Raw genomic sequence first — 57671 nt, 5'->3', positions numbered from 1 at the left:
AAAATGACGCTCCACCACACACGCCCCCAGAGCGGCCGCAGCAACACTGGGACCGATGCCTTTCTCGTGTCCCGAATACCCCACGGGGAGACCGTAACGGTCGCGCAGGGCGTCCATGACCGGCAGGCCGATCTGTTCTTCCGGGCAGGGATAGGTGGAATTGCAATGCAGGAGTACTACGTCAGCGTGATAGGACTGAATTTCGGCCAGAGCCACATCAATGTCATCAAGACCGCTCATGCCCGTGGAAAGAATGATGGGAATCCCGGCGGCCGCATATTTACGGACCAAAGGCACATTGACCAGTTCAGCGGAACTGATTTTCAGCAGCTCCACGTCCAGGTCCAGGATTTGGGCCAGGCTCGGATCGTCCCAGGCCGAGGCAAAAAAGACCAGCCCGAGGGATTCACTGTACTCCTTGAGCTGCGCCATCTGCCCGATGGACAGTTCAAGGGCGTTGCGATGCTCCCCGTAAGTGGGCCCGAAGCTGTTGGGTCCGGTATAGGCAGCGGCCCTCCCCTCCCGGGTCAGCAGCGCGTCATTGTCCCGTTTCTGGAACTTGACGCCCTGCACGCCGGCGGCGGCGGCCTCATCGATCATCTGCTTGGCGATATCAAATTCGCCCTGATGATTGTTGCCGATTTCGGCGACCACGAAGCAGGGGTGTCCCTTGCCGATGGTAATGCCTGAACGAAGTGTGACGGACTGAATCTGTTTCATGTCAGAATCTCACAATTTGGAATCCGCGCTTTTCGGAATACGGCTTGAGCTGCTCAAATATCTCGCCCTGCTTGCCAAAGGAGGTGATGACCACGGCGTCGCAGTCCACCTGATCCAGAACATGTGGTGCGGAAACCACATGGCCATTGAAAATCTGCCCCTGTTTCTTGGTATCGTTGTCAAGAAGGATCATGACCTGGAACGGCGTGCCCCTGAGGGCGGAAAGCACCACTTCGCATGTCTCGGATGCCCCGAAAAGGGCCAGCCGGCGCTTGCCTTCCTTGTTCAGGTGCTTCAGCTTGTCGAGGACGAACTCCTTGATGGTGGAATAGAGGCGAACCGTTTCCGAGGAATAATCCGAAAACATCTTCCGCCTGGCCTGTTCGCCGCGTTCCGTGAGCGTATAGTGGTAGCTTTTGCCGTTAATGGGGAAAAACTCCACCAAGCCATCGCCCTGAAGCTGCTTGAGGTATTGGTTGACCATGGCTCCCGATAAATTCAACTGCCTCCCAAGTTCGAACTGGGAAGAACTGGAATCCCTGGAAAGGGCATCCAGAATGGCCAACACCCGGGTACTCTTGCTCGGTTTGAGGTAAAGCCCGTTGGTTATCAGCATCCCGGTCGCCACATTTTGAAATTGATCTGCCATGAGTTCTCTCAGTCATTCGTTCGGTCAATGATTCATCCATCTCAGTGGCGCTCAGCAGGGCCGAGTTTGTCACTCTAGACATGGGTCGCCACCCTGTCAACTTACCAGCCCCGCAGAGGTTTCCGGGCTTTGATCGGTTTCCGATCCCTTAACCGGCATCAAAACCAATCGTTGACATATTGAATAATCGGCTCTTCCGGCTTCCGACTTTAGCCGGAGGGCAATCATTTCCCCCATCGGGAAGTGAGATATGCAATGCAAAGAATCTGCCAAGGGGCTTTTACTTCTGTCGTCCATTTATTCAAATGGATATAACGCATTGATTAACATCATTTTATTTTTCCATCTTTTCATTCGCAACATGAACGAAATCCCCTTCTCAGGACCGCCAGGGCCATGCAGGCGTCAAAAGTCCGACCTCACCTGTTTCAAACACACCATATTGACCCCGTGACCGGCCTATTATACGGTCGCCGGGCATTTCGAATCGAAACCCACAGAGGACACCCTTTAAATGGATCAACTCGACCGCCCCTGGCTCAAGGCCTACGACCCTGACGTCCCGCCCACCCTGGATTACGACAAGATACCGCTGTTCAAATTCCTGGACCGAGCTGCGCACAAGTGGCCCAAGCGAAAGGCCATCGTCTTTAAAAACTGGTCGATCAACTATGCCAAGCTTAAGGTCCAGAGCGAAATTTTCGCGGCCAACCTCAAGGCTTCGGGCGTACGCAAAGGTGACAGGGTGGCATTGATGCTGCCCAACCTGCCCCAGACCATCATCGCCTTCTGGGGCGTACTACGGGCCGGCGCCATCGGGGTCATGACCAACCCCCTGTACATGGAGACCGAGATCATCCACCAGTTCAACGATGCCGGGGTGCGCTGCTGCATCACCCTGGACCTGCTCTGGCCCAAACTCTCCAAACTGCGCGAGTCCATTCCGGTGGAACGGTTCTACATCACCACCATCGGCGAAGGGCTGAAATTCCCCATGAACGCGCTCTACGCCCTTCAGGCCAAAAAGAACGGATCGTCCCCCAAGGTTCCCTATGACGGCAAGAACGTGCTGCCGTTCAAGCAACTGACAAAAGGCCGTGAAAAATACACGGACCAGAGGGTCGACGCTGAAGACACGGCCCTGCTGCAATACACCGGCGGCACCACGGGTGTGGCCAAGGGGTGTATCCTGACCCATTTCAACATCGGCGCGAACATGCAGCAATGCCACGCCATGATGCACACCCTGGGCAAGAAAAAGGAAACCTTTCTCGGCATCCTGCCCTATTTCCATATTTATGGTCTGACCACCTGCCTGGCCTGGCCCACCAGCCTGGGCGCGACCCTGGCTCCCTTCCCCCGCTACGTACCCCAGGACGTGCTCAAGGGTATCCAGAAACTCAAACCCACGGTTTTTCCGGGAGCGCCCTCCCTCTATATTTCCCTGCTCCAGCAAAAGGACATCGACAAATACGACCTCAAATCCATTGACGTATGCGTTTCCGGGTCCGCCCCCATGCCGGTGGAATACATGGAGCAATTCAAGGAACGGGCGGGCGGCACCCCCATCACCGAGGGATACGGTCTGACCGAAGCCTCGCCGGTCACGCATTTCAATCCGCTGGAAGGCGTCAGCAAATACGGCTCCATAGGCCTGCCGTTCCCGGATACGGACGCCAAGATCGTGGACATGGAAGTGGGCGGCGACCCCTTGCCTCCGGGCAAACGCGGCGAACTGGTGGTCCGCGGCCCCCAAATCATGAAGGGATATTTCAACCGCCCCGATGCCACGGCCGACGTACTCAGGAACGGCTGGCTCTACACGGGCGACATCGCCACCATGGATGAAGAGGGCTACTTCTACATCGTGGACCGCAAGAAAGACCTGATCATCTCCGGGGGCTACAACATCTACCCACGCGAAATCGACGAAGTCCTGCACTCCCACCCCAAGATCAAGGAGGCCGTGTCCGTGGGCATTCCCCACGCAGCGCGCGGCGAGATCGTCAAGGCCTTTGTGGTCGCCCAGGACGGGGAGGAGCTTTCCCCCAGCAACGTCATTTCCTTCTGCCGCGAAAAATTGGCAAGCTACAAGGTGCCCCGCCAGGTGGAGTTCCGGACGGAACTGCCCAAGACCATGGTGGGCAAGGTGCTCCGTCGCGCCCTGCGTGAAGAGGAAATAGCCAAGGGCAAAAGCAGGAACAGGAAACGCGCCGAAGCAAAGGCCACTGCCGACCAGACCGGCCAGGCGTGACACCTGCAGCAAAAAACAGAAAGGCGGCCAATTCCCATCCCGGAATTGGCCGCCTTTGCTTAATGACTGTGAGTAGCCATGCGGCACCGAGTACGTCCTGCTCGCGCCCATGGCTCAACCCTTTTTCTCCCATGAAAAACAGTACTGCGACTGGCCGTTCCGGCCGGACTCATCCGATTTCCCCTCAATTACAACGAGTATTATTTACATTTATGGCAAATGAAATTTTCTTTTAGAAAGATCAACATGACTATTTATGGCAATATGACCAATAAATACGCAATTTATTCAACCATACCACTGTTTTTGCAAAAATGTCGCACGGAAAAACTCTTTTACTCAGGTTCCATTTAATGTATGAAACAATCTTGTTTTATACCTTTGGTAATTCAAATTCCTATGAGAGGAGGAAATGATGAAAGGTTTTCTTAAATGTGTTGGCCTGCTGACCCTGATGTTGGTCTGCTGCGCCTTTCTGCTGGCCGGTTGCGGCGAAGACAAAGCCAATACCATTAAAATCGGTTTCAACCTGCCCCTGACCGGTGATATCCCGGAAGTTGGCGAAGGCTCCAAGAACGCTGCCGAGATGTACCTCAAGGACATCAACGACGCTGGCGGCCTGGAAGTCGGCGGCCAGAAGTACATGCTCGAATTCGTCTACATGGATAACGAATCCAAGGCCGAATCCGCCACCAACGTGGCCCTGAAGCTCATCGACCAGGAAAATGTCGTCGCCATTATCGGCCCCAACTCCTCCAAACAGGCCGTGCCCGCCGGCGGTACCTGCAACGACAACCACGTACCCATGATTTCTCCGTGGTCCACCAACCCGAACACCACCCTGGACCGCCCCTGGGTCTTCCGCGCAGCCTTCCTCGATCCTTTCCAGGGTCCGGTTGTCGCCGACTTCGCGGCCAAAAAATTTGACGCCAAGACCTCTGCCGTCCTCTTCGACGTGTCCAACGACTACTCCAAGGGATTGGCCGAAATCTTCAAGTCCTCCTGGGAAGCCAAAAACCTCGGCCCGGTCGTGGCTTTTGAGTCCCACGGCACCAAGGACCAGGATTTCTCCGCTCAGTTGACCACCATCATTGCAGCCAACCCGGACTTCATCTTTGTCCCGGACAACTACAATCAGGTTGCCCTGATCATCCAGCAGGCACGTGACCTCGGCTACACCGGTCCCTTCATGGGTTCCGACGCCTGGGGCACCCCTGACCTGATCAAGCTGTGCGGCGACGTGTGCTTCGGCAACTACTTCTCCACCCACTACGCCGCTGCCGGCGCCAAGGGTGCCACCAAGGTCTTCATTGATCGTTATGAAGCAGCCTACGGCGCCACCCCGGCCGACTACGCCGCCCTGACCTGGGATTCCATCGGCATCATGCTCGAAGCCATCAAGAACGCCGGCAAGGTCGTGTCCGACCCGGTCGAGATGCGCTCCCTGATCCGCGACGGCCTGTCTGCCATCAAGTCCTTTGACGGTATCACCGGTTCCTCCAAGTTCGACGCACAGGGCGATCCCATCAAGTGCGCCGTTGTCGTCAAGATCTCCGACAAGGGCGAATTCGTCTTTGAAGAGTCTGTTTGCCCGTAAGCAGTTGACGTACCGTGATTAATCGGGCGGGGGCCACAAGGCCCCCGCTCTTTTACTGAGAATACGGGCAGCTCATCCCGTACACTATGCTCAGGCCAAACATCTTTCTCGGGAAGTGGAAAAGTGGACTTCATAATTCAGAATATATTGAACGCCCTCCAGTGGGGAAGCTTCTATGCGCTCATCGCGCTTGGCTACACCCTGGTATACGGCGTGTTGCGGCTGATCAACTTCGCCCATGGAGACATCTTCATGGTCGGCGCATACATCGCGTTTTTCGTGGCCGGGTTCCTGCTCGGCCCAATGGTCGGGCTGTCGCCCCTGGTGACCTTCCTGCTCGCCGTGCCGCTGACCATGTTCCTGACCGCCTGCGTGGGCGTCACCCTGGAACGCGTTGCCTACCGGCCCCTGCGCCGCAAAGGCGCGCACCGGCTCTACGTAGTCATCACCGCGCTCATGTGCGGCCTGATCCTCGAATACTCCAACCTGGCCGTGCTCGGCGCCAGCCGGTTGAAGTTTCCCGAATTGGTGGAAAAAACCATCTGGAATCTCGGAGGCGTGACCATCACCAACCTCAAGGTGATCGTCATCGTTGCAGCCGTCGCGGTCTTCATCTTCCTGAATTTCATCGTTACCAAGACCAAGATCGGCATGGCCATGCGCGGCATCTCCTACGACAAGTTCGCCATCCCGCTCATGGGCATCCCCATTGACGCCATCATCGTATTCACGTTCGTCCTCGGTTCCGCCTTCGCCGGACTGGCCGGACTGCTCTTTGCCATGTCCTACCCGGTGCTTGAGCCGTTCATGGGCATGATCATCGGCTGGAAGGCTTTCATCGCGGCGGTCGTCGGGGGTATCGGCGACATCCGGGGCGCGTTCTACGGCGGATTCCTGCTCGGCTTCATCGAGGTCGGCGTGGTCACCGTGTTCCCGTCCACCTACCGCGACCTGTTCGCCTTCACGATCCTGCTCGTCATCCTCTGGATGAAACCTACCGGACTGTTCGGCATGCCGCAGTCCACCAAGATATAGTCGGGAGAATAGACAATGCAAAAATATTCTCTCAACTTCGTCATGGTGCTCAGCGCGGTGGTTCTGCTGCTCATGGCCCAGCAGGGCTACATCGGCAACTACATCCAGGCCGTGATCATGTACGTGGGCATCAACATCATCATGTCCACCTCGCTCAACCTGGTAAACGGCAACATGGGGGAATTCACCTGCGGCCACGCGGCCTTCATGTGCATGGGCGCCTATGTCTCGTCCATCCTGTCCGTGCTCTTCTTCGGCAAGACACTGGGCGACCCCATGCTTCCGGCCTCCATGGCCATCATGGTCTTCCCGGTCATTGTTCTGCTCGGTGGCGTGGTTGCTGCCCTGACCAGCGTCCTGGTAGCCGTTCCGGCATTCAAGACCCGCGACGACTACCTGGCCATCATCACCATCGCCGTGAACTACATGGTCATCTCGGCCATCGAGAACATGGATTTCGTCGGCGGCTCACGCGGCTTCCAGGGGATGAAGGACACGGTCTGGGCCATGCAGGGCACCCTGAAAGCCCCGTGGATGCTCTTCTGGGTGATCACTTTCACCGTGTTCACCATCTGGGTGATCCGGCGGTTCATCACCTCCACCTACGGCAAGGGCGTCAACGCCGTATGCCAGGATGAGACCGCAGCCGAGATCATGTCGGTCAACACCAACAAGATCAAGCTGGTCAACTTCATGATTTCCGCAGGCCTGGCCGGTTGCGCGGGCGGCCTGTTCGCCCACATCGTCGGCTACGTCAACCCGCAATCCTTCAACATCCTCAAATCCACCGAGGCCATGGTCATGGTCTATCTGGGCGGCATGGGCTCGCTTTCGGGCGCGGTCCTCTCCGCCATCGTGTTCACCGGCCTGCTTGAAGTCTTGCGCTCCCAAGCCCTCATGGACTTCCTGCTGGCCCCGGCCACCTTCATATTCCCGGACTGGGAACCGTCGGCCGGTGTCATCAAGTGGGTCATGATTCCCCTGCTCCTCGTCCTGATCATGCAGTTCAGGCCCGAAGGCATCATGGGCAACAAGGAGTTGTCGGACGTGTTCCCGAAACTCAAAAAATACTACACATTCAAATAGGAGGCCGTCATGTCACTGCTTAAAATAGACAGCCTCACCCAGCGCTTCGGAGGCCTCCAGGCCGTATCCGAATTCTCCGTGGACATGAAGGGCGGCGAGTTGATGGGACTGATCGGCCCCAACGGAGCGGGCAAGACCACCATCTTCAACCTCATCTCCGGCTTCTATCAGCCCACCGAAGGGACCATCCTCATGGACGGCAAACCGACCGCAGGGCTCAAGCCGCATCAGGTCACCTCCATGGGTATTGCGCGGACATTCCAGAACATCCGACTCTGGCACGACATGACCGTGCTGGACAACATACGCATTGCCCAGCACTACCGTCTGGGGTACTCGGTTCTGGATTCCATCCTCCGCGGCAAGAAATACCGCCAGCGCGAGGCGCGCATTCTGGAAATCGCCGAAGAGTTGCTCGAAGCCATGTCCCTGACCGAAGTGGCCAACGAGTTCCCCAAGAACCTGTCCTACGGACTGCAACGCCGTGTCGAGATCGCCAGGGCCATGTCCATCCGGCCCAAGCTCCTCCTGCTGGACGAACCTGCCGCCGGTTTGAACTCGTCGGACGTGGAAGGATTGATCAAGCTCATACGCTGGATACACGACAATTTCGACATCACCATCTTCATGATCGAGCACCAGATGAAGGTCGTCACCTCGCTGTGCCAGTGGATCAAGGTCATCGATTTCGGTGCCACCATCGCGGAGGGCACCTCCGAGGACATCCAGAACAACCCGGCCGTCATCAAGGCCTATCTTGGAGACGACAACATATGAATACTCCCCTTCTCGAAGTCGAAAACCTGTTTGTCAAATACGGCAACATCGAGGCCCTGCACGGCATCTCGTTCACGGTCAACGAAGGCGAAATCGTCACTCTTATCGGCGCCAACGGCGCAGGCAAGTCCACGACCCTCATGGCCGTGGCCCAACTGCCGCCGCCCGAGGCGCCCAAGATCGTCAAGGGTGACATCAAGTTTCGCGGCAAGTCCATCATGGGCATGGCCCCGGACAAGATCGTGGGCGATCTTCACCTGGCCCTGGTCCCCGAAGGCCGTCACATCTTCGGCAACCTGACCGTGGAAGAAAACCTCAAACTGGCCACCTATTCCCGAAAGGACGGCCAGGCTGACATCGACCGCGACTACAAGCGCGTATACACGCTCTTTCCCCGACTGGACGAACGCAAGAAACAGCGTTCCGAATCCCTGTCCGGCGGCGAGCAGCAGATGCTGGCCGTGGGCCGCGCGCTCATGTCCGGCTGCCGCTTCATCATGCTCGACGAGCCGTCCATGGGTCTGGCCCCGCTGCTCATGTACGACATGTTCCGCACCCTGAGGGAACTCAACGAGGAAGGCATGACCATCCTGCTCATCGAACAGAACGCCAATCTGGCACTCAAATTCGCCCACCGCGGCTATGTCATCGACACCGGTGAAATCGTGGCCCAGGGCCCCTGCGCACACTTGCGGGAAGATCCGGAAGTTAAAAAGGCGTATCTCGGCGGCTAGCCCGAAAAAAAGCCCCTCCCCCAAGGCCGGTCTTGACAGATCGGCCTTTTTTATCGCCAAAACCCCATCCCTGCATAACGAATGTCAAGACGCTCCTGGCACGGCTTATGCTATCTTTATAAACGGGTAAACATTTCCCTATAAGCCATATCAAAGCGGGAGTACGGCAATGACAACGCAATCCATCGGATCAAACCTCCTCTCAGGTACCTATACCCTGCTCAGGGCCGCAGTGGAGGAAAAACAACTCTACCAGAACGCGGCTGACCTCGATAAGAAGAACAGCAGCAGTTCTACCTTGAGCTCGGAAATACAGACATATCTGGCCAAAATCCCCAAGGGTGACGACAACAAGCTTTCCTTCCAGGATGTCGAGGACTACCGGGAGGAACTGGGGGACAAATGGGACGCGGCGGTCATGGCGGACCTCAAGGCACTGGGAGTGGACATCTCCCAGGAATTTGTCATGACCTATGATCCGGACACGGGCAAGGTCTCTGTGCCCGACAATACCAAGGGCAAGGAAATCATCGACAAATATTTCGAAGACAACCCGGACAAGGTTGAAGAATTTCAAACCATCATACAACTGGGCAAGCTGACCTCCACGGCATCCACCCAATTGTCCCAGGACAATCTGATGACCAGCATGCAGCAGCAATCCCTGGCCTGGTGGTACGCAGACAACACCGATCCGAGCAGTTGGTTCGACGGCGGCGGCCTGCTGTCCTTCGGCACGGGCAGCACCTCCTTCGCCGGCCTGAATCTCAAGGTGTAAGTCGACTTGCGAGAGTGGCGTATCTGCGCCGCTTCCGGCTCCGATTAGATTTCCATATGAAAAAACATTGAAAAAAGGCCCTGCTCCAAGTGCAGGGCCTTTCTTGTTCTTTCAGCCTAAAGGCTTTCAAGAGTGGTGCAGATGCACTGCTATTGGAAACAGGCTTACTCGACCACTGTCGCCTTGTTGATGAAGACGGGCTCGACAGGAACGTCGTCGTGGAACCCGTGACGGCCGGTGTCAACGCCTTTGATCTGGTCTACCACGTCTTTCCCTTCGACCACCTTGCCGAACACGGCGTAGCCCCAACCCTGGGGAGTTTCGGAAGAGAAGTTGAGAAAACCGTTGTCCTTTACGTTGATGAAGAACTGGGAAGAAGCGGAATGCGGGTCCATGGTGCGGGCCATGGCCAGGGTGTAGCAGTCATTCTTCAGGCCGTTGTTGGCTTCGTTCTTGATGGGCTCACGGGTCGCCTTTTCCTTCATGTCCTTGTCCATGCCGCCGCCCTGGACCATGAAATTGGAAATGACGCGATGAAAGATGAGGCCGTCGTAGAAGCCTTCCTCAACATATTGCTGAAAATTTTCTGCGGTCTTGGGGGCGTTCTCAAAATCGAGTTCGATGACGATATCGCCCATGCTGGTTTCCATTTTGATCATTTTTATGCTCCTTTGTGTCGACAAGCAGCCGACGTAATTTCATTCGGGACTCCCCCTTTACCAGAGGGAAGGACGACTGGCAAATCCGGCATTGCCCAGAACCAAGCTGTGGAGTAACGTGACTTGCCATGGATGCCCGCACCCTTTTATCACATGCTGTCCGCCACCATCAGGCAGGCTGCCCGGACAAGGCCATTCCCCTGTACAAAGAGGCGCTCGCCGCTGATCCGGGACTCGGGGATGCAGCCCTGTATCTCGGCCTGGCCCTGCAACAGACTGGTGCTTTCAGAGAGGCGCTCGCGGCATATCAAACGGCCGTGGACGCTGCGCCCGGCGACCCCGATGCCCTGAACGCAATGGGAGGCATACACTTCGAGCTGGGCGACATGGCCGAGGCAGAAAAAGCGCACCGCACGGCACTGGCCCTGAATCCCGAATCTCCCGACGGCCTGGCCGGACTGGGCAATGTTCACCTGGCCCTTGGAAAGACCACGGAGGCCGTCGCATGGTTCGAACAAGCCCTAATCCTGTCTCCCGACGCCCCGGACATCCTGTGCAACCTGGGGGTGGCCTTCAAGACCGCAGGCAAGCCCATCCGGGCCGTTGAAACACTGGAAAGGGCCGTGGCCACCAGCCCAGATTCTCCCGACATCCTCTACAATCTCGGCAATGCATGGCAGGCGCGGGGCGATATGGCATTGGCCAGGAAGCATTTCATGCTCGCCAGAAAACAGGCTCCCATGGCCGTGGCTCCCAGATGGGGCGAATGCTTCGGGCTGCTCGAAATGGACTATGCGTCGGAAAGTGATCTCGAAACGGCCCGAAAGAACTACGAACTCGGTTTGGCCGCACTGGACGCCTTCATCACCCTGGACACCCCGGAACAAATCCGCGAGGCCGCGACAGTGGTCGGGGCGAACCAACCTTTCTACCTGACATACCAGGGCAAAAACGACCGCGATTTGCAGGCGAAATACGGTGCGCTGGTCCACCGCATCATGGCCGCGGCCTACCCGCAGTTTGCCACGAATGATTTCCCCGAACGCAAACCCGGAAGGATACGGGTAGGCATGGCCACCGGGTTCATGTTCGAACATTCGGTCTGGAAGATTCCCACCCGAGGCTGGGCCAAACACCTGGACCGGGAACGGTTCGAGGTCTTCGGTTACTACACGGGTGTCAAGGAAGACCCCTGCACTGCGGAAGCAAGGGATATCTTCGACACCTTCCGCCAGGAACCGCACGATTTCCACGCCCTGTGCCGGTCCGTCAAGGAGGATCGCCTGGACGTGCTCATCTATCCCGACATCGGCATGGACCCCACCTGCGCCAAACTGGCCGGACTGAGGCTGGCCCCGGTGCAATGCGTTTCCCTGGGACACCCCATGACCACCGGCCTGCCCACCATGGACTACTTCCTGAGCAGCGAACTCATGGAACCGGAGGACGGGGATGCGGCCTACACCGAAACCCTGATCCGACTGCCCAACCTCTCGGTGCATTACCAACCGCTCAGACGGGAACTGCCCGATCTTGACCGCGCCCATTTCGGGTTGCCCGAAGACGCAATCCTCTACTTCTGTCCGCAGTCCCTGTTCAAATACCTGCCCCAGTTCGACCGCCTATTCCCGCTCATTGCCCAACAGGTGCCAAAAACGCGCTTCGTCTTCATCGAAAACGGACATGCGGACCGACTCAACCAACGGTTCCTGGCCCGGCTCGCACGCATCTTTTCCGAACACGGGATCAGGGCCGGAGACCATGTGATCATGCTCCCCTACCAGACCCCGGAGGCTTACCGCGCCCTGAACACGTTGTGCGACGTGTTCCTTGACTCCATCAAGTGGTCGGGATTCAACTCCACGGTGGAGGCTTGCCATGCCGGGCTGCCCGGAATCACCTGGCCACAGGGAATGATGCGCGGGCGGCACTCCCGCGCGGTCTACACCATGATGGGCATGGACGAATCCATTGCCGCATCCTTTGCCGATTATCTCGGTCTGGCCGTGCGCATGGGGACTGACGCAACCTTCAGACAGGCCATGCGCAGCAAGTTAGAGAAAAACCGCTCCCACATCTTTGGAGATGTGGAAGCGGTCCGGGGACTCGAAGCATTCATCGAAAAGGTCGTTGCCTAGAACAAGTTAGCTCTGAAAGAGTTGAGATGCTCTGATGCATATTGCCGGGATAACAGAATGATATCCCGGCATCGAATCTTGTTTCAACACGAGACTGCGCTAGGAATCCGGCAACTCCATCACCTCGCCCTTGACGGACGGCAGTGATCCAGGCCCTGATTCAGGGATGAAGAACATCCCCTCCGACTCATTGGCGACAACCCCGCCCGCCTTTCTGTATGCGGCCTCATCAACCTTGACGGAAAGCAACGAACCGAGCTTCATGATATTCTTCTCGATGACCAGTTCGGCATGCGGCTCCACGATCTCCGCCTGCTTGGCGGAGTTGGGATTTTCAGGCCGAAAGTTCACGGGCGGCGGGCCGTCCACCAGGGCGGTGACCAAATAGGCCAAAGCCACCCCGGCGGCCACGGGCTTAAGCGCCCGCACCATGCTCGACCAGCTTGTCAGGCCCATACGCCAGCCTAGCCCTTGATCACATTGACTATGGTTTCTTGATCCTCAGCCGTGAGATAGGGGTGCATGGGCAGGGCAAATATGCGGCTGGACACGTCCTCGGCAACCGGGAAATCCCCGACCGCATACCCCAGGTCCGCAAAAGCCTTCTGGAGATGCAGGGGCTTGGGATAGTAGATAACCGAGGGAATGGAAGCCTCGGACAACTTGCCCATGATTTCGGTGCGTTGTTCGGTATCCCGCGCCAGCACGCAGTATTGCGCCCAGACCGAGGTGCTCCCTTCGGGAACCGAAGGCGGTGTCAGGCCATCCACTTCGGACAAAAGCGCACTATACCGGTCGGCCACTTCCTGGCGCTTGAGTATTTCTTCGGGGAATATTTCGAACTTGGCCAACAGAATCGCTGCCTGGATGGAATCCATGCGAGCGGTAAGACCCAACCGGTCGTTGTCGTACTTGTGTTCCCCCATGCCGTGGACCCTGATGGACACCAGCAACTTTTTCAGGGCCTCGTTGTGCACGAAGACCATGCCGCCGTCACCGTAGCAGCCCAAAGGCTTTGCCGGGAAAAAGGACGTGCAGGCCACATCGCCCAGCGAGCAGACCGGTTTGCCCTTGTAGGTGGCCCCGAAAGACTGGGCTGCATCAACGATGAGGAACAGGCCGGAGTTATGGACCATCGGTTCGATGGAATCATAGTCCGCAGGCTGGCCGAAGATGTCGACGGCGATCACGCCCTTGGGGGTGAGTTCCTTACGGTTTTCCTTGATATCCCGAATCTTGCGTCTGAGATCATCGGCATCCAGGTTAAAGGACACCGGGTCGACATCCACGAACACGGGCGTGGCTCCGAGCAAAGCCACCACCTCGGCCGTGGCTATGAAGGTAAACGGCGTGGTGAAGATAGCGTCACCCGGCCCGACCTCCAAGGCCATGAGTGCCATGAGCAGGGCGTCCGTGCCGGAGGAGCAGCTCACGCCGAAACTCACGCCGCTGTAATTCGACAGTTTGGCTTCGATCTCATTGATTTCCGGGCCCATGACATAGGCACCGCGCTCAAGGACGCCGTCAATGCCTTTCCTGATACTGGATTCAACTTGCTTATACTGTGATTTCAAATCGATAAAAGGTATGCTCATTGTATTATCTCTCTTGATGTATTTGATTAAGTGAGCCAGGTCTCAGTCTTGCATGAAAGACCCCGCCCAGACAAGGGAATTACTGCTGCCCGGCCGTACGCCAGATTTGGGCAGCATGCACGAAATTTTCGGCCCAACCCGGTATGGCCAGTGCATGGATATGATTGTAGCCGGCCCAGGTATTCTTGTAAATGAAGCCGTCATGACCATGGGCGCTGCCCTGTCCGCGGACCATTTTCAACCCCCGATGCAACCGGGCAGCATTTTCGGAAACACACATGGAATAATGAAACTCGTGCCCCAAAAGACGTGCGCCCTTGGGGAAAAACACGGTATCTTCGACGACCACACCCTCGGTATAGCCCAATCCCTGGGGCCGGGGGCAGAATGACGTACCCAGTGGAAATATACCGGCCATGCGATGGGCGCTTCCGTCCATCTCCAGGGAATCACACAGCACCATGAAGCCGCCGCACTCGGCATAGATGGGCAAACCCGCTTCCGACAGGGAACGCAATTTGTCCAAGATACTCCTGTTGTCCGCAATGCGCTCGGCAAAGACCTCGGGGAACCCACCGCCCAGATAGAGGCCGTCGATCTCAGGCCACGGTTCATCCGACAAAATGCTCAACCGGACCAACTCGGCTCCGGCATGTTCCAGCGCTTCCAGGTTTTCCGGGTAGTAGAACCAGAGGGCTGCATCGTGCACATACCCTATGCGCACGGACTTTTCGGCAGCAAGGCCGGGAAAAATCGTTGGGGGGTTGGGACCAAAATCCGGGGCAGACCGAGCTACCTGCTCGACGGCATCGAGATCCAGCCACTCCTCGGCCATGTCCGCCAATGCATCGAGATGGGTAGATCCGTCGTACTCCTGATCGGACATCAGTCCCATGTGCCGCTCGGGTATGGGATTGTTACCGATCTTGGGAAGCATACCCAACACAGGGATATCAGTGTGGGCCTCCAGGGACTTTTGCAGCACCGAGCGATGCCGCTCTCCGGCCGTGCGGTTGAGAATGACGCCCGCCAGATTCAGGCCGGGTTCGAATGCGGCACACCCTTTGACTATGGCGGCCGTGGTCCGGGTCATCTTGGTGCAGTCGATGACCAGGATGACCGGTGCTTCGAGCATACGCGCCAACTCGGCGCTGGAACAGGTTCCATGCTCATCCATGCCGTCGAACAACCCCCGGTTGCCCTCAATGATGCTGATACCGGCACCAAGAGATTTATGGAAAAAGACAGAACGGATACCATCCCGGGTATGGAAAAACGGATCCAGGTTGGAACAGGGGCGGTCGGCAGCCAGGCCGAGCCACTGAGCGTCGATGTAATCAGGCCCCTTCTTGAACGGGGCAACGGTTTTACCTGCCCGACTGAAGGCACGCACAAGGGCCAGGGAAACTATGGTCTTTCCCGTGCCGCCGGACAAACCGGCAAGGAGTATGCGAGGAATGTAATTTTGCAAAATATCGATGCTGTTAAAAACTAAGAAAAGCCTTGCCCATCACCTGTACGATGAGGACAAGGCCTTAAATACCGAATACGGCTTGAGACTAGCTTTCGCCCTCGGAAGCGGCCTGTTTGCCAGCTCCGGCGAGACCATACATGGTGGTGGACCCGGAGGACCAGAACACCAGTTTTTCTTCCTGAATCAGTTTGGTCAGGACCTTCTTGACGTCACGCGTTTTCTCATCCGGGAAAAGCTTGGTGAAATCGTTGAAGTAGAACTTGGTCTTATTAGCAGATTTCTCTTCGCAAAACTTGAGAATTTCAGCTTTTGCAGCTTCAGGATCGAGTACCATAACGGACTCCTTCTTTTTGGAAAGACGGGGTACGGCAAAAAGCCGTACCCCGGAGCTTCATTATATTACCACTTGAACTGCGTGGTCTGACGCCAAGTGTAGTATGCCGGATCACGGAAGTCATCAATCAGATGCTCGGTGAAAGGCAGGTCGCATTTCTCGAAGAAACGCTCCCAACCGATACGATTGGCCCAGTCGCCCAGTCGTTCGTACTTATTGGCATCAGCTGCGTAGGTGTCGAGGATCTTCTTGATCACCTTGGTCAGCGTGGGCCAGCGAGGCGGCTCGTTGGGCACGAAGGGAACCACAACCTTGGAGAAGGAGGGTTTGGTGATACGGTTGGAGATCTTACCACCGACCATGATGGCGATACCGTCGCCGTCGCCGTCAGACAGCGGAAGCGAGGGGCACATGGTGTAGCAGTTACCGCAGAACATGCAGCGTTCTTCTTTAATGGCAACGGTCTTGTATGTCTCGCCGTTGAGCTCGACCTTGGACGGGCGGACTGCACCGGTGGGGCAGGCAGCGACGGCCAGGGGAATCTCGCACAGGTTGTCCAGGTACTGGTGGTCGATGATCGGCGGCTTGCGGTGAATACCGAGAATCGCGATATCGGAGCAGTGGACAGCGCCGCACATGTTCAGGCAGCAAGCCATGGAGATGCGGACCGGAGCGGGAAGCTTCATGCTGGTGAAGTCGTCGAAGACAACGTCCATGGTAGCTTTAACGGTACCGGAAGCATCGGTTGCCGGGGTGTGGCAGTGGACCCAGCCCTGGGTGTGAACGATATTGGTCACACCAGCGCCGGTGCCGCCGACCGGGAACTTGATGGAGCCGCCGGCGAACGTCTGGCCATTCAGATACGCCTTCAGTTCCTTGGCAGCAGCTTCAGTCTCCACCTGGAATTCAATGTTGTTACGCGTGGTGAAACGGACATAGCCCTTGGCGAACTTGTCAGCGATTTCACAGATTTCACGGATATGGGTGACGGACATCAGACGAGCGGTACCGGCGCGGACAGTGTAGGTCTTGTCGCCGGATTGGGCTACGTGCAGCAGGATGCCGGACTCGATGATTTCGTGGTAATCCCATTTACCAAAGTTGTCTTTGATAACCGGGGGCAGGTACTCGCCAAAGTGACGAGGGCCAATGTCGGAAATCCGACCTTCCATCGGTTTGTCGGGATTGTACCCGGAAGAAATAAAAGCCATATTATTTCACTCCTCTTTTTAGCGCTGGTGGCGCTTGCGGAAATCGTTGATGTCGCGTTCCCAACCACCTTCAACATCTTCAGCTTTCCAGAAGATGTAGGGGTTGTGGCGAGGTTCCTGGACCTGGCGGGCGTCAACGGGAACGCCGGCGGCGTTGACCAGAGCAGCCATACCGAGACGCTTCATGGTCTCACCGATACGCTCACGGTTCTTGCCTTCTTCCATCCACCAATCCCACACGCCTTCGATGAGGTCCTTGATGGACTGGTAATCGTCGTCTTTGTTGACTTCCATGAAAGGTACGAGCAGGGAACCCATCTGGGGACCGTCGAGGATCGGGGCCTTGGCGCCGCACAGGATGGAGCAGCCGCGTTCGTCACCGACTTTCAGGGCACGAGGCATGGTGTTGATGCAGTGCATGCAACGGACACATTCCTTGTGATCCATGATCAGCTTGCCGCCTTCGTAGGAGATGCACTTGGACGGGCACAGGTCAACGACTTCCTTCTGGATGTCGAATGCGCCCCAGTCACGGTCGGCGTGGGCGCCGGCGTTGGGAGCGATCTCGCCACCGACGTAGGCAGCAACAGCTTCCTGGTCGACTTTGATCGGGTCTTTCCAGGTACCGATGAAGGACAGGTCGGAACGGGCGATGGCGGCAACGCAACCGTTGGGGCAACCGTCGAACTTGAACTTGAACTTGTAGGGGAATGCGGGACGGTGGAGCTCATCCTGGTATTCCATGGTCAGATTGTAGCACAGTTCCTGAGTGTCGTAGCAGGCGTATTCGCAACGGGACATGCCGAGGCAGGTTGCCGGGGTACGCAGGTTGGAACCGGAACCACCGAGGTCGATGTCCAGGTTGTGGGTCAGCTCGAAGAAGATTTCTTCCAACTGCGGGGTGGTGGTGCCCAGGAACACGATGTCGCCGGTGGCGCCATGCATGTTGGTCAGACCGGAACCGCGAAGGTCCCAGATATCCATCAGGTCGCCCAGCAGTTTGGTGTTGTACCACTTGCCGTTGGGCTGAGCCACGCGGACGGTGTGAAAGTGAGCAACGCCGGGGAACATCTGGGGCTGGTCACAGTAACGACCGATAACGCCGCCGCCGTAACCGAAAACGCCGACGATGCCGCCGTGCTTCCAGTGAGTTTCGCCGTCAGTGTAGGACATTTCGAGGACGCCCAGCAAATCATCGGGACAATCGACAGGAATCTGATAATCCAGTCCCTTCTCGTTCTTGGCTCGAGCTTCAGCCTCCTGTTTGATGTCGGATACAAAGCTGGGCCACGGGCCGCTTTCCAGCTGATCCAACAGAGGAGTTTTGTGTTTCGCCATTCCCTTAACCTCCATAGTTTGATTAAGATGTTGCCATCAACCATTATTGCGCCCAGGCCGGCAAACGGTGGTGAAACCACCCGGAGCCAGAACGCCTTTCCTACGTAACGCAACTACCTGGAATAGTGGCACTTGCGCCAAGATTCACAAGGTATGCAGGGGTGACAATGTACTGGACCTATCGGTTTTCTGTCAACCGAAATATCCAAGAAACCATTGCCAATCCTAATCTTGCGGACACAACGGACAGCCTGTTTCGGGAGCAAGTCTCTACCCCCGCACTTGCCATAATTGCCAAGCCGGAGTATCGGTCCCATGGCACAGGATAGACCGGAACAATTGGTACCCCAAAAGAATATGAGGAGCAACACAAACTTGCAGATTTCAAACAATAAGACACCACACTGCCGCAGGTGCGGGGACTGTTGCCGGAGCGGCGGCCCGGCTCTCCATACAGAGGACTTGCCCCTGATCGAGGACGGCTCCATTTCCTTATCGGAAATAGTCACGTTGCGCACCGGCGAGCGGGCCTTTGACCAGCCCGGACAGATGGTAGCTCCGCTTGAGACCGAAATCCTCAAGATCAAGGGCCGCGACGGCTCATGGGCCTGCATCTACTTCAGTCCCGAAAGCAGTACTTGCAGCATGTACGAGACCCGTCCCGCGGAATGCGAGGCGCTCTTCTGCGAAGACACCGGCCCGCTGCTGGCCATGTATGATAAAGACAGACTTACCCGCGCAGACCTCCTGCCCGAGGGGCACCCCCTGCTTTCGCTCATGGCAGATCACGACGCCAAGTGCGACCCAGTGCTCATGGAAAGCCTGGCCAAGGCAGCCCGCGAAGGTGACCGGGAAGCGGGAGAGGCGCTCAAGGGAATGGTCGTCTTTGATATGGAAATGCGCCGACTGGTCCCCGAAAAGACCGGCATGGACCCGAACATGAACGAATTTCTCTTCGGAAGGCCGCTGCGTACCCTGCTCGGCACCATGAACATCAAAGTATATGAAATGGACGAAACCATCCGATTCAATTTTCACGCCTAGGAGACACACCATGAAAGACGAACGAGGCCATTATTATACCCCGTCCCTCCAGCACCCCGAAGTACGCATGTATGTGCGCGACAACGAGGGCCAGATCGAATTCAGGCTCTACAATCCCTCGGAGCCGATAATATGGGAAAAGCACCAATGGGTGCCCTATACCGCCATTGAACAGGCCGCCGCCCTGTACCGGGAGAAGGATACGGCCCGCAACCCCTTGGCGCTGTATGACCTGGACATCGCCACACGCCTCCTGCACGGACAATAAACACCGACGACAAGACGAGGTTTCCCCTTTCGGACACCGGCTCCGAAAGAACGATTCGGCCTGTCGTGAGCAGGAAGTTTTCCCGATATGCACGACAAACAATAGGGGCTTCCCCTATTGTCAACAGAGGAAATGTATGCCCTTATCATATGCCATTGACAGTAATAATTGTTTTCCCGACAATCCCCGTCGGGAACTCCCCGGAAAGGCTCCAATCACCGCCATGGAGCCTTTCTTTTTTTTAACGGGCCGAACACCCGCGGCTATTCAACCGCCCGGCTGCCTTCACATTCGGCACACAGGCCTTCCAAGTGGAGGTCGATACTGCTCACGGTCATCCCCAAAGCTCTGGCTACGGCCTTCTCGTCGAATTGCAAAAGGGTGTTGGCAACACACTGCACCTTCCCACACCTGGTGCAATGGAAGTGGCTGTGGTCGGCGCCGACGCAAAAATGCAGGGCCCGTTCCCCGGAGCTGATGCGGTTCACAACCCCATTCTCCGCCAACAGGTCGAGTATCCTGTAGACCGTCACCCGATTGAGCCGGTGCTCCCGCAGGACGGTCGTGTAGACCTCACGCGCGGTCAACGGATAACGGCTGTCCGCAACGGCGGACAGAACCAGGATGCGGTTGAGGGTCGGCTCCAGCCCGGTCCGTTCAAGAAATTTCCGGGCTGCCCCGGCAGGGCTTTGAACTGTCATATCCACGCTCCTATTACCCCGTTCGACACCTATTTGAGCGCCTTGCCAAAAGCCTCTGCCGCATGACGAAGGTTGCCACTCCAGTCTTCCGCAAGGGGATCAAGGGGGATCACCCTCGCACCCAGTTCCGAGGCAATGACCGAAGCGCTCTTTTGGGAAAATTGCGGCTGCACAAAGACCACGGATATGCCCAACTCCCGCCCATGTTCGATGATTTCGGCAAGATGTCTCGGCCCCGGCTCGTTGCCCTGGGCCTCGATGGGTACCTGGATCAGGCCATAGCGATCGGCGAAATACCCCCAGGACGGATGAAAGACCATGAACGTCCGCTTGCCTTCGGGCACCGAGGCCAACCGCCCGGCAATGAATTCGTTGGTCTCGTCAATCTCCCGGAGGAGGGCCGCAAGGTTGGCTTCATAGACGGCACGATTCACAGGGTCGACGCTGACCATCCCGGCGCAGACGTTTCGGGCAATGGTGCGCGCCCGCACGGGGTCGAGCCAGATGTGAGGATCAAGGATGCCGTGGTCGTCATGACCATGCGCTTCGGCCTGTCCGACCTCTTCGTGGTGGCCCTCTGCCTCACCGGCATCGTGATGGTGTTCGGCCATGGGAATCTTCGTGACGCCCTGCTCGGTGTGAATGATGCGCAGGGACACGTTGGAGAAGGAAAAGCGGGAAAGCCATACGTCCTCAAGACTGATGCCGATGGCAAAGTACGCCTTGGCCATGGACAGGGACGTCATCTGCCGCGGCGACGGTTCATACATATGCGGATTCGCCCCCGGCATGACAAGGACCGAGACATTGACCAAATCACCGCCGATCTTTTCCACGAAATATTTCTGGGGCATTATCGTGACGAACACCTGGACTCTGTCACGGGCCGATGCCGGGACCGCCGCCCCCAAGAACACCAACGCGCACAGGATCAGAATTCCTTTTTTCAACAATGTCTCAAAAGCCATGACACCACCTCCCGACGACAGTCTGTTTGAGTAACCTGATTGCATCATGCAACAGTGTTGCTTTCGCTGTCAACTTTTTTGCCACCCTGCGCTTCACGGCGGCACATGTGCCTGAACCAGAACAAGCTCCAACCCCTCGGACGACGACGCCATGAAAAGCAAATAACCGACTAATATAATTGCAATATTGACACAATGTGCGAAATCAAGGGGAAGCGGATCCCGTATTGACTTGCCTGTCCGAGTGCAATAATTCCCAGTGACGGTTCAGGAGCGTACCAAACGCGCGTGCCGGGCACGCTGCCACTCTCCTCCGTTGCATCCCGCCCCTGCCCGAAACAACAGGCCGTGCGGACAAATAAAACGGCAGCCTCACTGGGCAGGCCCAGAATCCTCAAGAGGATTCGCAAACAGGTGCCGGTCGCTCCCGATGCCCGACAACAACAAGGACTCTATGCGCCACTATCTCAGTATCGACGACACGGACAACCTGGAAACCAAAGGCACCGGCTGGCTGACTGAACAAGCCTGCACCGAAATGGCCGCCCTGGGACTGGCAACATTCTCTCCGATCAGCCGCCACCAGCTTTTCGTGCATGAGGATGTGCCCTATACTTCACACAACAGTTCCATGTGCGTGGAAGTTGAGGATTGCCTCGATCCCGAAGCCGTCATCCGCCACATGCAGGCGTATCTGGAGAGACACGGTGCGCCCGGCTCTGATCCGGGCCTGTGCATGGTCCGGGAAGACCTGCCCGAAGAAGCCCGGCAACGGCTGATGCGTTTCGGCAGGGATGCCAAGTGTCTGGTCCTGAACAAGGGGCTGGCCTATGCCCTGGCAAGGGAACTGGGCGTCCACCTGTCCGAACACGGAGGCACCGGAGACGGAGTGGTAGGCGCTCTGGCGGGCGTGGGGCTGCGCATGAAAGGCGACGACGGCCGCTACCGCGGCTGGCATCACCTGGGCCCGGAAGGGACAACCGTGAGCGCAGGCGAGATCGCCCGTCAATGCGGCGCGTCCCATGTGCAGGACGAGGCGGGCGCCCCGCTGGAAAAGGAAACGCCGGTTCTGCTCCAGGAGCGCATCAAGCTGATCCGCCGCAACGGCCTGCCCGTGTTGCTGGCACGCCCGGCGCAACCGAACGGCCCCATGCAACTGCTGCACAAGAGCGACCTGAAGGCATACTGACCTCCCGGCAGACCGAAAGCCGTGACCCAAAGACCACCTGTCCTGATTCTCATGCAACACCAATGACGCCTCATTCTTCTCGCGACAAGAAACACTCCCTCACATTCCGGCATTGTGTACCCGCATTTGACATTGACCCTTGCGGCGCCTTGCCGCCATTCGTATAGAGCACATCGATTTGACAGCGACATATATTTGCTGAAACCCTATATGTGCAAAATAGCAGGGTTATGTCATGCATGTTGAAACAGTATTCGAACAGGGTGTTGGAACAATGAACGAGGATTTCCATTTTGTGCATGGAAATCAATTCGGCGTTTTTGACGGTGCCACCAGCCTGACCCAGGCAACGTACCGAGGCGGACGCACCGGAGGTTTCCTGGCATCCAACATTGCAGGCAAAACCTTCATGGATGAAAAGACGTCCCTGCTTGAGCTGGCGGGCAAGGCGAATTCCTCCATTCGCGACGCCATGCGGGAATCCGGGGTCGACCTGAGCGACAAAGGATACCTGTGGAGCACCAGCGCGGCGGTCGTGCGCCTCTATGACGACCGTTTCGAATGGGTCCAGATAGGGGATTGCCTGGTCATGATCATCCATGCCGACGGCCGCCGTGAAATCATCCCGTCGGCCTTCGACCACGACCTGGATACCCTGAACATGTGGAAGGAAGCCTCCGGCGGGACCGACGCCCCGATCATTTCCGCCCTTCACGATCAGATATTGGGCGTCCGCAGGCTCTCGAATGTCACCTACGGGGTCCTCAACGGGGAAAAGGAAGCCATGAACTTCATGAATCAGGGTTCCATGTCCCTGGATACCGTCAGCCACATCCTCCTTTTCACCGACGGATTGTTCCTCCCCAAGTCCGACCCGAACGAGCGCGAGGATTTCGACCTCTTCTCATCATTATATTTAAGCGGCGGGCTTGCCCGTGTGCGCAACCACATCAGGGCAATCGAGGCGCAGGACGCGGGATGCCGCACATACCCCCGGTTCAAGGCCCACGACGACATTGCAGCAATCTCCATTGCCTTTGATTGACCCGCTGCCTTCACCACAGCCAATTGCAATTTCATACAATAATATCACTGGAGGAACTATGCGAGATTTGAATGGGAAAGTGATGAGGCTGGCCATGGCGGCCCTGATGCTGGTCTTCTGTGCATCCCCCGCCCCGGCCGACACGCTGGAAGAAAAGGTGGTGGTCTACTCCACCCACGGCGAATCCATGCTGGAGCTGGTGGCGGACGGTTTCGAAAAGGAGACCGGGGTCAAGGTCGAATTCATCAACCTCAAGGGAGAACTGGCGGACAGGGTCCGCGCTGAAAAGGCCAACCCCCAATCCGACGTCATGTACGGCGCCCCCTCCTCGGTCTTTCAGGAACTGAAGGGCCAGGATCTTTTCCAGCCGTTCACCCCTTCATGGGCGGACAAGGTCAATCCCCTGTTCAAGGACAAGGAAGGATACTGGATCGGCACCATCCAGACGCCCGTGCTCATGTTCTACAACAGCGAGATGCTGACCGCCGAAGACGCTCCCAAGGACTGGAAGGATCTGGCCGATCCCCGCTACCAAGGCCAGATGGTGTTCAGAAACGCCCTCTCCTCTTCGGCCCGTGCCACCTACTCCGCATTGCTCCAGCAGTATGAAAAACAGGGCAACCTCGACGCGGGCTGGGCCTTGCTCAAGGGTGTGGACGCCAACACCAAGCGCTATTACGGCAGCGGTTCGATGCAGTTCCAGGCCGTGGGCAGGAAGGAAGCCGCCATCAGCTTCGCGGTGCTGAACTCCGTCATCGACAACAAGATCAAGAACAAGATGCCGCTCAAGGTCATCAACGCCGAAAGCGGCTCTCCGGTCATCACGGACGGCATCGCCGTCATCAAGGGCGCCAAGCATCCCAACGCAGCCAGGGCTTTTGTCGAATACGCGGGCAGCGCCAAGGTGCAGGCTCAACTGGCCAACAAGTTCAACCGCATGCCCACCCATCCCGAGGCCATGGCGGATTCCCCTGCATGGATGAGCGAGATCACCTTCAAGGTCATGGATGTGGACTGGGGCGACCTGGCCTCCAAACAGTCCGCGTGGATGCAGCATTGGGACATGGAGATCAAGGATTCCGGCAAGGACACAAAGTAGCAGGGAGCGACAGCATGGGAGAAGTGGTCATCAAGGGGGTTGAAAGATCCTTTGGCGACACCGTCGCCTGTTCAGGCATTGATCTGGACATAGCCAAAGGGGAATTCTTCACCTTTCTGGGCCCCTCCGGCTGCGGCAAGACAACCATATTGCGTCTGATTGCGGGGTTCATTACCCCGCAATCGGGCAGCATTTTCCTGGGGGGCCGGGACATCACCCGCCTGGCCCCGGAAAAGCGCAAGGTGGGCATGGTGTTCCAGAACTATGCCCTTTTCCCATATATGACCGTCCACGAAAACATCGAATACGGACTGAAGATACAGAAAAAGTCCCCGGAGGAAATCCGTGGGTCCGTCGCAAGGCACATGGACATGGTCGGCCTGACCGGCTTCGGCCAGCGCAGGATTTCCGAACTCTCGGGCGGCGAACAGCAGCGGGTGGCCTTGGCCCGGTCCCTGGCCGTGGAGCCGCGGGTGCTGCTGCTGGACGAACCCATGTCCAACCTGGACGCCCGGCTGCGCGACCGCATGCGCGTGGAGCTGAAGAACCTGCAGCGAAAGCTCGGCATCACCACCGTGTTCGTGACCCACGACCAGACCGAGGCGCTGACCCTGTCCGACCGCATAGCGGTGTTCGACAAGGGACGCATTGTCCAGGTGGGCACCCCGGAAGAGATCTACGGCAAACCGAAAAACGCCTTTGTCGCCAAGTTCATCGGCGATACCAACCTGCTGGAAACCCGGTGGAAGGACGGCAGGGCAACCGTGGCCGACGGACTGGATATTCAGGTGAACGGCCAATACGGCAAAGGGAAATACCTCTCCATCCGGCCCCAGGACATCTCGCTCACAAAAGAACCGGCTGCCAGTGCCAACTGCCTTGAAGGCCGTCTGGCGGACAGGCAGCTCAACGGCGTCTGGATCAATTACGTGGTGCAGGTGAAGGACATCACCCTGCGCGTGGCAGCGCTGAACACCATGGGCCGGAACATCGATTGCCGGGAAGGGAACACCGTCTTTGCCTCGTTCCCCGAACAGTGCGTCACGGTACTGGACGAGTGACATGATAAGACGGAGCATTCGCAGTTTGCCGGGCTGCATGGTGATCGCGGCCCTGATCTGGTTCCTGACGGGGTACATCCTGTATCCCGCACTCTCCACACTCAAGATCAGCCTCACGCACCTCGACGGATTCACGACCGCCCGCTACCTGGATTATTTCGCCACCGCCACCAACCTGCTGGTGCTGAAGAACTCCATCGTGCTCGGCCTGCTGACCGTCTTGACGTGCGGTTTTGTCGGCACAGCCCTGGCTTTTGCCGTGCACTATTTCGAGTTTCCCTTCAAACAGACCGTGGACAAGATACTGCTGCTCCCGGTGATGATGCCCGGAATCATCATCGTATACGCCTTTGAGCAACTCTACGGGGAAAGCGGGCTGGTCACCAAGACCCTTGAAACGATCCTCGGCCTTGGAAGCGCCCCCTACCATTTCATCGGGTTGCCGGGAATCCTGCTCGTCCACACCTACACGCAATACGTCTATTTCTACATCGCGGTTTCACTGGCCATCCGGCACATCGACCTGGCCGTGCTGGAGAGTGCCCGGAGTCTGGGCGCATCAAAATTCAAGGTCTTCACTTCGGTCATCCGGCCCTTCATCACCCCTGCCCTGATCACCGCCGCAGCCGTGACCTTCATGACCGGCATCGGCTCCTTTGCCGCCCCGAGCATCATCGGGGGAAGCTACAAGGTGCTGACCACCCAGATACTGCTGGCCAAGGCCAACAACTACATGGGCATTGCCGCCGTTCAGGTGGTGGTGCTGACCTTTTTGTCCCTGATTTTCTTCGCCTTGCTCCGGTGGTACGAAAAGCGGATGCTCTTCGATTCTTCCGTGAAGGGCGTTCCCATACAACCCGTGAGAATGCGCAACCCGGTGGCCCGATACGCCCTGTATCTCCTGGCCGGTTTCCTGATGTTGGCGATCTTCCTGCCCTTCGCGACCATCATAGTGCTGTCGTTCGCGGACTCCAGCTCCTGGATGATCAGCGTCTACCCGCGAGAATTCACCGTGGACAACTTCCGGGCCATATTCACCCGCGCAAGGAAACTCCAGCCCTTTCTGACCAGCGTGAACATGTCGCTGCTGGCAGCGTTCCTCTGCCTCCTGGTGGCCGTTCCGGCCTCCTACATCATCGAAAAAACGCGGCTGAAAGTACGCTGGCTCATCGAATTCCTGGTCATCCTGCCCTGGGCCATGCCCGCCAGCGCCGTGGCCGTCAACCTGATCAACGCCAACTCCACACCCAACATTTTCGCCTTCAACACGATCCTGCTGGGAACCTACATCCTCCTTCCCCTGGGATATTTCATCAACTCCCTGCCCATCATGGTCAAGACCGTCCATATCTCCTTCCAGAACCTGAGCGACACTTTGACGGAAGCCTCCAAAAGTCTGGGAGCTTCGGGATTCCAGACCTGTTGCAAGGTCAGCCTGCCCACCCTCTATCCGGGACTGCTGGCCGGTTTCCTGTTCGTGTTCATCCGAAGCATCGGGGAATACACGACCTCGACGTTCCTCTACACGGCCTCCAACAAGCCGGTCTCCATCGCCATGGTCAACGCCGTCTTCGAGTACGAAATGGGACTGTCCATGGCCTACGGCACCCTGCTCATCATCCTGACCGGCGTGTTGAGCCTGGTCATCAGTCGACTGCGCATGAAAACAACAGCCTGATAGGTCGCAAATCCACGCCGGACACCCCTGCCGCCAAAGGTGCACATCCACGGATTTCACGGTATGAGCGGACAGGCCGGGCCGAAATTCGGGCATCCAGCCAAAACAAGGAACGCCTTCATGTTTGAAAGATCCGTCAAGACCGTCTTTTGCCTGCTGTTGCTGTGCGCTTTTCAGGCCGTCCCGGCCCTGGGCGCCTCCCCGTTGCCGGACGGCTTCGTCCATGTGGATGAGTGCATCCCCGGAGTGGTCCTCGACGTTCGCTATTATTCCGACGACAACTTCGTCGGCGAACGCATCCGCGGATATCTGGCGCCGAGGGTGATCCTCTCAGAACCGGCAGCCAGGGCCCTTGCGGCAGTACAGGCGGAATTGACCCCGTTCGGCCTGGGCATCAAGGTCTTTGACGGATATCGCCCACAACAGGCCGTCGACCACTTCGTGCGCTGGGCCGCCGACGCCAAGGACACCCGGATGAAGACGAAGTACTACCCGGACGTACAGAAAAAGCACCTGCTCAGGGACGGCTTCATCGCTGGGAAATCCGGCCATTCCCGAGGCTCCACCGTGGACCTGACCATTATCGACAAGCTTACCGGAACCGAACTGGACATGGGCAGCTCCTTTGATTTCTTCGGCAGGAAATCCTGGCCGACCGACACCGGAATCAGCCCCCAGGCCAGGGCCAACCGGGCTTTGCTCAGCAACATCATGCAGCGGAACGGCTTCAAGCCCCTCCAAAGAGAATGGTGGCATTTCACCCTGATCGACGAACCCTACCCGGACACCTATTTCAATTTTCCGGTGCAGTGAGCCTGCTGCCCGACCCTTTGCCCATATTCATCCCTCTCCGAACCGATACTATCGGCCACCCATATGGATCCGTGACGGCGCCAACAGGTTCGGACAACGCCTCTGCGGCACAACTCCAGAATTGACAACCAAATTTACATGTTGACAATATGGTTGTCATAGTGGTACACCATTCACAACATATGAAATGCACCACCAGGAGGTTGCAATGGAAAAGCAAACCATACCCGACATCCCGGCAACGGATTCAGCCGGCGTGAACATCATGCCGCCATTCTTTTTCTACTGCTGCCTGCTCAGCGGCATTTGCCTCGACCTCATCTTCCCCTGGACGCTCCGGGCTGTTCATTATCTGATCATGTTGAGCGCGGGCGCAGGGATCATAGCGGCAGGGATATTCTTCATGATGTGGGGCCATGGCCGGTTCCGATCCCTGGGCGTCAACGTACCGACCAACCTGCCGGTGTCCCGGCTGGTGACGGATGGCGCATACCAATACAGCCGCAACCCCATGTATGTAGGCTTCATGTCCATTCTCGTCGGATTGGGCGTTGCCATAGGCAGCCTGTGGATGCTCGCCTCGGCCCTGCTCATGTTCCTGTACCTTTCCATCTATGTCATCCCCAGAGAGGAGGCGTACCTGGGCAGGCGGTTTGGGGCGGAATATAAGACATATCGCAACATTGTACGCAGGTGGTTGTAATCATGGCTGGAAAACACGCTTCCGGTGCCCAGCTGCATGCCTTGTTCAAGGAGTTGTTCCACACCCAGGCGACCCTGTCTGTACTCATGGACGACATCCATGAACAGGCGGGCATGCGCACCTCTCAGGTCAGGTTGGCAAACACGCTAGTCAAACTCGGCCGGACAACGGTTCCGGACGTGGCTCACGCCCTGAACATCTCCCGTCAGTTCGTGCAGACTGCGGTCAATGAACTGGAGCAGCAAAACATGATTGTATTTCTGGATAATCCGCGCCACAAACGTTCCAAACTGCTGGAACTCACCGATCATGGCCGCGAGACCTTAAGGCAGGTCCATAAAAACGAAGCAGCCATCATTCAACAAATGTTGCCGGACATTGACGCGACCAGCGCCGTGAACGCCTGCACATTGCTTGAGTGCGTCCGGGAAAAAATGGCACTTCTTATTCCCGCAAGGGGAGCGTAATAACCGCCATCTGCGATTATCGCATTGTGTTCCCGCGGTTGCGCACCGCCTATCGCGAAAACAGAATCGTGAATCCCAAGGAGACGAAGCCGGAAAGCTAGTCCAGACTTCTATCGGCATAGGCAAAGAATTCACTTTTTTTCATACTGAATTCATTGTCGAAAAAGACCGATGAAATCAGAAACTCTGCCGACGAACGGTTGCTGGCCGTCGGAAGATTGTACAACACGGCCAGACGAAGCAATGCCTTCACATCGACGTCGTGGGGCTGGGGTTCCATGGGATCCCAGAAAAAAATGAGGATGTCGACTTTCCCGTCGGCGATCAGCGCGCCAAGCTGTTGGTCCCCGCCCAACGGCCCCGACTTCAACCGGGTGACCTTTTTCATGCCCTGGCCCTCGGCAGACCGCAGGGCTCTCTCGGCAAGCAGCGACTCGACCAGACGGCCGGTTGTCCCCGTGGCAACCAGATTATGCCTGAGCATGGCGTCACGGTTGCAGTCCACAAAATCCAGCAGCTCTTCCTTGCAGTTGTCATGAGCCACCACAGCGATATTCTTTACTTTATTCATACAAACTCCAGATCGTAGCACCATTCAAGGACTTCATGCTTCTCCGAGGCCCAACCAAAGTTCCTCGAAAAGGCCAAGCATGATTCAGACAGGCGGAAGCTGCCCCGCTTGCCTCGTCGCAAAGCCAGCTTTCATCCCCATAAGTCATTTGTCTATTCTTTTGTCGGGTTCACGGCAAAGATCTTGAAAGAAAGATCTTGCCCCCCTGCACTGATTGGGGATTATATGCGAACGGGCGACAGGCGTTCCGCCTCCATTTGGGCTATTCATGACAAACCATGTCCATTACATTACCGAGCCAGAACCTGAGAGCGGCTTACGCTCGGGTGAATACCTCAACAGGAGATCGACCGCTTTTCCTTGATCGGCGCGAGAGAGAATATTTGGGAAAGATGTGCGTCCTGAAAAGCCTGAACGGAACTAAAAATTGGTATGGTGTCCCCCGAAATCTAGGCATGGTGTCCCCATAAAATGGGCATGCCTTATGCCTTGAAGTTTTTCCAACAATCAAGCTGAGATAAAAATGAAAAGAACTGATTCTGTTTCTATGACGCTACCTGCAAACGTAATGTATACTTCCATTGCCGTTTCGGCTGCGAAAAGCTGTGCCGACAGCGCGGGTTTTGCCAAAGAAGACACATATCGCATCAGCCTCGCCATGGATGAAGGACTGAATCATGCCCTTGAATTTGGCTACGGCGGCCCTCAGGAAACCATAGAGACCACTATTTCCAGGACCTCGTTGGGGTTACAGATAACCATTCAATTCCATGGGTTGCCATTGGAAATTGCGCAACTCCCAAAATACGACCCAAAACGCGCCGTACAATGTGGAGACGTCACCGGAATAAGCCTGCTGCTCATCGAAAAAATGCTAGACAAGGTATCCTTTTCCATCCAACCGGGAGGAAGGCGAACACTCTCAATGGAAAAATATCTTCCCGCGAAATTGGCCTACGAGAAAACCACACCACGGGAAACAATAAACCTATACGAAAATACGGATTACACTCTTCGCCTCGCTTCCCCAGACGATGCCGAAGCTATCTCTCGATTAGCCTTCCAATCGCATGGAGCGGTTTTATTCAGCGAGTATATCTACTACCCTGATCGGGTCAGAGAGATACTCCATGCCCAAAAAATGGTATCCGTGGTGATCGAAACAGACGACACCCATGAGATAATGGGACACGGTGCTTTGGTGCGACGCAAGACAAAGTCTCTCGTGGAGGAATTGACGTTCGGCTTTGTTGATCCCCGGTTCAGAAGCAAAAGAGGCGCATCTCGCCTGGCTGCATTCCTTGAAGAAGATGCCCGCAAACGAAGCATCTATGCCATTGAAGCCTTTGCCGTCACCAACCACGTCCATTCTCAACGAGCCATACTCAGCCTAGGAAGCAAAGAGTGCGGCATACTCATTGATACAAGCCCGGCCTCACACTCATGGGGCAAGGACTCAGAAGCTGACAAGAGACGAATCGGAAACTTGATATTTGTCAAATATCTCGATGGATTTTGTGGCCAAACCTTGTACATTCCCAATCATCATCGACAGATGGTTGAACGAATCTATGCGCACCACGGCGTATCGGTAAGCGTGGGCAACACGGTAACGGATGCCCCGCCCCTGAGTCCTGAATCAAGCATATGGACTATGTCGGACATTAAAGAGGGTTGGACCGCCTTCGGGGTGAAAGAATATGGAGTTGATGCAGCTGCCCAGATTGCGGACAGATTGAAACATGCATGCGCTCAAGGGATTTTTTCTGTCCATCTGGCACTCCCTCTGGGAGACCCCTTAACCAGAACAATGGCAGCAACGTTTGAAGATATGGGCTTCTTTTTCGCTGGAGTCGGCCCCGACGACGAGGGAAACGAAAACATTATCCTCCAGTACATTACCGCCACCACCGTTGACTACGAATCCATTCACGTTCATTCCGAATTTGCCAATGAAATCAAGGAATATATCAAGACATGCGATCCTCGCGTTAAAATTGCATAGGCAGGACTGAGCAATCTGGGGGCAGGACACTGTTTTCATTAGTATTGTTTCCACCCAATTTAGTGGCAAACCAGTTTGTGTTAATTCAGTTTAGATAAGCAACTATAAAAAAACCACACTGACAATAATACCATCATGAATACACCTATCTTATTAGTTCTTTCTCCACCGCCTTATTTTAATACAGTTATACATGGTTGTGTTGAACCGTTTTTTTATTCATATCAAATGAGAATCGGTACAGAAAATATTGCTCTCAAAACAACATGACATGGAGTATATGTCTGCTTGGGTGTTGACTTCAGCGCTTCAGGAACTGGCGCAGATGTTACAGTTAATCCATAAACACCTTCCCCAATCCCCTCTTTTTTTTGGAACCAGGAGGGTGCCCCCCCTTGCAGACAAAAAGCGGCCCACGATTATCCATCGTAAGCCGCTAATTTTATTTTGGTACCAGGAGGAGGGCTCGCCCCACATACACATGCTAGCGCCCGGCGGATTGTAGGTCTTAATTTCGCCTTTTCCCCCACAACCTCACATGTTTGCCTCAAATGCGCGACAGACAATAATGCACGCCCATTGTTGCCTCCACGCGACAACGCCTTCTTGTGCACTATTTTCAAAGTGCTTTGTAACAATGCAGGGCAAATCAAAAACTAAATGCCCCTGAGTTAGCGCACACAGGCACAGAGGTGGATTCATCCTGTTGGCCACCAAGCGGCGGGTTTGAATCGGCAGTATTACGAGACTTTTTAAAGTGCTTGCCATGGGCCCAACACAATAAGCACTTCACTGCTCTCCCCTCCTGCTTTCTGCTGTGAAAGCTTAATATAGCAGGTCGTGGTTGACACAAATTCAACACATAGTATATCTGAATGCGCCAGATAGATAGTATCTATATTATGCTCGCATTAGCATATAAGATGAGCCCAAGTTTTCCCTTGTTGCGCTGAACAATCGATGGCTTGAATTCACAGTAAAGGAAAGTCGAGTCTCCAAATCTCTTGGTGCCATCGAGCATCTTGCCCAGAGATACAACCTGTTGGATATGGAAAAGGTAATGATGAAAACCGTGGAGCCAACTACTCTAAAAAACAGTCCAATGGTCGAAATGCAATGCATGGATCACTCAAAAGACATCCTGCAAACAATCCCGGACAATGATTTCAAGCTCTCGGCCTGCGGAATAACCCACTCCTACCATTCTCCTGCAGGACAGAAGACTCCTGCTCTCCATGACGTGAACATCCAGGTGAAAGAGCAGGAGTTTGTGGGTATTGTCGGGCCGAGCGGTTGTGGAAAAAGCACCCTGCTCAATATCATGGCCGGTTTGGTCAGCCCCAACCAGGGTCGAGTTTACCTGGATGGAGCACCTCTCTCCGGCGTCACCCAAAGCATCGGGTACATGTCCCAAGCGGATACACTCATGCCTTGGCGCACAGTACTCGGCAATGTGGAATTCGCCTTGGAGTTGCAGGGGAAGGCAAAAAAGGAACGCCGGGAAATTTCACGGGACCTCATTGAAAAAGCAGGGCTTGGCGGCTTTGAAAACAGTTACCCCCACGAACTGTCCGGAGGCATGAAAAAACGGGTGACCATCATCCGCATCCTGGCCACCCAATCCGATACACTTTTCATGGACGAACCTTTTGGCGCTTTGGATGTCTTCACCAAAGAAATGCTTCAGGACGAGATATTGAAACTCTGGCAGGACACGAAAAAGACCATCCTCTTTGTTACCCACGACCTGACCGAGGCAATCACTCTCTGTGACCGCGTCATTCTCATGACCGCACGGCCATCCACAATCAACACCGAATACGACATCCCCCTGGCCCGCCCGCGCTCGGCCTTGGAAACCAGATTCCAACCAGAATTCGTGGAGATGCAAAGACTCATCTGGAATGATCTGCGTACGGAAGTCTTGCAGGCGGCTGGAGAATGCAAATGAAGCCTCCTGTACGATGTTCCAACTCCACGGTCTTCGCTCTCCGGCTGATGCTGATTTTCGGGGTATTGTCCGCATGGGAGGTCTTGGTCCGTTTCGACCTGCTCGACCCTTTCTTCATGAGCCAACCCACGGCAATCCTGTTTGACATGAAGGAAGCCTTTGTCTCGGGCGACATCATGCCCCATATCATTGTCACGCTGAAGGAAGCCCTAGCCGGATTGCTCATCGGCACATTTACAGGGATAGCCTCGGCCCTGCTCCTGGAAAAGATCGATTTGTTGGCCAGGATTCTCGACCCCATCATCATGGCCTTTTACGGCATCCCGAAACTGGCACTCGGTCCCATATTCATACTGTGGTTCGGGCTCGGCATGCAGTCCAAGATCTTTTTGGCCGCCCTCATGGTCTACTTCCTCGTGCTTTTCAACGCGTATGCAGGGTTCAAGAACGTGGATCAGACTCTTGTCAATGCCGCCCGGCTCATGGGCGCGAAAAAAGGGCAAATCATGCGAAAGGTGATCCTGCCCTCATCCTCCCCCTGGCTTCTTGCCGGAGTGAAGGCCGGACTTGGCGCCGCCCTTCTCGGGGCTGTGGTGGGTGAATACATCGGTGCGAACGAAGGTTTGGGCTGGATGGTGGAATACGCCGGCGGCATGTACAACATCGCTCGCGTCTTCACCTGCATCATCACTCTCATGCTCATTATGGCAGTGCTCAACGCCATGCTCGGAATGGTGGAACGGTATCTTCTCAAATGGCGGCCCACCGCCTTATAACCCTACTCTTGGAGGACAGACGATGAATGTGCGAGGCTTGGTTAAAGTTGGAATTGTATTGATCTCTTTCATTGTGTTTTTTGCTGCGGTCAAAGTTCAGGCAGGGGATGAACCTCTGACCAATGTCATCATCGCCCAACCCGGCCATGATGATTATGGAATCCCCCTCTATCTCGCGGACAATCTCGGTTACTTCAAGGAGCAGGGGCTTGCCATCAAGTTTGTCAATTTCAAATCCAGCCCCCTTTCCGTTGCCTCTCTCCTGGCAAAGGAAGTGCAACTCTGTCTGACCAGCTACGATCAGGCCCTGAAGACCTATGAAAAAGGCAAAGTCCTGAAGATTATACTGACCACCACCGATTCCCACCCCTGGTGTATAATCGCCCAACCCGAAATCAAAAGACCTGAGGATCTGAAGGGAAAAAACCTCTCTGCCAAGATGCCAGGTTCCGGCCCTCGCGCATTCGTCTCCGCAGTCCTGCTCCACTATGGTATCAATCCTGAAAAAGACGTCACCTTTGTCGACCTGCCGGGAACGGCCATCATTCCCGCTTTTACCAACCACGCAATCGACGCCACTTTTGGCAGCGGCGTGCATAAGGCCCAGATGTTGAACCGAGGCGGACATGTATTGGTGGACATGAACGATCCCGCCCAGCACATGGCTGTGCTCGGAACGGACAAGTACCCCCTGAAGGTCGTCCTGACCACGGATGAATTCGCTACAGACAACCCCGAAATCATGCAAAAATTCACGAATGCCGTTGCCAAGGCCATGAAGTGGGAAAGCACCCATTCGAGTAAAGAGATCGCAGAAAACGTCAAGAGCTACTTCCTGGGTTCCATTGACGAAGCGATAGTGGACGACGTGCGCAAGCCCTTCAGCCACACTGGCCTGGTGACCGCTTCAGGACATGAGGCCATCGTCAAACAATCCATCAGCGTCGGCATGATCAAGGAATCCATTCCCATGGATGCAGTTGTGGACATGAGCTTTATGGAAAATTCCCAAAAAATCATGGACCAATAACGGTTGTCTTAAAACAGAGGCCGGGTCGTCATCCACACCCCGGCCTCTTTTTCTTGGACGCACCCCCAATCACCACCGGGGCATTGACCAATCCCATCATAACCACCAGAGACCAATATGCACACCCATACCCAGCGCACCATATGCCAATGCTGCCACAACAACTGCGGACTTCTCGTCACGCAAGAAGCCAATGGGAAATTACAGGTAACCGGCGACCCGGACCATCCCATGAACCGTGGACGTATCTGCTCCAAAGCCCAGGCCAACGTGGCAACGCTCCATGCCCCTGACAGGCTGACAATGCCATTGCTGAAAACACGCGGGGGCTTTGCTGAGATATCCTGGGACGAAGCGCTGGACGTGGCTGCGGATCGATTAGGCAAAATCCGTGAGCAACACGGCCCTCTTGCCTTGGCACGATTTGCGGGTGCTCCGGTCTCCTACCTGGCCAGGGACGGTTTTTTGCAATTCATGGGCGCATTCGGCTCACCGAATCTCACCAGTATCGCCAACCTGTGTATGGGACCCCGCATGATGGCCTTCCGGGCTGTCACCGGAGGCATACGAGCTGAACCCGATTACGCGAACACGGATTTGGTCCTTTTTTGGGGCAGCGACCCTGTAGGCGGCGGCCGTTTTTCGGCCTATGCAACCTATGACGGCGGCCTGGACAACATCCTTCCCCGGCTTCGGGCACGGGGCGCACGTCTTGTATGCATTGATCCCTTTCACAGCTCCACAGCCAAAACCTGTGATCAGTGGCTGCGCATCAAGCCCGGAACCGACACGGCCCTTGGCCTGGCCATGATCCATGTCATCCTCGAGGAAGATCTGTACGACCGCGACTTCGTCGCAGAGCATGGCCACGGCTTGGCCGAGCTAAAAAAACACGTGACAGAATTTGACCCTGCCTGGGCCGAAGGCATTACCGGCATTTCGGCGGAAACCATTGCAAAACTGGCCAGGGACTACGCCGGGGCACAGGCAGCCGTCATTTACGAAGGAAACGGTCTGGACATGTACACCAACGGTGTGGATGCAGTCCGATCCATCGCCATCCTCATCGGGCTGACAGGCAACCTGGATACTCCTGGAGGCAATGTTTTCATGCCCATGCCCCACCCCCCAACCTTACCCACGGCACCGCTGCCCACCGAGCAACGGATCGGATACGACCGTTTTCCCCTGCCGCCACAGGTTCCCTTTCCGGCAATCAAAGAGGCCCTGCTGGGCGAGGAGAAAAACCGCCCCAGGGCAATGATCGTTCACCACGGAAACCCGGTACTCATCCAGGCGAATTCCGCACGCACCAGTGCCGCCTTGAAGAAACTGGACTTCCTTATGGCCTGCGACATCTTTCCCACTGCCACCACGGCCCTGGCAGACTTGGTCCTGCCCATGACCTCCACCTTTGAGAGTTACGGATACAGGGCCTATTCCAGCCACCAGGGCGGATTTTTCGCCCTGGGTCGACCGGTCGCTCCGCCGGCGGGCGAGGCTCGTTCGGTCTTTGAAGTTGAATACCAGTTGGCTGAAAAGATGAATCTGCATCAAGACTATCCGTTCCATGACGACAGGAGTTGGGTGGAATTCATGACCAATCCTTCGGGAATAGAAATGGAAGAAATGGAAGCCAAACACATCGTCTTTGCAACTCCGCCCATACAATACCGCAAATATAGGGCCAACGGATTTGCTACGCCTTCACGCAAAGTGGAATTCAGCTCCCTGTGGTTTGACCGCCTGGGCGCGGCTCCTCTGCCGGTCTATGCCGATCCCGCAGGAAGGCCGCTTGTGCTCGACGACCTGACCGAGCAGGGCTTCACACTCTTGGGTTCAAGCCGCAGACCCACTCAGTTCGTACACACCAAGTTCAAGAACCTTCACGCCTTGGCCAAGGCCTACCCCATCCCTCTGGTCTACATACATCCAGAGGATGCCGAAGCCCGCGGAATCCTGGATAAATCTGAAGTCGAAGTGAGTTCTCCTTACGGTAAAATCACCCTCTCGGCCTCCATCAGCGAAGACACCAAGCAAGGCCTGGTGTTTGTCGACTTTGGCTGGGGTAATCCTTCGGACGGTATGGGTAACATCAACGATCTCACTGACGATCAGCATTTCGACCCCTACTCAGGAGGCACGCCCAACCGACTTTTCCCCTGCGAGATAATTGCGCTGGCTACTCCTGCGTTGAACATTCCAGCAAGCAACGCCAGCTGAATTAATCGCCTTGCAATGCGATAATCGCGATAGCCCCTGCGAAGAAGAAAGGGCAAAACAACGAATAAGAAAAAGCAAGTCGGACCTTCTTTTATGCAAACAACAAAATAGCGGCTTACGATTATACATCGCAAGCCGCCAATTTCATTCTGGTACCAAGGGGGGGACTCGAACCCCCACAGGCTTGCGCCCGGCGGATTTTGAGTCCGCTGCGTCTACCAATTCCGCCACCCTGGCACGGGAGACGTTCTTAATAGGGCAGCCGCCACCCCCCTGTCAACATTCTTGTCACAATCTCCTGTCCCAAAGCATTGCCTCGGGTCGCGCACACTCGAATAGAAATCAAAAGCAGCGCACAACAAACTTTCACATCTTTTAACATCATATGAATGGTGTTTCGCCGCCATTGGCTTATACCGACATTTCGCCCAAACCCGGTCGCACTTCCGGCTTGGGGCAATTCGTGAACCCGAACAAATCGAGAACGCCATGAAACGACACCTTACTCTGTTGGCCCTCACGGCCCTGTTCCTTGTTGCTGCCTGCTCCTCCCATGAACCGCCTTCACGCGAAGAAATGGGGCCGCCTCCCGTCCCTACGGCCGAGGAGCGCCTTGTCGTGCTTGAAAAACGGCTGAACCTGACGCCGGAACAATCCAAAGCCATCAAACCGATCCTGGCCGAAGAGTGCGAGCGCAAGTCCGCACTCATGGACAAGCCCGGTGAAGACCGCAAATCCCCGGAGGAAATGCGCAAGGAACGGGAAAACCTCGAGTGGGATATCTGCCTGAAGCTGTCTGCCCACCTGACCGAAGACCAGATGTTCCAATACAGCAAGCTGCTGGAAGAAGAGGCCAAGGCCATGGAAAAACAAAAACAGGACCGACCGGATGGACCTCCGAACGGTGGCGGCAAGAGCGGCCCTCCTCCCCGCCGCTAGCATGATTCGTGCGGTCCGCCCTGCGCCCTCCACGGCCGGGGCGGACGCCGACCTCCCTGTCAATATCCTTGTCACGCCTACCTCTTGGTGGTAGCACCGCTTTGCAGAGAGTCTTCGCCTGAACAAGGATGCATACATGTTACCCATCGGATCCATCGTCAATGCCTGCGCCATCATCGGCGGTTCCCTCATCGGCTGCTGGCTGCAGTCCCGCTTCCCGGAACGGATCAGGACCATCGTCTTTCAGGGATTGGGATTGTGCGTGCTGCTCATCGGCATCCAAATGGCCCTCAAGGTGGACAACATTCTCATCGTCATCTTCTCCGTGCTGCTCGGCGGCATCACTGGGGAATTGCTGCGACTCGACTCCATGCTGGAGCGGTTGGGCAACCGCTTCAAGAGGATCGTGCGCTCCAAGAATGACAACTTCACGGACGGCCTGGTCACCACCTCGCTCCTCTTCTGCATCGGGGCCATGGCCATTATCGGTTCCCTGGATGAAGGCATCCGGGGCGACGCCACCGTGATCTACACCAAATCCATCCTGGACGGCTTTGCGGCCATCGCCTTTGCCGCCACCTACGGGACCGGGGTCATCTTCTCGTTCATCCCGGTGCTCCTTTACCAGGGGTCCATCACCATCGGGGCCTCCTTTTTCCAGCAATATTTCTCGGACATGATGATCGCACAGATCACCGGATGCGGCGGCCTGCTCATCGTGGGCATCGGCATCAACCTGCTGGAACTGACCGAAATCCGGCTGGCCAATCTGCTGCCCGCCCTGGCCTACGTGGTCGTGCTGACCTTTTTCTTCGGCTAGCCGCCGCTTGTGAACCGGTTCCGCCGCTGTTATCCTCCGGGCATGGACACCTCGGCCACAATACGACATCTCCAGACACTCATGGGCAGGCTTTCGCCCGGCGAAGGCCCCACATCCATCCCGTTTCTGGGCATGGTTTCCAGCGCCGCATCCCACCGGCTGTTGTCCGTCTCCCTGCCCCAATCCGCCCTTTTCTTCATCCTCTCGGGGACGAAAACCATCATTCACGGCGAAAACAGAATAGAATTGAAGACCGGTCAGGGATTCCTCTATCCCGCCCGGATGGAGACAATCATCGAAAACCGTCCGGACAGAGCAAACGGCCGGTATCTCGCCCTCTGCCTTGTCTATGATGAGGACATGGTCGGACGGGTGGTTTCGGAAAGGTCCGGCCCGGAAATCCGCCCGCCGTTGTCCCTGGAAGCGCTGAAAACAGACTGCGATGCCCTTGTGGGATCATCGTTGAACCACCTGCTGCACATGGCAGCGGCCAGCCCGGACAACAAAAGGCTCCTCTCGCTCTGCCGCGAAGAGTTGCTTCTGCTCATGGCCGAACGCACCGACTGTCTGCCGCTGCTGTGGGACGCGGTTTCAACATGGAGTTCACGGTGCTGCCGACTCATCGGCATGGAACCGGGCAGGGCCTGGACCGCCGAGGCCATCGCGGCCAAACTGGGAACAAGCGAGCGTTCCCTCCGGCGGCACCTGAACGAAGAAAACACATCTCTCCGAAGCCTTTTCCGGGAGGTCAGGCTCAACTCCGGGCTGGCCATGCTCCAAACCGGCACTGCGACCGTGGGAGAAACGGCATACCGGTGCGGTTACAACTCGGCCTCACGCTTTGCCGGACTGTTCCGGGAACGGTTCGGCGTCAGTCCGAGCCAGATATTGCAGTACAACGCCGTTTTGGATCAACCTTTGGCCGGATCGTGACTGCGCCCATCCATACGGACTGCTAGAACGCCTCCAACATCAAAGGAGGCATTTCATGCATAGGACACGTTTTTCCCTTTCCCTGGCCCTGGCCTTTGCCCTAGCTTTAACCTTTGCCCCGGCCTGCATGGCGGACGGCTTCACCCTGACCAGCCCGACCGTCAAGGATGGCGGCACGCTGCCCCCGAAACACCTGCTCAACGGTTTCGGCTGCACCGGCGAAAACATTTCGCCCGCCCTTCAGTGGCAGAACCCGCCTGCCGGAACCAGGAGCTTTGCCGTGACCGTCTACGATCCGGATGCCCCCACGGGAAGCGGCTGGTGGCACTGGGTGGTGTTCGATATCCCCAAAACAGCGACCGGCCTTGCCGAAGGCGGTCGTCTCCCGGAAGGCACGGTCCAGAGCCGGACGGACTTCGGCGCACCCGGCTATGGCGGGGCTTGTCCCCCGGAGCATCATGGGGAACACCGGTATATCTTCACTGTCCACGCCCTGAATGTCGAGAAGCTCGATCTCGGAGCGGACAGTTCCGCAGCCATGGTCGGCTTTTTCCTGAACGCCCATTCACTGGGCTCGGCAACCCTGACAGCCAGATACGGCCGTTAACGACAAAGGCCCGCTCTCTGTTGAGAGCGGGCCTTTTATGCCTTGGTCATCTTGTTTACTTTTCGGCTGACTTGGCAGCTTTCTTCTTGCCGCCGCAGCCGCCGCAAGCGGAAATCTTCTTGACCTCTTCGTCCGGCTCCAACACGCGGATTTCTTCTTCGGAATCCAGGTGCCCCTTGAGCTTGGCGTATTCGATGACATCCTCCAGAATCTGCTGGCAGTCCTTGGTGGGGATGTTCTCTCCCACCAGGGCACGCTGAAAATCAGGCTTGTCAAAGGGCTTGGCCCAATAGTTGTGCTTGAGGTATTCCCAGGCGCCGGCCTTGGGCACGTCGATGGCCGGGGTGGAGGAACGCAGGGCGACTTCCCAGCGGGTATATTCGTAAGGATCGTCCAGGGTCTTTTCCGGGTAGCAGGCATGGGTCTCGCTGGCCTGGAAGGAGACCACCACCTTGAGCCCGATGGCCAGTTCCTTGAACACGCGGCCGAACAGTTCATGCCGGGACGCTTCAACAAGATATTCTCTGAAATCTTTAGCCATTGAATACTCCTTATCAATACGGGGAACAGCAAATTAGCGGCATACTGTCCCAATTCCCCGCTCGAATCAAGGGGTTTTCCCAAGAGCTTGAACTCCCGGTTTCAGGCACCCCGTGCCGGATCAACTGCCAAGCAGGGCCAGTATCAGGGGCATGGTCACTGCGGACAAAACAGTCTGCGCAGTGATGATCAGGGCCATGACCCGATGGTCTCCGCCCATCTGGCGCGCCAGGATAAAGGCGGATACGGACACCGGAATGGCTGTGTAGATCAGCGCCGCGTCACGGGCCAGCCCCTCCACGCCGAACAGCCGGGCACAGCCGTAGGCGGCCAGGGGCAGGGCCACGAGATGGGACAAAGAAGCCAGCCCCACGGGCATGGTTGTCGCGCCGATCCCTTCGAATTGCAGTCCTGCGCCCACGGCCAGCAGGCCGAGCGGCAGGGCCGCCTTGCCCAGGATGGTCAGCAGATCCAGAACCACGCCGGGCAGTTCCAGATTGAGCCCGCTCAGGATCAACCCCGCCACGCAGGCCAGGATGAGGGGATTCTTGAGCAGCTCCAGCCCCACCCTGCCCAGGCCGCCGCCGTGTTTGCCGTGGCGCGAAAGCACCAGCACGCAAAGGACGTTGACCAGGGGAATGAGGGTGAGCAGGGCCACGGCCGAAAGCGTCATCCAGTCCGGGCCGAGCAATGCGGCCGCAGCCGAAAGCCCCACGTAGGTGTTGGGCCGGATGGCTCCCTGAAAAACCGAGGTGAAGACCGGGCCGTCCAGATTGAACATGGTCCGGGTGAGCACCAGGAACGCGCCCACAAGACAGATGGCCGAGGCCAGAGTCAGACCGATCCCCATGGCCGAACCGTCAAAATGCCGCCCGGCAAGTCCGCTGACCAGCATGGCCGGAAACAGGACATAGTAGGTCAGGCGCTCGGACACAGGCCAGAAACCGATTCCGGGAAAATCGAGCCTGCGCAGGACGAATCCCAGCAGGATCAGCCCGAATATGGGCAATATGGCGAGTATGATTGGGGACATGGTGTGAACGGTACTCCCCGCTCAGGTGCAATGGCAAGAAAAACGGGGAGCCTCCTCTCGGGAAGCTCCCCGCCGCGATTTACTCGGGCACGGTTTCCATGGACGCCCATTTGGGCTCATGGAGCGGCAGGACGAAGTCGGCCATGTCCTTGGCCTTCAGCAAAATGTCGTAGGCCTCATACGGACCGGTGTTGGTGCCGGGCGGAATGACTTCCATCTCCATGGCCCGGACTTCCTTTGGCGGGTCCAGGTTCTCCAGGATGGTGCAGAACCCGCAGATAAGGACCGACCCCTTGTCGGTCTCGATCTTGATGGACATGCCCCCCGGAGTGTGGGCCGGGGTATGGATCATGGTGATGCCCGGCAGGACCTCGGTATCCTCGGCCACGGTGACAATCTGGCCGTTTTCCTTGGCATCGTCCACGTAGTCCTCCAGATAACGGAAATCCAGCGGGTGGGGGTTGTACACGGACTCCATCTCCTTCTCGTGCACATATATCTTTGCATTGACGCACTTGTAGTCGTTTTCGCAATGATCGTTGTGCAGATGGGTGTGGATGATGATGTCGATATCCTCGGGCTTGAGGCCGTATTTGGCCAGCCCTTCCTCAAAGGTATATATCTTGCCGCCGATGGCCTGTTCGCGCTCGGCCGACACGATGGGCTGCATCTCCCCGGTGTCCACCAGGATGTTCTTGTCGCCGCCCTCAATATACCAGGTATAGATCGGGATGGTATACGGGGTGCCGTATCCCTGTTGATAGGTCATCATGCCCTTGTCAAAAACCTTGGTCCCCATGACTATGGGATGAATGGTGTAGGTCTTCACGATTTACGCTTCCTGTTGAATTTTGTATGAACCTATGAGGATGATTTGGCATGTGTCAAGCACTGGAAAGATGCTTGACGATCTGCCATATCCTTCGGCACCATTGAGTGAGACGGGGTCTGAGGGGAAACACAATCTCGAACAAAGAAAAAACAACTCAACGTGTATAATTAGTTATACACGTCTTGACCCTTTGTCTCATAGTCGGTTAGGTATTTGTAATGTGAGACTTAGCTGTCACGCATCTGAATGAAGAATAATTACTCGACTTTCTCCAATTCTTTAGGATAACTGAGAAGGTTGAATCTTACTGCTATTTTTCCAAGGAGAAAAACACATGGATGTTGAACTGGCGAAGCCCTTCATCAAAGCAGCCATAGACGTACTGTCCACCATGGCCTTTATCAAACCCGAGGTCGGCAAGCCCTACGTCAAGAGAAACACCGTTGCCGCCGGAGACGTGTCCGGAATGGTAGGTATCACCGGCAAGAAAAATGGCAGCGTATCTCTCTCTTTCTCCAAGGGATGTGCCGTAGCCATCGTCAAGAATATGCTGGGTGACGAAATCGATGATATCATGCAGGACGTCAAGGATGCCGTTGGCGAACTGACCAACATGATATCCGGCCAGGCCCGTGCAGGTCTGGCGGAAAAGGGACTCGTCTTCCAAGGCTCCACCCCGACCGTCGTCATGGGAGACAATCACACAATTTCCCATATGGCGAAGGCTCCGATAATGGCCATCCCCTTCACGACAAAGGACGGGACCTTCACCATTGAATTCTGCTTTGAGTAGGCCGCTGCATTTTTAAAAAGCGTGGAGATGTCATGGCAAGGCTTGATAAGTTTCGAGATAAGGAATTCCTGGATCAGATTACGATCCTCAATGAAATATCCGGCAGCAAGGACCCCGAGGCCCTTCCCGGCTTGGTTGATCTACTCAAAAGCCCGGTGGGAGATACCTCCATCGACTATATGGTAGTCAACGCCCTTAACGCTGTGCTGTCCAGCAACGAAGACAATGTCATAGAAGGCTTGAGCGACCCCCATAGCGGCTTGAGCATTTTGTGCATCCGTGTTGCGGGCGAATACGCCATCAAGGCCGCTACGGCTCCCCTGGTGAAACTGGCGCAGGCCGAACCAGACATTGATCGTCTCATGGAGATTCTCACCTCCCTGGCCCGCATCGGTGACGAATCGGCCGTGCCCGTATTCAGAGGATTCCTCTTCCATGAAGATGCCTTCATCCAGTCCTCCTGCATCGAGGCCCTGGGCAAATTCGCAGACCCGGAATCCATAGAGCAATTCAAGGCAATCATTCTCGAGAGCGAGGCCCCAGACCGTTTCGAGGTGTGCGACATCACCACATGGAAAGCTGTGGAAGCCCTGGCCCGCCAGGCCTCGACCGACACCATCGCATTCCTGGTGGAACGACTGCACCACAAGAACCCCACGGTCCGGCGCATCATCACCGACGCACTCATCAACATCGGCTCACCCTGCGTGCCTCAGCTGCTGGGAACCTTCGATGCAGGTGATACAGATAGCAAAATTCTCGCCGCCAACGTTCTGGGCTTCCTGCGCGACCGTTCGGGCGCAAACGGCCTGGTAGCCGCCTTCGACAAAGGGTTGGCCCAGGATGAAAATGTCCGCTACGCCGTATATGAGGCCCTCGGCCGCATCGGCACGATGAAGGGCATCATCTGCCTTGTCGATGGACTGGCAGAGACCGATGAACTCATTCTCATGGCGGTCATCGGCGGGCTGGAGCAGCACGTCAATCCGGGCATGATATCCACCCTGACCAGCCTGATAACCAAGGCTGATGACCAATCCGACCGGCTGGCAAAGGCGGTCATTTCCTCCAAGGCCACCGCCATTTTCGATGCCCTGTATGAATCACAGGGCGTGGGCGATGCCCTGATCGACGCCCTGGCCGAATCCAAGGATCCGGAAATCATCGAGGAATTCCGTTCCGCACTGAACGCAATCGGCGGCACAAGGGCCGATGCTGACCTGGAACGACTGCCTTCCGTCGCCACCGGTACCCGCAAGGCCCTGGCTGCGGACGACTCCCGCTCCATGTGCGCCATGCACCGGGCAATCCTCACGGACCTCGGCTTTGAACCGTTCATGGCCACCAACGGCGAAGAAGCCTACGACTTCATCGAACAGGGCGAGGAGTTCGAAATCATCATCACGGACATGAACATGCCCATCATGGACGGTATGGAACTGGTCTCCAAGATCCGCTCCACCCCCGGCCTGGAAGACATACCCATTATCATGGTCACCACTGAATCCGAGGCTTCCCAGCAAAGCCTGGCGGCCAAGACCGGGGTCACCTCCTTTATCACCAAACCGTTCAAGCCTGACGACCTCAAGGCCAAGATTCTCGAATTCACCGAATAACAAAAAAGGGCCTCCAAGGAGGCCCTTTTTTGTTAGGACGAAGCGGCTTGAAAGACCTATCCTGCACTCTCGGTTGCCACCAAAAAATCAATCGTCATATCAGCAACTTCCGCAGAGTATAGCATCCAGACATGCCCCATGGGTGAACATATCCGCTCTTGCCAACCGGTCCGGCCGGTGCGAAGCATGTCTAAGGGGAAAACATAGTCATCGGTCAGGGTGTATATACCGAGCTTCGGACAGTCCGGATCGGACGCGCCTGCCACGGCGCGGGAAATGAACCGACCTGGAATGAGATCGCGGGCCATGCGGTTGCCGCCGAACCGAGCAAGATCACTGCCTTTGTGCGGCGACCCCAAGGTGATAAGCCCTGCCACGCAATGATTGAAACGCGGATTGGCCGCTGCACAGCGACAGACCAGCCCACCAAGGCTGTGGCCCATGAGGATCACCTTGGCGTCAGGTTCCTTCCCAAGCAGTGCTTCCAATTTCTGTTCCATGCCTTTCAGGGCATGGTCGAAATCCCTGGTAAAGCTGTTGTAGCCGAAGGTGTGCAGGTTGGAAAACCCCGCCCGACGCAGTCGGAACTTGAAAAACTGCCAGGCTGTGCGGTTGTGGTAAAGGCCATGCACCATCAGGATGGGAGTCCCCATACCGCCTGGGGAGCGCTCGGTGCAGGCGAGCAGCAGACAACTTGGCAGGGCCACGACATCTGCTGCCAAGGCCGTGACCACCCCCCGGACCACGGCCAAACTCAACCCGTCCACGCCCCGGCGGATTTCCGAGAGTTGTCCGGCCAGAGCGTTGGACACAAGAAATGCACCAAACCGTATCAGGGTAAACAGGACGAGCACGGCCAGGGAGACAAGGGTGAACGTCAGCATGACGCACCATGACGCCGTGCGCAGCCGGTGTCAACCCGACAGGAAACGCGGACTTCTTGCCCCTTTGCCCTCCCCGGTGTAACAAGATCGGGACATATTCCCAAGGAGAAACCTTTGAACACCACACTCTGCCTCGACATCGGCAGCGGCACCCAGGACGTGCTGCTCCATTCACCCGATATCAATATTGAAAACTGTCCAAAATTCGTCCTCCCCTCCCCGGCCCTGCAAATCGGCCGGCGCATGGAGGGATTGCGCGTGCAGGGCAGAAACATCTGGCTCCACCACCGCAACATGGGCGGCGGCGTGACCCGGTTCATAAACGCCCATCTCAAGGCCGGGCTGCAAGTCGCATCCACCGAAAGCGCGGCCTACACCATGGCCGACGACCTGACACGTGTCACGGACATGGGCATCACGCTGACCGAGGCGTGTCCCGCCGGGTTCGAGCCGGTCCGGCTCACGGATTTCGATGAGGCCTGGTGGCAGACTTTCCTGACCGCCGCAGAGCTTCCCTGGCCCGATGAGATCGCGGCCTGCGCCCAGGACCACGGGTTTCATCCGGGGCAGTCCAACCGCATGGGCCGCTTCAAGCTCTGGCAAAACCTGCTGCACGAGGCGGACGGTCGCCCAGAAGCCCTGGTCTACCGGACCCCGCCCGCCATGCTTACCCGGCTGGCCGATCTCCAGGCGGACATCGGCGGCGGACCCGTGGCCGACACCGGAGCCGCAGCGGTGCTCGGTGCGCTCTATGTGGACGAAATCGAGCGCCTCAGTCATGAGCGCGGCATCACGCTGGTCAACATCGGCAACTCCCATTTGATCGCCTTTCTCCTGTTCGACGGCCGCATCCACGGCGTCTATGAACAGCATACCGGCTGTGTGGACGGCGACAAACTCTGGAAGGACCTGGCCGATTTCCGCTGCGGCTGCCTGTCCTTTGAACAGGTCTTCGAGGAACGCGGCCACGGCTGTCTGTGCAATGACCTGCCTGACGGAGCTGACGGATTCCAACCCACATTCGTTCTCGGTCCCCGCCGGAGCATGTTGAACGGATTCGATGTAACCTTCCCGTCCCCGGGCGGAGACATGATGCTGGCAGGCTGCTTCGGTCTCATAAAGGGACTAGCCATGCAGGGGTAAAATCAGGCATGATGGCGACCAAAACAGATCACCCACACTCAATCCCTCAAGGACAAGTGAGACCTTTCAAGGAATGTTCATGATGATACGCCGACTGATTCTCGCCCTGTTTCTCTGCACCCTGCTATATCCCGTCAACGCCCACGCCCGGACAGTGCATGTCGATTCCAAGGCGACCCAACCCGGTGACGGCTCTTCCTGGGCCTCAGCCATGCAGGAGTTGGATCAGGCCCTGGCGAGCGCTGCGGACGGCGACCAGATATGGGTTGCCGAAGGCGTCTATACGCCCAACCCGAGCGCGGGCCGTGCCGCCACCTTCAAACTGGTTCCGGGGGTGGAGATCTACGGCGGTTTCTCAGGCACTGAGGTCGAGCTGGGCAAACGGAACTTCAAGAAGCATCAAACGACTCTTTCCGGCGACATCGGCCAGATGGGGGTTCCCGACGACAACGTCTTTCACGTGGTCACCGGGGCGGACCGGGCCGTGCTCGACGGTTTTACCGTCACCGGTGGTTACAGCAGGAACGCCCGCTGGCAGGGAGGCGACCAACTGACCGCCTCCGTCATCGTGTCCGGTCCCGGCAACGGCCAGGGGGCTGGCATGATCAACTTCCAGGCCTCGCCAGAAGTGCGCAACTGCGTCTTCCAGGACAACCAGGCCCTTGAGGGCGGCGCGGTCTACAACATGACTTCGCCGTCGAACGACCCCACAGGCGTACCTGAGACCTCTCCACGGTTCATAGACTGCACCTTCTGGCAGAACTCGGCCATGGCCTACGGCGGCGGCGTGGCCAATGCGCTGCGCACCAAACCCCTTTTCGTGTCCTGCGAATTCGACTCCAACCTGAGCGATTTCAAGGGAGGCGGCATGTACAACGACTTCGGGGCCGCGCCGATCCTGCTCAACTCCATTTTTCGCAACAATGAAGCGGTGCACGGCGGCGGCATGGCCAACGACGGCGGGGCCGCACCCATCTTCTACTACTGCACCCTCACCGGCAACCGCTCCACCAAGGACGGTCCGGCCATCCACCAGGGCGACACCAGCGCCAACACCACAATCCTGATCAAAACCGTGGTCTGGGCCAACGAATGCGAATGCAAGGACACCCGTTTCCTCAACGGTCCCGGCAGCGAAATCCGGGTGCAGGACTCGGTCATCCAGGGCGGCTACAAGGGCAAATCCGTGTTTCAGGCCAACCCGAGCCTGGACCGCAAATCCGAAACCATGCTCAACGTGGGATACAAGACCAACGGCTTCCGATTCACGGCAGACAAACTCGACGCCCGGATCAAGGACGCCAACCGGAGTGAATTTACACAGAACCTGCCCAGTTTTGATTCCGGCTACACCGCAGCCGTGACCACGGCCCTGCTCGACACCCGAAATGCCCCGGCCCTGCCCGAAACCCGAAGCATCCCGGTGCAACTCCCCGAAGTGGCCCAGACTCCTGCGCCCCAGAGCATTGCAACGCCGGAACCTGAACCGGAACAGCCAAAGATTCTGGAACAGCCACAGGTTCTGGAGCAGGCACCAAAGCAGGCACCGGTCGCAACACCCGAGCCAGTCCTTGCTCCGGTCCAACCACCTGCGCCTCAACCCGAACCGGACGCCCTGGCCATGGTCGAGCCGCAGCACTCGGTCCTCAAGGAATCGCCTGCCCCGCGTAAAAGCGGCCCGAAATCCTCTGAAATCATGCTGCTGGAGCTGGACGCTGACGGCAACGGCTGCATCACCATCAACGAGGCACAGGGTCCGCTCCAGCAGCAATTCTGGCGCGTGGACCACAACGGTGACGGCTGCCTGTCAAAGGCAGAGCTGGATCGAATGGACGACAAGAGCAGACAAGAGGGGCAAGACACAGCGGAACAGGCATCCCAGCCTCAGCCCCGTCCGCAGCCCAGGCCCGTGGCCCAGCAGGCCAAACCGGCCGCTCCGCAACCGACGACCACCGCCTCCCTGGCCAAACCGCAGACGGCCGCCCCCGCCAAAACGACCGCCCTTCCGGCCGCATCCAAAGCAGAGAGCTCCGGTTCTTCCACCGGTTATACCCTGTTCGCGCCCATAGGTGGAACCGAGACCTACCTGGTGGACATGCAGGGTAGCATTTTCAAGAAGTGGACAAGCAAGGATACCTCTGCCGGTGCGGTCTATCTCCTGAACAACGGCAACCTGCTTCGGACGGTATCTCCGGCCAAGGGCGAGGTTCGCACGCCGTTCGAAGGAAAGGGCGTGAACGGAGGCATCATACAGGAAGTGTCGCCACGCGGACAAATTGTCTGGGAATACAGCTACGTATCATCAGATGTCCGGCAGCACCATGATGTCGAACCTCTGCCCAACGGCAACGTCCTGCTTCTGGCATGGGAGATGAAGCACGCCTCGGATATCGAGGCTGCGGGCGGCTCCCTGCGTTCCCATCCCGAGGGCAAGCTCTGGGTGGAGCACATCGTGGAGGTTCGCAAATCCGGCCCGAGGAGCGGCTACATCGTGTGGGAGTGGCACGCCTGGGACCATCTGGTGCAGGATTCCAACCAGTCCGCCCCCAACTATGCGAGCCCGGTCCGCCTGCCCCAGCGCATCGATTTAAACTACAACCCCACGCGCCAGGCCGATTGGCAGCACGCCAACTCCATCGACTTCAATCCGGCCCTGAACCAGATCGTGGTCAGCCTGCGCAACACGAACGAAATCTGGATCATCGACCACTCCACCAGCACGGCCCAGGCCGCCGCCAGTTCCGGCGGACTCATGCGCCGGGGCGGCGACATCCTCTTCCGTTGGGGCAATCCGGCAGCCTACGGGGCTTCGGGTCGGCCTTCCCTCATGGGACAGCATGACGCCCAATGGATTCCAAACGGCAAGCCCGGTGATGAGACCATCCTGATCTTCAACAACGGCGACCGCCGGGAGAAACGGTCTGACATCATCGAGATCAAGCCCGAATACTACTTCAAGACCACCCGCCTCAATGCCCAGGTGGTCTGGTCCTACAACGATGCAGGCGGCTCTCCGTTCTTTGCCGACCACGTCTCCGGCGCCCAGCGGCTGGCCAACGGCAACACGCTCATATGCGACGGCACGGACGCACGCATCTTCGAAGTCACGGGTGACGCCAAGCCCGTCTGGGAATACAAGCACGAAGGCAGGAACAAAGGGCCGGACAGCCATCTCTTCAGAGCGACCAGAATACCCTCGGACCACCCCGGCATCAAAAGACTGTCCTCGCAATAGCCGCATCCAGGGCGGGCGGTCCGGGACCGTCCGCCTTTTTGTCGGAATCGCAATCCGCCCCCTAGGCAGAGAACTTTCACCATGGTACATTCCCGACTATCAGTTCTCAATCGTAACGAGGAGCCGGTCATGAAATCGAAATATTCTCCCATTCCCCTCATACTTTTACTGACCATCCTGGTCTGGACCGCCCCCGGCCACGCGGCATGGGGCGACGCCATCAAGGGCATGGGAGATGCAGGAGCCACGGCCATGGGATTACCCTACACACCTTCCCAGGCCGAGGCAGGCATCAAGCAAGTGCTCTCAATGGGTACGGATTCCGCTGTTTCCTCCCTCGGTGTCAACGGAGGATTCTCCAATAATGAAGCTCTGGCCCTGCCCTTACCGGATTTGTTCAGCAAGGCAAGCGGCAGTGCAGCCTCCGGGCTGGTCTCGGCCCTGAACTCGGCGGCCGAATCCTCGGTCCCGTCCCTTGGCCCCCTCTTCCAGAACGCCATCCAGTCCCTGGACATCGGCAACCCTGCCTCCATGATCGGAGGCGACGACGACTCGATCACCCGATATTTTGAAAATTCCGCGCGACCATCGCTCAAAAAACTGGCAAAACCCATTGTCAGCAAGAGCCTGGACGCGACCGATGCCGGTCAATACCTGAACGCCCTGACCGCAGCCCAGCAGATGAGCAATCTGACCGGTGTGGCCTTTGACCCCGTGGACTACGTCACCGACCGGGCTCTGGACGGCATGTTCAGCTACATAGCCGACACGGAAAAAGATATCCGCTCCACAGGCGGAGCCGGTGCAAGTGAACTTCTACAAACACTCTTCTAGGAGCTACCCATGTCCAAAATCATAAAAATCAGCCTGATATCGGCAGCAGCAATTGTCCTTCTTTTTGTCGTGGCAGCCATCGCCCTGGTGGTCCTGGTCGATCCCAACGAATACAAGGCGGAAATCTCCCAGGCCGTCAAGGAACAGACCGGTCGTGACCTCAAATTCGAAGGCGATATCGGTTTCAATTTCTTTCCCTGGCTGGGACTGGATGTCGGGCCCATGGCGCTGGGCAACGCACCGGGGTTCGCCCCCGACGAGATGGTACGCATCAACAAGGCCGAGGCCTCCATCCGAATCATGCCGCTGTTTTCGGGCAATCTGTCCGTCGGCACGGTCGTATTGGACGGGCTCACCCTCAATCTGGCCAAAAATGCAAAGGGTGTCACCAACTGGGACGACCTGACCAAGGCTGCGGCAACCGATACAAAAGACGCTGTGGAGCCGACTGAAAAAAAGAGCGGCGACACGGCCAAGAAACCTTCGGAAATGCTGTCCGTCCAGGGCATCGAGATCACCAACGCCAACGTCATGTTCGATGACCGGCAGGCGGGAACCAAAACCTCGATCAACAACCTGAATCTCATCGTCGGCGAGGTGGGCAATGGGGTGCGCTTCCCCTTTGAGCTGCGCTTCGACCTCAAGCTGGATAATCCCAATATCGAAACCCGGCCCACATTGACCGGCTTTGCCAAACTTGACCAGGATACCGGAAGCATGGAGATCGACCAATTCACTTTCAGCGCCCTCAACCTGGAAATCACCGGCCTGTTCTTTGCCAAGGCCAAGGACGGCACCGCCTCCTATTCCGGCGAACTGAAGCTGGCAGAAGCCTCCGTCCGCAAGCTCATGCAGGAGATCGGCATGGAAGTCCCTGCCACGGCTGACCCCAAGGCGCTCGAAGCGCTGTCGGCCGACCTCAAGTTCAACGGCACCGAGTCAAATGTTTCCCTGGAGAAGATGACCGTCAAACTCGACGACACCACGGTCACGGTAGACGGCTCGGTCAAGAATTTCAACAAACCGGCCATGAACCTCAACGTCAACGTGGACACCATGGATGTGGACAGATACCTCCCGCCCAAGTCCGATACGCCCGGCGACACAACGCAGGCCGGACCAACTGCCGCAACCAACGACAAGCCCGCAGAGGAACCGGACCTGAGCGGTCTCAAGGGTCTTGATCTGGCCGCCAAACTGACCGTGGGCAAGCTCAAGGTCATGAACCTGACCATCACCGACATCCTGTGCCAGCTCACGGCCAAGAACGGTGTGCTCAAGGCCCAGCCGGTCTCCCTGAACCTCTATGACGGCTCCTACTCTGCCGAAGGCTGGCTGGACGCCAACCCCAAGGTTGCCACCTGGGGCGAAAAAGGCGGGCTCAAGGGCGTGCTGGCCGGACCGCTGCTCAAGGACCTGGTGGGCAAGGACCACCTGCACGGAACCACCTCGGCCAAGTATGACCTCAAGGGCTTTGGCCTGACCCCGGACAACATCAAAAAGTCCGTCACCGGAACCGCGTCCTTTGCCTTCACCGATGGGGCCGTCATGGGCGTGAACGTGGCCAAGATGATCCGCGACGGCTGGAACCAGCTCAAGGGCAAGGCCGTCAGCGCGGATGAACCGGCAAAAACCGACTTTGCCGAACTGCTCGGGTCGGCCACCATCACCAACGGGCTCATTGACAATCAGGACCTGCTCATGAAATCGCCGCTGCTGCGCGTGACCGGCAAGGGATGGGCCAACCTGCCCAGGAACAACACCGACTACACGGCCACGGTCACCGTGGTCGGCACCCTGGAAGGCCAGGACGGTGCGTCCATGGAAGACCTGAAGGGACTGCCCCTGCCCATCAACGTCAAGGGCGACCTGAACGATCCTAAGATAAGCCTGGATTTGAAGGCCATGGGCGAGGCCCTGTTCAAGGGCACGTTCAAGCAAGGCGCCAAGAGGTTGGAGGAGAAACTCAAGAAGGACCTCCTCGGCGGTTCCCAAAATTCCGGCTCCACAGGCTCCACCACTGACACAAAGACCAATAACCCACTGGGCGGCCTGCTGAAAAAGAAATAATCACCGAGCACCATAACACTCCGGGCCGGGCGGCAAATCGCTGTCCGGCCCTTTTTTTTACGGCAATCGGTAACGCAATCTTCACAATTGCGGCACACCACTCGAACATTGATTCACTATACAGCGGAGAACAAATCTTCAGGAGGCTCTCATGCTGCGCAATCTGTTCCTTTCCGCCCTGTTATTCCTGTCCACGGCACTGCCCTGTCTGGCCGCCGATGTGGTCGTCGAGAAATACGACATAGAAATTCCCAAGGACTTTTTCGTCCCCTATACCGGCGTGTACGCCGACCGATTTCCCGAAGGCTTCACCATCGGTATCGGCTCGGGCATGACCTATGTCGGCAAGGGTGCTGACGGAGCCCGCATCTTCTACGCCATCAGCGATCGCGGCCCCAATGCCGACGCCCCGAAATACGTTGAGGGCGGCAAGACCACGGCCACCAAGATGTTTCCCGCCCCTGATTTCGCCCCCTCCTTCGGGGCCATCCGCGTCAAGGACGGCCATGCCGTGCTGGCCAGCCTGATCACGCTCAAGAACGAGAACATGAAACCCATTTCCGGCCGCGCCATTCCCATCGGGTCCGTGGGCGCCACCGGCGAAATTCCCCTGAACGATTCCCTCAAGAAGCTCGCCTTTGATCCTGACGGACTCGATACCGAAGGCATCGCCATCGATCGCGAAGACAATCGCAATCTCTGGATCTGTGACGAATACGGTCCGTTCATCGCTAAAATAGACGGCTACAACGGCCGCATCATCAAGAAATATGTGCCGGGCAAGGAACTGCCCATGATCGCCACGACACGCCAGCCCAACCGCGGCCTGGAAGGCATTGCCGTGACCCCTTCCAACAAGGTGCTGTCCGCCATCCAGTCCATCTGCGACGTGGACGGCAATGTCAAGAAATCCAAAGCCACCTTCATCCGCCTGCTCTATCTCGACCCCGCAACCGGTTCGGTCAAGCAATTCGCATACCCGCACAACGTCGACACCTACCCGAACTCCGCCGAGGCCAAGATCGGCGACCTGCACGCCATCTCCGATACCGAATTCATCCTCATCGAACGGGGCAAATGCAGTGACGGCAAGACCCGTATCCCGATCTATGTCATCGATATTTCCGACGCTACCGACATTTCGAACATCAAGGCAGCTGGCGGCAACGAGCTGGAAACCCTGGCTGATCGCAGCGCAGTGGAAGCCCTGGGCGTCACCTATGTGAAAAAGACCAAGCTCATCGACATCAAGGACTACGGCTGGAAGCCCGGCAAGGCGGAAGGCGTGGCCCTGCTGCCCGACATGCGCACCCTGGCCGTGACCTCCGACAACGACTTCGGTTTCACCTTCGAGACCGTCAACCCGGTCAACGACGAGAACGGCAAACCGGTCACCAAAGCGGCCAAGTACACAGTGGATCCGTCCGGCCAGGTCAGATACAATGACAAGCCCGTGGAAACCAAGATAGAACTTTCCCCCACCGGCACCGCCTCCAAACTCTGGTTGTTCACGCTGCCAAAGCGCGTTACCGAATATTAGGGCAATGAACTCCCGGGCGGCCGCGGCAAGGGAACACCTGTGAATGGAGTCTCTGCTTCCCCTGTCCGGGACCGCCATGACACGCATACCCGGAGCTTTCAAGGCCAGTTGGCGGACACACGACAAGAAAAAAGCCCACCAGAACGATTCTGGTGGGCTTTTATGGCGTCCTTGAACATGCTTGGCTTGAACGTTTGTGACCGTCTCAGAAATAAATTCCAAAAGGTTCACAGGCCGTCGAAGCGTACCCTCTAGCGTTCCTTGAGACCGGTCACGCAGAACATGGCTCCCCCGTCTCCAACGGCATGGGCCTGAACCGATGAAAACCCGACGGATTCCAGCATCTCCAGGGCAGCAGCGCAGGAGACTGGGCGAAAGACCTCCATATCCAGGGGCATGGTTTCCATTTTCCCCTTGTCCACAAACGCCAACACGACCTTTCCGCCCGGTTTGAGCACCTCATGGATTCGAGCGCAGGTCTGGGAAGGATCGGACCAAAAATAAATGGTATTGGCAGAACAGACTGCGTTAAAGGCCCCGTCGGGATACACCGCAGTATCGAAGTCACCGTGCGTCAACCTGACGCGTCCCTTTCGGATGTGGTGCCGGTTGCGTTTCTTTGCCACATGCATCATGGCATCGGAAAAATCTATTCCCTCGACAACCCCGTCCCCCACAAGGTCACCCATCTCCCTGATAACGGTGCCGCATCCGAACCCTATTTCCAGGATTGCATCGCCGTTGCGCGCTGCGACAAGAGCCACCATCGAGGTGTTCAAGGAATCGTTGCCCTTATCGAAAATCCGTGAGGCAACAAAGCGGCCAAACAATCCTGAAGGCCTCCGCGCCTGTTTCGAAAAAAAACGTTTCCACATTCTCACTCCCGTATGTTGTTAGAATCTGAGGGACAGACAGGTCAGGCCGCCGTCGAGTTTGCGGAATTCGGACACGTCGATGACCACGGTTCTGATCCCGGTGGCCCGAACCTTTTCCAAGGTCTTGGGAAAACCGTCAGGCACGATGACGGTGCCGTTGATGTACAGGCAGTTGCGGGCGTATGCCTCGTCATCGTCCACGATAATCCTTTTAAAGCCGGAGAGTTGTTCCATCTCGTTGCAGCAGGGCGAGAGCAGGAGAGTATTGTTGCCGATAAAGTTGACGTCAGTCTTGAAATGCAGGCTGGGGCAGCAGGCAATGATTTCGGTCTTGTAACCATGGGGTGCGACGGCATGGGCCAGGGCCAGGGCGCCCTCGTTGTTGGTCCGATCGGACAAACCGACATAGAAGGTGTCCTCCACCTGCAACACGTCGCCGCCTTCGATGAGCGCGGGCGGAGCGATCTTGACCAAGGGCTTGTGCTTGGCAAGTTCCGGCTCGATGGTTTTTTGCTCGCCCTGGCGGGAAGGCGCGCCGAGCGGCGTCAGGACGGCCACATGCGCGCAGACCACGGCGGTGTCTTCCACGAAACAGCAATCCGGGTAACCAGGCTCAGCGTCAAGCACGGTCACGTCCAGGCCGAGATCGGCCAGGGTTTGGCAGTAGATGTCGTGTTGCTTCAGGGCCAGGGCAAAATCAGGCTTACCCAGATTGGCGGAGGTGATGCCATTGACCATTTCTTCAGACGGACGGCGGGTTATGGCGCGGGTGAACATGTCTCGGGTGTCTCCTTGGAGTAATATTCTTTTGGTGAAGCTTGGTTTTTGAAAACGATTTCGTCAAGGGGGAAATGGAACACCCGTCCCACACGCCCATCGGTCCGGGTTGGTAGACGCAAAAAAGCCCTGATTCTTTCGAATCAGGGCTTTTTGAAATATTCCTTGGCGGCGACCTACTTTCCCACACGCTACCATGCAGTATCATCGGCGATGGAGGGCTTAACTA

52 protein-coding genes and 1 tRNA gene (1 of these 53 running past the window's edge) are annotated in these 57671 nt (G+C 57.0%); 34 read left to right on the top strand and 19 right to left on the bottom strand.

Annotated elements, in window-relative coordinates:
• Together DWB63_RS07205 and DWB63_RS07200 are read right to left on the bottom strand one after the other, a co-directional pair.
• A protein-coding gene (locus DWB63_RS07205; protein WP_128328146.1) for an N-acetylneuraminate synthase family protein crosses the window boundary here: on the bottom strand, positions 1-720 show its 5' portion. 372 nt of this gene lie to the left of the window's left edge; the window shows 720 of its 1092 coding nt (coding positions 1-720); its start codon is at positions 718-720; the stop codon falls past the left edge of the window.
• Position 721: 1 nt separating this feature from the next.
• Entirely contained in the window at positions 722-1369 is a 648-nt protein-coding gene (locus tag DWB63_RS07200) for a winged helix-turn-helix transcriptional regulator (protein WP_128328145.1), read from the bottom strand.
• A gap of 514 nt (positions 1370-1883) precedes the next feature.
• On the opposite strand from DWB63_RS07200, the gene DWB63_RS07195 reads away from it, so the two are divergent.
• From DWB63_RS07195 to DWB63_RS07165, 7 genes are all read left to right on the top strand, one after another.
• Positions 1884-3623 (top strand): long-chain fatty acid--CoA ligase, encoded by a 1740-nt coding sequence (locus tag DWB63_RS07195; protein WP_128328144.1) that lies wholly within the window; start codon positions 1884-1886, stop codon positions 3621-3623.
• Between the two features lie 454 nt (positions 3624-4077).
• On the top strand, positions 4078-5220 hold the full coding sequence (locus DWB63_RS07190; RefSeq protein WP_164879819.1) for an ABC transporter substrate-binding protein: 1143 nt from the start codon (positions 4078-4080) through the stop codon (positions 5218-5220).
• 123 nt (positions 5221-5343) lie between these two features.
• Positions 5344-6255, top strand: a complete 912-nt coding sequence (locus tag DWB63_RS07185; protein ID WP_128328142.1) for a branched-chain amino acid ABC transporter permease — start codon at positions 5344-5346, stop codon at positions 6253-6255.
• Positions 6256-6270: 15 nt separating this feature from the next.
• Entirely contained in the window at positions 6271-7341 is a 1071-nt protein-coding gene (locus DWB63_RS07180) for a branched-chain amino acid ABC transporter permease (RefSeq protein WP_128328141.1), read from the top strand.
• A 9-nt stretch (positions 7342-7350) separates the two neighbouring features.
• A complete protein-coding gene (locus DWB63_RS07175) occupies positions 7351-8118 on the top strand; it encodes an ABC transporter ATP-binding protein (protein ID WP_128328140.1) in 768 nt (255 codons plus the stop codon).
• The gene (locus DWB63_RS07170) at positions 8115-8852 is read left to right on the top strand and encodes an ABC transporter ATP-binding protein (protein ID WP_128328139.1); all 738 of its coding nucleotides are present in this window, start codon (positions 8115-8117) and stop codon (positions 8850-8852) included. Before DWB63_RS07175 ends, DWB63_RS07170 begins: the two co-directional genes overlap by 4 nt.
• A 169-nt stretch (positions 8853-9021) precedes the next feature.
• On the top strand, positions 9022-9630 hold the full coding sequence (locus DWB63_RS07165; RefSeq protein WP_128328138.1) for a hypothetical protein: 609 nt from the start codon (positions 9022-9024) through the stop codon (positions 9628-9630).
• A gap of 164 nt (positions 9631-9794) precedes the next feature.
• Here DWB63_RS07165 and DWB63_RS07160 read toward each other — a convergent pair whose 3' ends face one another.
• Entirely contained in the window at positions 9795-10289 is a 495-nt protein-coding gene (locus tag DWB63_RS07160; RefSeq protein ID WP_128328137.1) for a peptidylprolyl isomerase, read from the bottom strand.
• Between the two features lie 128 nt (positions 10290-10417).
• Here DWB63_RS07160 and DWB63_RS07155 point away from each other — a divergent pair, with 128 nt between their 5' ends.
• Positions 10418-12427, top strand: a complete 2010-nt coding sequence (locus tag DWB63_RS07155; protein ID WP_128328136.1) for a glycosyltransferase family 41 protein — start codon at positions 10418-10420, stop codon at positions 12425-12427.
• Between the two features lie 99 nt (positions 12428-12526).
• On the opposite strand, the gene DWB63_RS07150 is transcribed toward DWB63_RS07155, so the two are convergent.
• From DWB63_RS07150 to dsrA, 6 genes are all read right to left on the bottom strand, one after another.
• On the bottom strand, positions 12527-12859 hold the full coding sequence (locus DWB63_RS07150; protein WP_164879807.1) for a hypothetical protein: 333 nt from the start codon (positions 12857-12859) through the stop codon (positions 12527-12529).
• A gap of 32 nt (positions 12860-12891) precedes the next feature.
• Positions 12892-14022 (bottom strand): DegT/DnrJ/EryC1/StrS family aminotransferase, encoded by a 1131-nt coding sequence (locus DWB63_RS07145; RefSeq protein WP_128328134.1) that lies wholly within the window; start codon positions 14020-14022, stop codon positions 12892-12894.
• A gap of 79 nt (positions 14023-14101) precedes the next feature.
• The gene (locus DWB63_RS07140) at positions 14102-15493 is read right to left on the bottom strand and encodes a cobyrinate a,c-diamide synthase (RefSeq protein ID WP_128328133.1); all 1392 of its coding nucleotides are present in this window, start codon (positions 15491-15493) and stop codon (positions 14102-14104) included.
• An 88-nt stretch (positions 15494-15581) separates the two neighbouring features.
• Positions 15582-15830 (bottom strand): dissimilatory sulfite reductase D family protein, encoded by a 249-nt coding sequence (locus tag DWB63_RS07135; RefSeq protein WP_128328132.1) that lies wholly within the window; start codon positions 15828-15830, stop codon positions 15582-15584.
• A gap of 65 nt (positions 15831-15895) precedes the next feature.
• Positions 15896-17041 (bottom strand): dissimilatory-type sulfite reductase subunit beta, encoded by a 1146-nt coding sequence (gene dsrB, locus DWB63_RS07130; RefSeq protein WP_128328131.1) that lies wholly within the window; start codon positions 17039-17041, stop codon positions 15896-15898.
• An 18-nt stretch (positions 17042-17059) separates the two neighbouring features.
• Positions 17060-18379 (bottom strand): dissimilatory-type sulfite reductase subunit alpha, encoded by a 1320-nt coding sequence (gene dsrA / locus DWB63_RS07125; protein WP_128328130.1) that lies wholly within the window; start codon positions 18377-18379, stop codon positions 17060-17062.
• 315 nt (positions 18380-18694) lie between these two features.
• Between dsrA and DWB63_RS07120 the strand changes: the two genes are divergently transcribed.
• Both DWB63_RS07120 and DWB63_RS07115 read left to right on the top strand, forming a co-directional pair.
• Complete coding sequence (locus tag DWB63_RS07120) at positions 18695-19423, top strand: YkgJ family cysteine cluster protein (protein WP_347231964.1); 729 nt, start codon at positions 18695-18697, stop codon at positions 19421-19423.
• A gap of 10 nt (positions 19424-19433) precedes the next feature.
• Complete coding sequence (locus tag DWB63_RS07115; RefSeq protein WP_128328128.1) at positions 19434-19691, top strand: hypothetical protein; 258 nt, start codon at positions 19434-19436, stop codon at positions 19689-19691.
• Positions 19692-19954: 263 nt separating this feature from the next.
• On the opposite strand, the gene DWB63_RS07110 is transcribed toward DWB63_RS07115, so the two are convergent.
• Entirely contained in the window at positions 19955-20392 is a 438-nt protein-coding gene (locus DWB63_RS07110; protein ID WP_128328127.1) for a Fur family transcriptional regulator, read from the bottom strand.
• A 29-nt stretch (positions 20393-20421) separates the two neighbouring features.
• Positions 20422-21360 (bottom strand): zinc ABC transporter substrate-binding protein, encoded by a 939-nt coding sequence (locus DWB63_RS07105; protein ID WP_128328126.1) that lies wholly within the window; start codon positions 21358-21360, stop codon positions 20422-20424.
• A gap of 430 nt (positions 21361-21790) precedes the next feature.
• Here DWB63_RS07105 and DWB63_RS07100 point away from each other — a divergent pair, with 430 nt between their 5' ends.
• The 8 genes from DWB63_RS07100 (at position 21791) to DWB63_RS07065 (ending at position 29415) form a co-directional block, all read left to right on the top strand.
• Positions 21791-22549, top strand: coding sequence for a hypothetical protein (locus tag DWB63_RS07100; RefSeq protein ID WP_241648703.1), 759 nt, complete (start codon positions 21791-21793; stop codon positions 22547-22549).
• Between the two features lie 274 nt (positions 22550-22823).
• Positions 22824-23594 (top strand): protein phosphatase 2C domain-containing protein, encoded by a 771-nt coding sequence (locus DWB63_RS07095; RefSeq protein ID WP_241648700.1) that lies wholly within the window; start codon positions 22824-22826, stop codon positions 23592-23594.
• A 58-nt stretch (positions 23595-23652) separates the two neighbouring features.
• The gene (locus DWB63_RS07090) at positions 23653-24693 is read left to right on the top strand and encodes an extracellular solute-binding protein (protein ID WP_241648697.1); all 1041 of its coding nucleotides are present in this window, start codon (positions 23653-23655) and stop codon (positions 24691-24693) included.
• A gap of 14 nt (positions 24694-24707) precedes the next feature.
• Entirely contained in the window at positions 24708-25754 is a 1047-nt protein-coding gene (locus tag DWB63_RS07085) for an ABC transporter ATP-binding protein (RefSeq protein WP_128328124.1), read from the top strand.
• 1 nt (position 25755) lies between these two features.
• Positions 25756-27432, top strand: a complete 1677-nt coding sequence (locus DWB63_RS07080; RefSeq protein ID WP_241648694.1) for an iron ABC transporter permease — start codon at positions 25756-25758, stop codon at positions 27430-27432.
• A gap of 120 nt (positions 27433-27552) precedes the next feature.
• Positions 27553-28245: a M15 family metallopeptidase gene (locus DWB63_RS07075; protein ID WP_128328123.1), complete on the top strand. Its 693-nt coding sequence runs from the start codon at positions 27553-27555 to the stop codon at positions 28243-28245.
• 208 nt (positions 28246-28453) lie between these two features.
• Positions 28454-28948, top strand: coding sequence for an isoprenylcysteine carboxylmethyltransferase family protein (locus DWB63_RS07070; RefSeq protein ID WP_164879806.1), 495 nt, complete (start codon positions 28454-28456; stop codon positions 28946-28948).
• A 2-nt stretch (positions 28949-28950) separates the two neighbouring features.
• Positions 28951-29415, top strand: a complete 465-nt coding sequence (locus DWB63_RS07065; RefSeq protein ID WP_128328121.1) for a MarR family transcriptional regulator — start codon at positions 28951-28953, stop codon at positions 29413-29415.
• 97 nt (positions 29416-29512) lie between these two features.
• Here the strand turns inward: DWB63_RS07065 and DWB63_RS07060 are convergent, their stop codons facing one another.
• Positions 29513-29986: a methylglyoxal synthase gene (locus DWB63_RS07060; protein WP_128328120.1), complete on the bottom strand. Its 474-nt coding sequence runs from the start codon at positions 29984-29986 to the stop codon at positions 29513-29515.
• A 523-nt stretch (positions 29987-30509) separates the two neighbouring features.
• On the opposite strand from DWB63_RS07060, the gene DWB63_RS07055 reads away from it, so the two are divergent.
• The 5 genes from DWB63_RS07055 to DWB63_RS07035 all read left to right on the top strand — a co-directional run bounded on the left by DWB63_RS07055 (position 30510) and on the right by DWB63_RS07035 (position 37971).
• Complete coding sequence (locus DWB63_RS07055; RefSeq protein WP_128328119.1) at positions 30510-31991, top strand: GNAT family N-acetyltransferase; 1482 nt, start codon at positions 30510-30512, stop codon at positions 31989-31991.
• 1120 nt (positions 31992-33111) lie between these two features.
• Positions 33112-33942, top strand: a complete 831-nt coding sequence (locus tag DWB63_RS07050) for an ABC transporter ATP-binding protein (protein ID WP_128328118.1) — start codon at positions 33112-33114, stop codon at positions 33940-33942.
• Complete coding sequence (locus DWB63_RS07045) at positions 33939-34718, top strand: ABC transporter permease (protein ID WP_128328117.1); 780 nt, start codon at positions 33939-33941, stop codon at positions 34716-34718. The genes DWB63_RS07050 and DWB63_RS07045 overlap by 4 nt, the downstream gene beginning before the upstream one ends.
• Positions 34719-34776: 58 nt before the next feature.
• Entirely contained in the window at positions 34777-35748 is a 972-nt protein-coding gene (locus tag DWB63_RS07040; RefSeq protein ID WP_164879805.1) for an ABC transporter substrate-binding protein, read from the top strand.
• A gap of 117 nt (positions 35749-35865) precedes the next feature.
• A complete protein-coding gene (locus DWB63_RS07035; protein WP_128328115.1) occupies positions 35866-37971 on the top strand; it encodes a molybdopterin-dependent oxidoreductase in 2106 nt (701 codons plus the stop codon).
• 150 nt (positions 37972-38121) lie between these two features.
• Here DWB63_RS07035 and DWB63_RS07030 read toward each other — a convergent pair.
• A tRNA-Leu gene (locus DWB63_RS07030) sits at positions 38122-38208 on the bottom strand.
• A gap of 252 nt (positions 38209-38460) precedes the next feature.
• Between DWB63_RS07030 and DWB63_RS07025 the strand changes: the two genes are divergently transcribed.
• From DWB63_RS07025 to DWB63_RS07010, 4 genes are all read left to right on the top strand, one after another.
• On the top strand, positions 38461-38910 hold the full coding sequence (locus DWB63_RS07025) for a hypothetical protein (protein WP_128328114.1): 450 nt from the start codon (positions 38461-38463) through the stop codon (positions 38908-38910).
• Between the two features lie 136 nt (positions 38911-39046).
• A complete protein-coding gene (locus DWB63_RS07020) occupies positions 39047-39730 on the top strand; it encodes a DUF554 domain-containing protein (protein ID WP_128328113.1) in 684 nt (227 codons plus the stop codon).
• A gap of 42 nt (positions 39731-39772) precedes the next feature.
• A complete protein-coding gene (locus DWB63_RS07015) occupies positions 39773-40663 on the top strand; it encodes an AraC family transcriptional regulator (protein WP_164879804.1) in 891 nt (296 codons plus the stop codon).
• Between the two features lie 55 nt (positions 40664-40718).
• Positions 40719-41270, top strand: coding sequence for a YbhB/YbcL family Raf kinase inhibitor-like protein (locus DWB63_RS07010; RefSeq protein WP_128328111.1), 552 nt, complete (start codon positions 40719-40721; stop codon positions 41268-41270).
• A gap of 55 nt (positions 41271-41325) precedes the next feature.
• Here the strand turns inward: DWB63_RS07010 and DWB63_RS07005 are convergent, their stop codons facing one another.
• The 3 genes from DWB63_RS07005 to DWB63_RS06995 all read right to left on the bottom strand — a co-directional run bounded on the left by DWB63_RS07005 (position 41326) and on the right by DWB63_RS06995 (position 43672).
• On the bottom strand, positions 41326-41811 hold the full coding sequence (locus tag DWB63_RS07005; protein ID WP_128328110.1) for a hypothetical protein: 486 nt from the start codon (positions 41809-41811) through the stop codon (positions 41326-41328).
• 120 nt (positions 41812-41931) lie between these two features.
• The gene (locus DWB63_RS07000; protein WP_128328109.1) at positions 41932-42843 is read right to left on the bottom strand and encodes an AEC family transporter; all 912 of its coding nucleotides are present in this window, start codon (positions 42841-42843) and stop codon (positions 41932-41934) included.
• 79 nt (positions 42844-42922) lie between these two features.
• Positions 42923-43672 (bottom strand): N-acyl homoserine lactonase family protein, encoded by a 750-nt coding sequence (locus DWB63_RS06995; protein WP_128328108.1) that lies wholly within the window; start codon positions 43670-43672, stop codon positions 42923-42925.
• A gap of 337 nt (positions 43673-44009) precedes the next feature.
• Here DWB63_RS06995 and DWB63_RS06990 point away from each other — a divergent pair, with 337 nt between their 5' ends.
• Both DWB63_RS06990 and DWB63_RS06985 read left to right on the top strand, forming a co-directional pair.
• On the top strand, positions 44010-44468 hold the full coding sequence (locus DWB63_RS06990) for a chemotaxis protein CheX (protein WP_128328107.1): 459 nt from the start codon (positions 44010-44012) through the stop codon (positions 44466-44468).
• A 32-nt stretch (positions 44469-44500) separates the two neighbouring features.
• Complete coding sequence (locus tag DWB63_RS06985) at positions 44501-46084, top strand: HEAT repeat domain-containing protein (RefSeq protein WP_128328106.1); 1584 nt, start codon at positions 44501-44503, stop codon at positions 46082-46084.
• Between the two features lie 56 nt (positions 46085-46140).
• Here the strand turns inward: DWB63_RS06985 and DWB63_RS06980 are convergent, their stop codons facing one another.
• Complete coding sequence (locus DWB63_RS06980) at positions 46141-46968, bottom strand: alpha/beta fold hydrolase (protein ID WP_128328105.1); 828 nt, start codon at positions 46966-46968, stop codon at positions 46141-46143.
• 114 nt (positions 46969-47082) lie between these two features.
• Between DWB63_RS06980 and DWB63_RS06975 the strand changes: the two genes are divergently transcribed.
• The 5 genes from DWB63_RS06975 (at position 47083) to DWB63_RS06955 (ending at position 55790) form a co-directional block, all read left to right on the top strand.
• Positions 47083-48111 (top strand): DUF1786 domain-containing protein, encoded by a 1029-nt coding sequence (locus DWB63_RS06975; RefSeq protein WP_128328104.1) that lies wholly within the window; start codon positions 47083-47085, stop codon positions 48109-48111.
• Between the two features lie 79 nt (positions 48112-48190).
• A complete protein-coding gene (locus tag DWB63_RS06970; RefSeq protein WP_128328103.1) occupies positions 48191-51346 on the top strand; it encodes an aryl-sulfate sulfotransferase in 3156 nt (1051 codons plus the stop codon).
• 129 nt (positions 51347-51475) lie between these two features.
• On the top strand, positions 51476-52180 hold the full coding sequence (locus tag DWB63_RS06965; RefSeq protein ID WP_164879803.1) for a DUF4197 domain-containing protein: 705 nt from the start codon (positions 51476-51478) through the stop codon (positions 52178-52180).
• 9 nt (positions 52181-52189) lie between these two features.
• Positions 52190-54250 carry an AsmA family protein gene (locus tag DWB63_RS06960; protein WP_128328101.1) on the top strand — a complete coding sequence of 687 codons (2061 nt, stop codon included), beginning with the start codon at positions 52190-52192 and terminating at the stop codon, positions 54248-54250.
• Positions 54251-54401: 151 nt separating this feature from the next.
• On the top strand, positions 54402-55790 hold the full coding sequence (locus DWB63_RS06955; RefSeq protein ID WP_128328100.1) for an esterase-like activity of phytase family protein: 1389 nt from the start codon (positions 54402-54404) through the stop codon (positions 55788-55790).
• A 251-nt stretch (positions 55791-56041) separates the two neighbouring features.
• Here the strand turns inward: DWB63_RS06955 and DWB63_RS06950 are convergent, their stop codons facing one another.
• Positions 56042-56569: a class I SAM-dependent methyltransferase gene (locus DWB63_RS06950; protein WP_164879802.1), complete on the bottom strand. Its 528-nt coding sequence runs from the start codon at positions 56567-56569 to the stop codon at positions 56042-56044.
• A 114-nt stretch (positions 56570-56683) separates the two neighbouring features.
• On the bottom strand, positions 56684-57442 hold the full coding sequence (locus DWB63_RS06945; protein ID WP_128328098.1) for an arginine deiminase family protein: 759 nt from the start codon (positions 57440-57442) through the stop codon (positions 56684-56686).
• Positions 57443-57671 lie beyond the last annotated feature (229 nt).

The organism is Pseudodesulfovibrio sp. S3 (assembly GCF_004025585.1).
In the GTDB taxonomy this organism is placed as follows: domain Bacteria; phylum Desulfobacterota; class Desulfovibrionia; order Desulfovibrionales; family Desulfovibrionaceae; genus Pseudodesulfovibrio.
Note: the sequence above shows the minus strand (reverse complement) of the source record. Positions and strands in the feature narration are given on the sequence as shown.

What these genes read in the sequence shown, in the direction of transcription:
- DWB63_RS07200 (WP_128328145.1), bottom strand. Translation starts at nt 1,369, where the DNA reads ATGGCAGATCAATTTCAAAATGTGGCGACCGGGATGCTGATAACCAAC.
- DWB63_RS07195 (WP_128328144.1), top strand. Translation starts at nt 1,884, where the DNA reads ATGGATCAACTCGACCGCCCCTGGCTCAAGGCCTACGACCCTGACGTC.
- DWB63_RS07190 (WP_164879819.1), top strand. Translation starts at nt 4,078, where the DNA reads ATGTTGGTCTGCTGCGCCTTTCTGCTGGCCGGTTGCGGCGAAGACAAA.
- DWB63_RS07180 (WP_128328141.1), top strand. Translation starts at nt 6,271, where the DNA reads ATGCAAAAATATTCTCTCAACTTCGTCATGGTGCTCAGCGCGGTGGTT.
- DWB63_RS07175 (WP_128328140.1), top strand. Translation starts at nt 7,351, where the DNA reads ATGTCACTGCTTAAAATAGACAGCCTCACCCAGCGCTTCGGAGGCCTC.
- DWB63_RS07170 (WP_128328139.1), top strand. Translation starts at nt 8,115, where the DNA reads ATGAATACTCCCCTTCTCGAAGTCGAAAACCTGTTTGTCAAATACGGC.
- DWB63_RS07165 (WP_128328138.1), top strand. Translation starts at nt 9,022, where the DNA reads ATGACAACGCAATCCATCGGATCAAACCTCCTCTCAGGTACCTATACC.
- DWB63_RS07160 (WP_128328137.1), bottom strand. Translation starts at nt 10,289, where the DNA reads ATGATCAAAATGGAAACCAGCATGGGCGATATCGTCATCGAACTCGAT.
- DWB63_RS07155 (WP_128328136.1), top strand. Translation starts at nt 10,418, where the DNA reads ATGGATGCCCGCACCCTTTTATCACATGCTGTCCGCCACCATCAGGCA.
- DWB63_RS07150 (WP_164879807.1), bottom strand. Translation starts at nt 12,859, where the DNA reads ATGGTGCGGGCGCTTAAGCCCGTGGCCGCCGGGGTGGCTTTGGCCTAT.
- DWB63_RS07145 (WP_128328134.1), bottom strand. Translation starts at nt 14,022, where the DNA reads ATGAGCATACCTTTTATCGATTTGAAATCACAGTATAAGCAAGTTGAA.
- DWB63_RS07135 (WP_128328132.1), bottom strand. Translation starts at nt 15,830, where the DNA reads ATGGTACTCGATCCTGAAGCTGCAAAAGCTGAAATTCTCAAGTTTTGC.
- dsrB (WP_128328131.1), bottom strand. Translation starts at nt 17,041, where the DNA reads ATGGCTTTTATTTCTTCCGGGTACAATCCCGACAAACCGATGGAAGGT.
- dsrA (WP_128328130.1), bottom strand. Translation starts at nt 18,379, where the DNA reads ATGGCGAAACACAAAACTCCTCTGTTGGATCAGCTGGAAAGCGGCCCG.
- DWB63_RS07120 (WP_347231964.1), top strand. Translation starts at nt 18,695, where the DNA reads ATGGCACAGGATAGACCGGAACAATTGGTACCCCAAAAGAATATGAGG.
- DWB63_RS07115 (WP_128328128.1), top strand. Translation starts at nt 19,434, where the DNA reads ATGAAAGACGAACGAGGCCATTATTATACCCCGTCCCTCCAGCACCCC.
- DWB63_RS07110 (WP_128328127.1), bottom strand. Translation starts at nt 20,392, where the DNA reads ATGACAGTTCAAAGCCCTGCCGGGGCAGCCCGGAAATTTCTTGAACGG.
- DWB63_RS07105 (WP_128328126.1), bottom strand. Translation starts at nt 21,360, where the DNA reads ATGGCTTTTGAGACATTGTTGAAAAAAGGAATTCTGATCCTGTGCGCG.
- DWB63_RS07100 (WP_241648703.1), top strand. Translation starts at nt 21,791, where the DNA reads ATGCCCGACAACAACAAGGACTCTATGCGCCACTATCTCAGTATCGAC.
- DWB63_RS07095 (WP_241648700.1), top strand. Translation starts at nt 22,824, where the DNA reads ATGAACGAGGATTTCCATTTTGTGCATGGAAATCAATTCGGCGTTTTT.
- DWB63_RS07090 (WP_241648697.1), top strand. Translation starts at nt 23,653, where the DNA reads ATGCGAGATTTGAATGGGAAAGTGATGAGGCTGGCCATGGCGGCCCTG.
- DWB63_RS07085 (WP_128328124.1), top strand. Translation starts at nt 24,708, where the DNA reads ATGGGAGAAGTGGTCATCAAGGGGGTTGAAAGATCCTTTGGCGACACC.
- DWB63_RS07080 (WP_241648694.1), top strand. Translation starts at nt 25,756, where the DNA reads ATGATAAGACGGAGCATTCGCAGTTTGCCGGGCTGCATGGTGATCGCG.
- DWB63_RS07075 (WP_128328123.1), top strand. Translation starts at nt 27,553, where the DNA reads ATGTTTGAAAGATCCGTCAAGACCGTCTTTTGCCTGCTGTTGCTGTGC.
- DWB63_RS07070 (WP_164879806.1), top strand. Translation starts at nt 28,454, where the DNA reads ATGGAAAAGCAAACCATACCCGACATCCCGGCAACGGATTCAGCCGGC.
- DWB63_RS07065 (WP_128328121.1), top strand. Translation starts at nt 28,951, where the DNA reads ATGGCTGGAAAACACGCTTCCGGTGCCCAGCTGCATGCCTTGTTCAAG.
- DWB63_RS07060 (WP_128328120.1), bottom strand. Translation starts at nt 29,986, where the DNA reads ATGAATAAAGTAAAGAATATCGCTGTGGTGGCTCATGACAACTGCAAG.
- DWB63_RS07055 (WP_128328119.1), top strand. Translation starts at nt 30,510, where the DNA reads ATGAAAAGAACTGATTCTGTTTCTATGACGCTACCTGCAAACGTAATG.
- DWB63_RS07050 (WP_128328118.1), top strand. Translation starts at nt 33,112, where the DNA reads ATGGATCACTCAAAAGACATCCTGCAAACAATCCCGGACAATGATTTC.
- DWB63_RS07045 (WP_128328117.1), top strand. Translation starts at nt 33,939, where the DNA reads ATGAAGCCTCCTGTACGATGTTCCAACTCCACGGTCTTCGCTCTCCGG.
- DWB63_RS07035 (WP_128328115.1), top strand. Translation starts at nt 35,866, where the DNA reads ATGCACACCCATACCCAGCGCACCATATGCCAATGCTGCCACAACAAC.
- DWB63_RS07025 (WP_128328114.1), top strand. Translation starts at nt 38,461, where the DNA reads ATGAAACGACACCTTACTCTGTTGGCCCTCACGGCCCTGTTCCTTGTT.
- DWB63_RS07020 (WP_128328113.1), top strand. Translation starts at nt 39,047, where the DNA reads ATGTTACCCATCGGATCCATCGTCAATGCCTGCGCCATCATCGGCGGT.
- DWB63_RS07015 (WP_164879804.1), top strand. Translation starts at nt 39,773, where the DNA reads ATGGACACCTCGGCCACAATACGACATCTCCAGACACTCATGGGCAGG.
- DWB63_RS07010 (WP_128328111.1), top strand. Translation starts at nt 40,719, where the DNA reads ATGCATAGGACACGTTTTTCCCTTTCCCTGGCCCTGGCCTTTGCCCTA.
- DWB63_RS07005 (WP_128328110.1), bottom strand. Translation starts at nt 41,811, where the DNA reads ATGGCTAAAGATTTCAGAGAATATCTTGTTGAAGCGTCCCGGCATGAA.
- DWB63_RS07000 (WP_128328109.1), bottom strand. Translation starts at nt 42,843, where the DNA reads ATGTCCCCAATCATACTCGCCATATTGCCCATATTCGGGCTGATCCTG.
- DWB63_RS06990 (WP_128328107.1), top strand. Translation starts at nt 44,010, where the DNA reads ATGGATGTTGAACTGGCGAAGCCCTTCATCAAAGCAGCCATAGACGTA.
- DWB63_RS06985 (WP_128328106.1), top strand. Translation starts at nt 44,501, where the DNA reads ATGGCAAGGCTTGATAAGTTTCGAGATAAGGAATTCCTGGATCAGATT.
- DWB63_RS06980 (WP_128328105.1), bottom strand. Translation starts at nt 46,968, where the DNA reads ATGCTGACGTTCACCCTTGTCTCCCTGGCCGTGCTCGTCCTGTTTACC.
- DWB63_RS06970 (WP_128328103.1), top strand. Translation starts at nt 48,191, where the DNA reads ATGATGATACGCCGACTGATTCTCGCCCTGTTTCTCTGCACCCTGCTA.
- DWB63_RS06965 (WP_164879803.1), top strand. Translation starts at nt 51,476, where the DNA reads ATGAAATCGAAATATTCTCCCATTCCCCTCATACTTTTACTGACCATC.
- DWB63_RS06960 (WP_128328101.1), top strand. Translation starts at nt 52,190, where the DNA reads ATGTCCAAAATCATAAAAATCAGCCTGATATCGGCAGCAGCAATTGTC.
- DWB63_RS06955 (WP_128328100.1), top strand. Translation starts at nt 54,402, where the DNA reads ATGCTGCGCAATCTGTTCCTTTCCGCCCTGTTATTCCTGTCCACGGCA.
- DWB63_RS06945 (WP_128328098.1), bottom strand. Translation starts at nt 57,442, where the DNA reads ATGTTCACCCGCGCCATAACCCGCCGTCCGTCTGAAGAAATGGTCAAT.